42 protein-coding genes, 1 tRNA gene and 1 pseudogene are annotated in these 44,843 nt (G+C 67.3%); 19 read left to right on the top strand and 25 right to left on the bottom strand.

Annotation, left to right across the window (positions count from 1 at the left end; all coding sequences use genetic code 11):
- Nucleotides 1-142: 142 nt before the first annotated feature.
- The 4 genes from ON22_RS01570 (at nucleotide 143) to ON22_RS01555 (ending at nucleotide 4,288) form a co-directional block, all read left to right on the top strand.
- Nucleotides 143-397: a DUF2277 domain-containing protein gene (locus ON22_RS01570; protein WP_033243960.1), complete on the top strand. Its 255-nt coding sequence runs from the start codon at nucleotides 143-145 to the stop codon at nucleotides 395-397.
- A 207-nt stretch (nucleotides 398-604) separates the two neighbouring features.
- A complete protein-coding gene (locus ON22_RS01565) occupies nucleotides 605-2,155 on the top strand; it encodes an aldehyde dehydrogenase family protein (protein ID WP_033244499.1) in 1,551 nt (516 codons plus the stop codon).
- Nucleotides 2,152-2,985, top strand: a complete 834-nt coding sequence (locus ON22_RS01560; RefSeq protein ID WP_033243959.1) for an SDR family oxidoreductase — start codon at nucleotides 2,152-2,154, stop codon at nucleotides 2,983-2,985. The genes ON22_RS01565 and ON22_RS01560 overlap by 4 nt, the downstream gene beginning before the upstream one ends.
- 418 nt (nucleotides 2,986-3,403) lie before the next feature.
- Complete coding sequence (locus ON22_RS01555; protein ID WP_033243958.1) at nucleotides 3,404-4,288, top strand: LysR family transcriptional regulator; 885 nt, start codon at nucleotides 3,404-3,406, stop codon at nucleotides 4,286-4,288.
- Nucleotides 4,289-4,552: 264 nt separating this feature from the next.
- Here the strand turns inward: ON22_RS01555 and hpt are convergent, their stop codons facing one another.
- The 4 genes from hpt to ON22_RS01535 are packed head-to-tail and all read right to left on the bottom strand — an operon-like array spanning nucleotide 4,553 to nucleotide 8,773.
- Nucleotides 4,553-5,116 (bottom strand): hypoxanthine phosphoribosyltransferase, encoded by a 564-nt coding sequence (gene hpt, locus ON22_RS01550; RefSeq protein ID WP_033243957.1) that lies wholly within the window; start codon nucleotides 5,114-5,116, stop codon nucleotides 4,553-4,555.
- A 27-nt stretch (nucleotides 5,117-5,143) separates the two neighbouring features.
- The gene (gene tilS, locus ON22_RS01545; protein ID WP_081595250.1) at nucleotides 5,144-6,130 is read right to left on the bottom strand and encodes a tRNA lysidine(34) synthetase TilS; all 987 of its coding nucleotides are present in this window, start codon (nucleotides 6,128-6,130) and stop codon (nucleotides 5,144-5,146) included.
- A 25-nt stretch (nucleotides 6,131-6,155) separates the two neighbouring features.
- A complete protein-coding gene (locus tag ON22_RS01540; RefSeq protein ID WP_081595249.1) occupies nucleotides 6,156-7,274 on the bottom strand; it encodes an Rv3626c family coenzyme F420 biosynthesis-associated protein in 1,119 nt (372 codons plus the stop codon).
- 14 nt (nucleotides 7,275-7,288) lie between these two features.
- Nucleotides 7,289-8,773, bottom strand: a complete 1,485-nt coding sequence (locus ON22_RS01535) for a D-alanyl-D-alanine carboxypeptidase/D-alanyl-D-alanine-endopeptidase (RefSeq protein WP_033244497.1) — start codon at nucleotides 8,771-8,773, stop codon at nucleotides 7,289-7,291.
- 188 nt (nucleotides 8,774-8,961) lie between these two features.
- Here ON22_RS01535 and ON22_RS01530 point away from each other — a divergent pair, with 188 nt between their 5' ends.
- Complete coding sequence (locus tag ON22_RS01530) at nucleotides 8,962-9,453, top strand: inorganic diphosphatase (RefSeq protein WP_043739743.1); 492 nt, start codon at nucleotides 8,962-8,964, stop codon at nucleotides 9,451-9,453.
- 334 nt (nucleotides 9,454-9,787) lie between these two features.
- On the opposite strand, the gene ON22_RS01525 is transcribed toward ON22_RS01530, so the two are convergent.
- A complete protein-coding gene (locus ON22_RS01525; protein WP_033243955.1) occupies nucleotides 9,788-10,609 on the bottom strand; it encodes a crotonase/enoyl-CoA hydratase family protein in 822 nt (273 codons plus the stop codon).
- A 128-nt stretch (nucleotides 10,610-10,737) separates the two neighbouring features.
- Between ON22_RS01525 and ON22_RS01520 the strand changes: the two genes are divergently transcribed.
- From ON22_RS01520 to ON22_RS01505, 4 genes are all read left to right on the top strand, one after another.
- Complete coding sequence (locus ON22_RS01520; RefSeq protein WP_033243954.1) at nucleotides 10,738-11,211, top strand: YbaK/EbsC family protein; 474 nt, start codon at nucleotides 10,738-10,740, stop codon at nucleotides 11,209-11,211.
- 69 nt (nucleotides 11,212-11,280) lie between these two features.
- The gene (locus ON22_RS01515; protein WP_033243953.1) at nucleotides 11,281-11,841 is read left to right on the top strand and encodes a flavin reductase family protein; all 561 of its coding nucleotides are present in this window, start codon (nucleotides 11,281-11,283) and stop codon (nucleotides 11,839-11,841) included.
- Nucleotides 11,842-12,234: 393 nt separating this feature from the next.
- Nucleotides 12,235-16,149, top strand: coding sequence for a Pls/PosA family non-ribosomal peptide synthetase (locus tag ON22_RS01510; protein ID WP_033243952.1), 3,915 nt, complete (start codon nucleotides 12,235-12,237; stop codon nucleotides 16,147-16,149).
- The gene (locus tag ON22_RS01505; protein ID WP_033243951.1) at nucleotides 16,149-17,492 is read left to right on the top strand and encodes a M1 family metallopeptidase; all 1,344 of its coding nucleotides are present in this window, start codon (nucleotides 16,149-16,151) and stop codon (nucleotides 17,490-17,492) included. The genes ON22_RS01510 and ON22_RS01505 overlap by 1 nt, the downstream gene beginning before the upstream one ends.
- Here ON22_RS01505 and ON22_RS01500 read toward each other — a convergent pair.
- Together ON22_RS01500 and ON22_RS01495 are read right to left on the bottom strand one after the other, a co-directional pair.
- Nucleotides 17,477-17,665, bottom strand: a complete 189-nt coding sequence (locus tag ON22_RS01500) for a hypothetical protein (protein WP_033244495.1) — start codon at nucleotides 17,663-17,665, stop codon at nucleotides 17,477-17,479. The genes ON22_RS01505 and ON22_RS01500 overlap by 16 nt on opposite strands.
- A 90-nt stretch (nucleotides 17,666-17,755) precedes the next feature.
- Nucleotides 17,756-18,187 (bottom strand): DUF2752 domain-containing protein, encoded by a 432-nt coding sequence (locus ON22_RS01495; RefSeq protein ID WP_033244494.1) that lies wholly within the window; start codon nucleotides 18,185-18,187, stop codon nucleotides 17,756-17,758.
- A gap of 297 nt (nucleotides 18,188-18,484) precedes the next feature.
- On the opposite strand from ON22_RS01495, the gene ON22_RS01490 reads away from it, so the two are divergent.
- From ON22_RS01490 to ON22_RS01475, 4 genes are all read left to right on the top strand, one after another.
- Nucleotides 18,485-19,537: an alpha/beta fold hydrolase gene (locus tag ON22_RS01490; RefSeq protein ID WP_033243950.1), complete on the top strand. Its 1,053-nt coding sequence runs from the start codon at nucleotides 18,485-18,487 to the stop codon at nucleotides 19,535-19,537.
- Between the two features lie 202 nt (nucleotides 19,538-19,739).
- Complete coding sequence (locus ON22_RS01485; protein ID WP_033243949.1) at nucleotides 19,740-20,660, top strand: NADP-dependent oxidoreductase; 921 nt, start codon at nucleotides 19,740-19,742, stop codon at nucleotides 20,658-20,660.
- 164 nt (nucleotides 20,661-20,824) lie between these two features.
- Nucleotides 20,825-22,066 (top strand): alpha/beta hydrolase family protein, encoded by a 1,242-nt coding sequence (locus tag ON22_RS01480; RefSeq protein ID WP_033243948.1) that lies wholly within the window; start codon nucleotides 20,825-20,827, stop codon nucleotides 22,064-22,066.
- Nucleotides 22,067-22,166: 100 nt separating this feature from the next.
- Entirely contained in the window at nucleotides 22,167-23,222 is a 1,056-nt protein-coding gene (locus ON22_RS01475; protein WP_033243947.1) for an NAD(P)H-dependent amine dehydrogenase family protein, read from the top strand.
- A gap of 87 nt (nucleotides 23,223-23,309) precedes the next feature.
- Here ON22_RS01475 and ON22_RS01470 read toward each other — a convergent pair whose 3' ends face one another.
- The gene (locus tag ON22_RS01470; RefSeq protein WP_033243946.1) at nucleotides 23,310-23,783 is read right to left on the bottom strand and encodes a hypothetical protein; all 474 of its coding nucleotides are present in this window, start codon (nucleotides 23,781-23,783) and stop codon (nucleotides 23,310-23,312) included.
- 39 nt (nucleotides 23,784-23,822) lie between these two features.
- Nucleotides 23,823-24,236, bottom strand: coding sequence for a DUF4267 domain-containing protein (locus ON22_RS01465; protein ID WP_231508538.1), 414 nt, complete (start codon nucleotides 24,234-24,236; stop codon nucleotides 23,823-23,825).
- A gap of 86 nt (nucleotides 24,237-24,322) precedes the next feature.
- On the opposite strand from ON22_RS01465, the gene ON22_RS01460 reads away from it, so the two are divergent.
- The 4 genes from ON22_RS01460 to ON22_RS01445 all read left to right on the top strand — a co-directional run bounded on the left by ON22_RS01460 (nucleotide 24,323) and on the right by ON22_RS01445 (nucleotide 28,044).
- A complete protein-coding gene (locus ON22_RS01460) occupies nucleotides 24,323-24,925 on the top strand; it encodes a TetR/AcrR family transcriptional regulator (RefSeq protein ID WP_051157048.1) in 603 nt (200 codons plus the stop codon).
- A 453-nt stretch (nucleotides 24,926-25,378) separates the two neighbouring features.
- The gene (locus tag ON22_RS01455; protein ID WP_081595248.1) at nucleotides 25,379-26,671 is read left to right on the top strand and encodes a lipase family protein; all 1,293 of its coding nucleotides are present in this window, start codon (nucleotides 25,379-25,381) and stop codon (nucleotides 26,669-26,671) included.
- Between the two features lie 125 nt (nucleotides 26,672-26,796).
- Complete coding sequence (locus ON22_RS01450; protein ID WP_051743114.1) at nucleotides 26,797-27,378, top strand: TetR/AcrR family transcriptional regulator; 582 nt, start codon at nucleotides 26,797-26,799, stop codon at nucleotides 27,376-27,378.
- Nucleotides 27,379-27,522: 144 nt separating this feature from the next.
- Entirely contained in the window at nucleotides 27,523-28,044 is a 522-nt protein-coding gene (locus tag ON22_RS01445) for a hypothetical protein (protein WP_156052275.1), read from the top strand.
- A gap of 142 nt (nucleotides 28,045-28,186) precedes the next feature.
- On the opposite strand, the gene ON22_RS01440 is transcribed toward ON22_RS01445, so the two are convergent.
- From ON22_RS01440 to ON22_RS01410, 8 genes are all read right to left on the bottom strand, one after another.
- Nucleotides 28,187-28,447 carry a Txe/YoeB family addiction module toxin gene (locus ON22_RS01440; protein WP_033243943.1) on the bottom strand — a complete coding sequence of 87 codons (261 nt, stop codon included), beginning with the start codon at nucleotides 28,445-28,447 and terminating at the stop codon, nucleotides 28,187-28,189.
- On the bottom strand, nucleotides 28,444-28,725 hold the full coding sequence (locus ON22_RS01435; RefSeq protein WP_033243942.1) for a type II toxin-antitoxin system Phd/YefM family antitoxin: 282 nt from the start codon (nucleotides 28,723-28,725) through the stop codon (nucleotides 28,444-28,446). Before ON22_RS01435 ends, ON22_RS01440 begins: the two co-directional genes overlap by 4 nt.
- Before the next feature lie 31 nt (nucleotides 28,726-28,756).
- Nucleotides 28,757-28,891, bottom strand: a complete 135-nt coding sequence (locus ON22_RS38465) for a DUF2510 domain-containing protein (protein WP_373280836.1) — start codon at nucleotides 28,889-28,891, stop codon at nucleotides 28,757-28,759.
- A 324-nt stretch (nucleotides 28,892-29,215) separates the two neighbouring features.
- Nucleotides 29,216-29,291 (bottom strand) — tRNA-Thr (locus ON22_RS01430).
- Nucleotides 29,292-29,348: 57 nt separating this feature from the next.
- Nucleotides 29,349-30,539, bottom strand: a complete 1,191-nt coding sequence (locus ON22_RS01425; protein WP_033244490.1) for a DNA polymerase III subunit delta' — start codon at nucleotides 30,537-30,539, stop codon at nucleotides 29,349-29,351.
- Nucleotides 30,540-30,773: 234 nt separating this feature from the next.
- A complete protein-coding gene (locus ON22_RS01420; protein WP_033243941.1) occupies nucleotides 30,774-31,280 on the bottom strand; it encodes a mycothiol transferase in 507 nt (168 codons plus the stop codon).
- Between the two features lie 55 nt (nucleotides 31,281-31,335).
- Nucleotides 31,336-34,257, bottom strand: a complete 2,922-nt coding sequence (topA, locus tag ON22_RS01415; RefSeq protein WP_051157051.1) for a type I DNA topoisomerase — start codon at nucleotides 34,255-34,257, stop codon at nucleotides 31,336-31,338.
- Between the two features lie 553 nt (nucleotides 34,258-34,810).
- Nucleotides 34,811-35,017 carry a cold-shock protein gene (locus tag ON22_RS01410; RefSeq protein ID WP_011206895.1) on the bottom strand — a complete coding sequence of 69 codons (207 nt, stop codon included), beginning with the start codon at nucleotides 35,015-35,017 and terminating at the stop codon, nucleotides 34,811-34,813.
- Between the two features lie 430 nt (nucleotides 35,018-35,447).
- Here ON22_RS01410 and sftH point away from each other — a divergent pair, with 430 nt between their 5' ends.
- Nucleotides 35,448-37,811, top strand: a complete 2,364-nt coding sequence (gene sftH, locus ON22_RS01405) for a DEAD/DEAH box helicase (RefSeq protein WP_051157047.1) — start codon at nucleotides 35,448-35,450, stop codon at nucleotides 37,809-37,811.
- Between the two features lie 244 nt (nucleotides 37,812-38,055).
- Here sftH and ON22_RS01400 read toward each other — a convergent pair whose 3' ends face one another.
- The 7 genes from ON22_RS01400 to ssd all read right to left on the bottom strand — a co-directional run bounded on the left by ON22_RS01400 (nucleotide 38,056) and on the right by ssd (nucleotide 42,950).
- Nucleotides 38,056-38,424, bottom strand: a complete 369-nt coding sequence (locus tag ON22_RS01400; RefSeq protein WP_033243940.1) for an Rv3654c family TadE-like protein — start codon at nucleotides 38,422-38,424, stop codon at nucleotides 38,056-38,058.
- Complete coding sequence (locus tag ON22_RS01395) at nucleotides 38,421-38,735, bottom strand: TadE family type IV pilus minor pilin (protein WP_231508537.1); 315 nt, start codon at nucleotides 38,733-38,735, stop codon at nucleotides 38,421-38,423. The genes ON22_RS01400 and ON22_RS01395 overlap by 4 nt, the downstream gene beginning before the upstream one ends.
- 88 nt (nucleotides 38,736-38,823) lie before the next feature.
- The gene (locus tag ON22_RS01390) at nucleotides 38,824-39,051 is read right to left on the bottom strand and encodes a DUF4244 domain-containing protein (protein ID WP_051157050.1); all 228 of its coding nucleotides are present in this window, start codon (nucleotides 39,049-39,051) and stop codon (nucleotides 38,824-38,826) included.
- A gap of 81 nt (nucleotides 39,052-39,132) precedes the next feature.
- A complete protein-coding gene (locus tag ON22_RS01385; RefSeq protein WP_033244486.1) occupies nucleotides 39,133-39,729 on the bottom strand; it encodes a type II secretion system F family protein in 597 nt (198 codons plus the stop codon).
- A gap of 103 nt (nucleotides 39,730-39,832) precedes the next feature.
- Nucleotides 39,833-40,513, bottom strand: a complete 681-nt coding sequence (locus ON22_RS01380) for a type II secretion system F family protein (protein WP_306306574.1) — start codon at nucleotides 40,511-40,513, stop codon at nucleotides 39,833-39,835.
- 134 nt (nucleotides 40,514-40,647) lie between these two features.
- Nucleotides 40,648-41,847, bottom strand: a complete 1,200-nt coding sequence (locus ON22_RS01375) for a TadA family conjugal transfer-associated ATPase (RefSeq protein ID WP_033243938.1) — start codon at nucleotides 41,845-41,847, stop codon at nucleotides 40,648-40,650.
- Complete coding sequence (gene ssd, locus ON22_RS01370; RefSeq protein WP_051157045.1) at nucleotides 41,844-42,950, bottom strand: septum site-determining protein Ssd; 1,107 nt, start codon at nucleotides 42,948-42,950, stop codon at nucleotides 41,844-41,846. The genes ON22_RS01375 and ssd overlap by 4 nt, the downstream gene beginning before the upstream one ends.
- A 411-nt stretch (nucleotides 42,951-43,361) precedes the next feature.
- On the opposite strand from ssd, the gene ON22_RS01365 reads away from it, so the two are divergent.
- A complete protein-coding gene (locus ON22_RS01365) occupies nucleotides 43,362-44,147 on the top strand; it encodes an HAD family hydrolase (protein ID WP_051157049.1) in 786 nt (261 codons plus the stop codon).
- A gap of 476 nt (nucleotides 44,148-44,623) precedes the next feature.
- On the opposite strand, the pseudogene ON22_RS01360 reads toward ON22_RS01365, so the two are convergent.
- A pseudogene (locus ON22_RS01360) lies at nucleotides 44,624-44,843 on the bottom strand (oxidoreductase); the annotation flags it as partial.

Below are 44,843 nucleotides of genomic sequence, written 5' to 3'. Positions count from 1 at the left end.
AGGGGAAGGGGGTCGGCGTGGGCAATCCGGCAGCAGCCATACCGTGAGTGTAGGACCCCGGTCGGGCGCTGGTCGGCTCAATGTGTTTTCACATTTTCGGCTTGGCCTGTCACGGCACTGGTTCCGGAGCTAATGTGCATTCATGTGTAGAAATATCACCGTCTTGCGAGGTCTGGAACCCGCCGCCACCGAGGAGGAGATCTACGCCGCCGCACTGCAGTATGTGCGCAAGGTCGGTGGCCTGTCCGGACTGAGTTCGGCCACCAAACCCGCGGTGGACAAGGCAGTCGCAGCGGTCGCCGAGGCGACCACCGCCCTGTTGACCGAGTTGCCCGACCGGCGTGTTCCGCCCACCTCCGAACCGCCACTGCGCCGGTTGGCTCGGGAAAACCTGTAACCGCTCGCTACCGGGACGCCGCGACCGGGCGCGGTGCCCCAGACCAGCTGCCCCGCATTCTGAGATGCTGAGGCAGTTACCGATGAATTGTGTCACGATCGGTGCTGTGCGCTGATCCACTGTGATCGGCCGTCAGCAGTTCCAGCACGACGCAGTGGGAGAACAGCAGTGACCGATACCGAATCGGAACGACCCGATAGCGAGCCTGTGACGGGCCCGCCCCAGGACGCGGATATCCGAGTCCTCAACCCCGCGACCGGCGAGGTCGTCGGCAGCGTTGCCGATACACCCGCCGAGCAGGTTGCGGCGCGAATTGCCGAACTACGCGAGCACCAGCGCGAATGGGTGGCCATCGGCGCGAACGGGCGCAAGGAATGGCTGCTGAAGCTGCAGGACTGGATCATCGACAACACCGAGTCCCTCGCCGACGTCCTCCAGTCCGAAACCGGTAAGCCCCGGGTGGACTCCCTCATCGATCCGATCTTCGGCAGCGATCTGATCGGCTACTACGCGCGGCGCGCACCCAAATTCCTGGCCGACGAGCATCCTGCCCCGCACAGCCCGCTGTCCCGGGTGAAACGACTGACCACGGTATTCGAACCGTATCCGGTGGTCGGCGTGATCACGCCGTGGAACTTTCCGCTGGCCATGCCGATCCTCGATGTGATCCCGGCGCTGGCCGCCGGAGCCGCAGTGATCTTGAAGCCGTCCGAGGTCACCCCACTGTCGGCCCTCGAACTGGCCCGCGGCTGGTCCGAGATCGGCGCACCCCCGGTGTTCTCCGTCGTCACCGGAGCCGGCGCGACCGGCGCGGCAGTGGTGGACAACGCCGATTACATCCAGTTCACCGGCTCCACCGCCACCGGCCGCCGGATCGCCGCCGCCTGCGCCGCCCGCATGATTCCCTACAGCCTGGAGCTGGGCGGTAAGGATCCGGCGATCGTGCTCGCCGATGCCGATCTGGATCGTGCCGCGCACGGCATCGCGTTCGGCGGCATGTTCAACTCCGGCCAGGTCTGCATCTCGGTGGAGCGGGTCTATGTCGAGGCCCCGGTCTACGACGAGTTCGTCGCCAAACTCACCGCGAATGTGAAATCCCTGCGCCAGGGGCGCGACGATCGCACCCCCCGCAACGATGTCGGTGCCATGGCGAACGAGAGCCAGGTCGCGATCGTGTCCCGGCATGTCGAGGAAGCGGTGGCCGCGGGCGCGAAAGTACTGACCGGCGGCAAACGGACCGGCGGGGGCACGTTCTTCGAACCGACGGTCCTCGTCGATGTCGACCACAGCATGTCCTGTATCACCGAGGAGACCTTCGGACCGACCCTGCCGGTGATGAAGGTCGCCGACGAGGCCGAGGCCGTCCGCCTGGCCAACGATTCGGTGTACGGCCTGTCCGCCTCGGTGTGGACCGGCGACAAGGCCCGAGGCGAGCGGGTCGCGCGCGCGTTGAACGCCGGCGCGGTGAATATCAACGATATTTTCGCCAACCTGTTCAATTTCGCGTTGCCGATGGGCGGCTGGGGTGATTCCGGCGTCGGCGCCCGCTGGGGTGGTGCCCAGGGCGTGCGCAAGTACTGCAAGGCCAAGGCGATCACCACACCGCTGTTGCCGACCCAGGAACGCGAGCTGACCTGGATGCCCTACGACCTGAACAAGATCCTGATCGGGCTGGGCGCGATGCGCGCGGCCGGTGCGCGCGGTATGCGCCGGATCGACCTGCCCGCCCTGCTCCGACTCAAGGGAGACAAACGATGACCACCACCGGCACCATCCGCGGCAAGGTTGTCGTGATCACGGGCGGCGCACGCGGGATCGGCCTGGCCACCGCCGTGGCGCTGGCGAAACTGGGCGCGAAGATCGCGATCGGCGATATCGACGAGAAAACGGTCAAGGAATCGGGTACCGATTACGATTTCGACCACTACGGCCGGCTCGATGTCACCGATCAGCAATCGTTCACCACTTTCCTCGACGATGTCGAGCGCGAGCTGGGACCGATCGACGTACTGATCAACAATGCGGGCATCATGCCGACCGGGCGGCTGGTCGACGAATCCGATCAGATCACCCGCCGGATCCTGGACATCAACGTCTACGGCGTGATCCTCGGTTCGAAGATCGCGCTGGCCCGGATGCTCGAGCGCAGGCACGGGCACATCATCAATATCGCCTCACTGGCCGGTGAGACCCATATTCCTGGTCTGGCGACCTACAACGCCTCCAAGCATGCGGTATTGGGTTTCACCGATACCTTGCGCGAGGAGTACCGCGGGACCGGTGTCGAATTCTCTTCGGTGCTACCGACCCTGACCCGGACCGAACTCGGATCCGGGGTCGCCGCGCCCAAGGGACTGCCGGCCGCGGAGCCGGAGGATATCGCCGCCGCGGTGGTCCGGCTCATCACCAAACCCAGGGCGAAGGCCCGGGTGACGCGGGCCGCGGGCGCAATGTCGGTTTTCGTGAACCTGCTACCGCAGTCGGTGGGCGATGCACTGGGCCGCTCGATGGGGTCGGCGCAGACCTTCCTCGGCGATGTGGACAGCGAACAGCGCAAGGCCTACGAGGAACGCATCCGCAACGACTGATCTTCGATCTACCGATACGCGCCGCGGTCCGCTACCGATGGGCCGCGGCGCTGTCGTCTGCGTCATCGGACGCCCATCGAAACACTATTGTGATCAATGTCACTTGACGTGCATAGTCGGGTGCAGATTGCACGAATCCGCTGCCGCGGCCGCAACATCGGCAGTCCCGTGGCTACATCACCCGAGGTGGGCACCGCATATTCCATGAAGAGCTCTACCACCGGAAACGTCCGGCGTTTTACGTCGTATCGCCCGCGATCGTCACACAGACCGCGCGACACGAAACCGATGGTGCACATCACCGCGACACCGAATAAGCTGTCACTAACAAACCTGCCGACTGTTTCGGGGCCGCTATGCGGACCTTCTGAACATATTAGGGCTGGAAATTCAGCAACGATTCTGATAGCAAGGTGCTATGGACCCGCATTTGCGCGATCTGCGGTATTTCGTCGCCGTCGCCGAGGAACTGCACTTCACCAACGCCGCTCAGCGGCTGCACATCGCTCAACCGACACTGTCGCGTCAGATCCGGCAGTTGGAACGTCAGCTCGATGTGGTCCTGTTCGACCGCAACCAGCGCAGCGTTGCACTCACGGTGGCAGGTAAGGAACTGCTGGGCGGTGCCCGCAAGATCCTGGAACTCTGGGAGACCACCAACGGCTCACTGCAGGAAGCGGGCGAAGTACTGCGCGTCGGCCTGCAATCGAACCTGGGTCGCGGCCTGCTCAGCGATCTGGAAAGCGCCAGCGGTCACCGGCTCGCGTTGCACCAGGCCTCCTGGACCGATCCATCCAGCGGTCTGTCCGGCCGCCAAGCCGATCTGGCTCTGATCTGGCTCCCCTTACCCGATCCCAACCGTTACCGCTGGCAGGTGCTGCGTACCGAGCGACGTTGGGTCCTGCTCCCGGAGAATCACCCTCGGGCGGGTCAGGAAATGATCGACTTCGCCGATCTGATCGACGAACCGTTCATCGCGCTACCCGCCGAAGCCGGCGCGGTCCGCGATTTCTGGCTGGGTAACGATGCCCGCAACGGCCGGGCAGCGAAGATCGGCGCGGAGGCCGCCACCCCGGAAGACCGGCTGGAAGCCGTCGGGCTGGGTCTGGGCCTGTGCATGCTTGCCGAGAACAACGTGCCGATGTACCGGTGGCCCGGGCTGACCGCGCGACCCCTCACCGGAATCGCGCCGTGCGAACTCGCCGTCGCCTGGCGTGCCGACGACACCCGGCCGACCATTCTGGAATTCGGCCAGCGGGCCGTCGCCGGAGGTTTCGCGGAACCACCCGCAATCTCGGCTTGAATTTCTTGCGGCGCCTGCGGCGCCGCAGCGTTCGGCCCCTCAGGCGTTGTGTTTCAACGCCCGACCCTCGCGTTTGCGGCGCATCGCATCGGGCACTGAAACACAACGCGGGCCGAACCCTTCGAGGGCCGCGCTGAACTCGGCGCCAGTGGTGGGGACATTCGGTTCACCGGTGGCGACATGTTCGGTTCGGGAACTACCCCACCGTCACGCGTTCGCCAGTGGTGGTCATGCTGGATCGGGAGCATTCCCGCTGTCAGATCTTCAGTCGGTTTCGCCGCCGTAGACCCGCGGATGCAAGGTGCCGATATAGGGCAGATCGCGGTAGCGCTCGGCGTAGTCCAGGCCGTATCCCACCACGAATTCGTTGGGGATATCGAAGCCCACATTCGCCACCTCTACCTGCGTGCGCAGCGCATCGGGCTTACGCAGCAGGGTCACCACCTCCAGCGAGGCCGGGTTGCGGGTGGAGAGGTTACGCATCAGCCAGGACAGCGTCAGACCCGAATCGATGATGTCCTCGACGATCAGCACATTGCGACCGGCGATGTCCTTGTCCAGATCTTTCATGATGCGCACGACGCCGGAGGACGAGGTGGACGACCCGTAGGACGAGACGGCCATGAACTCCAGCTGGGTCGGGATGGGTAGTGCCTTGGCGAGGTCGGTCATGAAGAAGATCGCGCCCTTGAGTACTCCGACCAACAGCAGATCCCCCTCCGGGGCATCGGCCGGGTACCGCTTGGAGATCAGTTCGGCCAGCTCGCTGACCTTGGCCTCGATTTCTTCCTCGGTGATCAGGACCGAAGCGATATCGTCCCCGTACACGTCAGCTGGTTTCCCTTCGGTTTCGGCTCACCCGGTCGCGCGGGCAAGTGTCAGCCTGCCATGCTCGCGGACGACGACCAACCTGGTCCCCCGCTCTCCGCCACTCACCGCGACCCCGCCCTGGCCGCGCCAGGCCGCCACAAGATCGTCCACCGCCCGTAGATGTGCGCCTGTCACCACCCGCACTCCGCGGGCCAGCAGCCAGGCCCGCACGGTCCGGCGGCGCACCGCCGGGGCGGCGTCGGCGAGTACTGCACAGGACAGGCCTGCGCCACCGAATTCCGCCCGGACCAGCAGTTCGGCAGCGAACTCGTCGAGGGCGGCATTGTCCTCGCGTAACAGTTCTGCGGTACGGGACAGCGCGACCGCCGCGCTACCGCCGAGCACATCCTCGAGGAGCGGCAGGACTTCGGTGCGCAGGCGGACGCGGGTGAACTCCGGAGAAAGATTGTGCGGATCCTCATAGGGCGCCAGACCAAGGTCCGCGCAGAACTGCCGGGTGATCTCCCGCCGGACATCCAGCAGTGGCCGGCCCCACGGCTCGTCGAACGGCGCCATCCCCTGGATCGAGCGCGCTCCGGAGCCGCGGCCGAGGCCGAGCAGCACGGTTTCGGCCTGATCGTCGAGCGTATGCCCGAGCAGCACCGGCAGTTCACCGCGCGCACCGCCCAGTGCTTCGTAGCGGGCGGTGCGTGCGGCCGCCTCCATACCGCCGGGACCGTTCACTTCGACCGGCAGTACCCGCACCGACCGGCAGCCCAGTGCTCGCGCGGTGGCCGCCGCCGTCGCCGCGACCTCGTCCGACCCGGCCTGCAACCGATGATCCACCACCAGCGCATCAACCGTCGTTGCCTCGGCGACTGCCGCGGCCGTCAGCGCCAGCGAATCGGCCCCGCCCGACAGCGCGACGGCCACCGTCGATTCCGCGGGCCGGAACCGCGCCAGCCATTCCCGGACGGCGTGCCGCAGAGTCAGCACCGCAGGCGTCTCCGGTAACCGGATCGGCCGTGCCATGGCGCTGTGAGATGGCGCCACGGGGTCAGCCCAGGACTCGCGTGATCCAGCGCCGTGGGTCGTCGATCTCCTCGGGGCGCGGCAGGGTGTCGGCATCGGTCCATATCGCATTGAACTGCTGCATACCGACCGTTGTGACCACCTCGTCGACGAAGGCCTTACCGCGCACATACTGTGCGACCTTCGCATCGATTCCCAGCAGTGCGCGCAGCAGCCGCTGGACCGGGTTGGCGGGGCGGGTGCGCCGTTTGTCGAACGCGGACCGGATCTGCTCGACCGTGGGCACCACACTCGGGCCGACAGCGTCCATCACATGGTCGGCGTGCCCCTCGAGCAGGGTGCCCAGCATCAGCAGCCGGTCCAGCGCCTCGCGCTGTGCAGGGGGCTGGGTGGCGCGCAGCAAACCGACCACACCGCGCGAATTCGGATCGTCGGAGGCCTCGCCGCTGCGTCGCAGCTTGAGCTCGGCGATCAGCCGCGCCAACATCTCCGAGGTCGCCTCGTCCTCGATATCACCGAGCACCTCGACGTTCTCGCGCATATAGCCGGACAGCCACGGGGACGCCGAGAACTGCACCCGGTGGGTCACCTCGTGCAGGCAGACCCAGAAACGGAAATCCGCCGGATCCACGCCCAGCGCCCGCTCGACACCGACGATATTCGGCGCCACCAGCAGCAGAGTTCCATCGGGGCCGGTGAACGGGTCGTACTGGCCGAGGATCGCGGTGGACAGGAACGCGAGCATGGCACCCACCTGCACGCCCGCCGGTTTACCGGCGAGCGCACTGCCCCGGTCCGCCGTTCCGGTTCCGGTGAGCAACGACATGGAATCGGCCGCGGCGCCGATCCAGCCGGGACGGTCGACGATCCGCGCGGCGGGCACCGGTTGATCGTCGAGCAGACCGGTCACCGAGCGGACCGGTTCCTCGGCCCGCACCGATGCGACGGCCAGCTCGGCCACTGCCTGCTCGGCGGCGAGCCGGGAGGTGCGTGGGCCGGCGGGTACCAGCGCAGCCCCGGTACGAGCGGCCCAACGCCAATCCACTGCGCCCGAAAACGTGCGTCGTTCGCTTCCGGTATCGGATCGGCCGTTCTCGGCCGACTCGGGCGCGCCGGGCCCGCCCGGGCCTTGTCGAATCGTCATGCGCCCTCCAGCCGTCAGGAACATCCACAGTTGCGCAGCGTGGTCGCGACGGCGTCCAATGCGGGCCGGCTGACCTCCGGCGGCCGATCGCTCGACATCAAGGTGAAGGTCAGGACCCGGCCGTCACGATCCAGCACATACCCGGCCAACGTACTGGCCACCGACAGAGTTCCGGTCTTGGCGCGCACCCACCCCGCACCGCCCTGGTTCTGAGTGACATAACGACCGGCCAGCGAACCGGTACCACCGGCGACCGGCAGATAGTCGAGCAGCGGGACCAGCGCGGCGGTCAGGGACTGCTCGGGGTCGGCAGGTTCGGATGTCGAACCGGCGCCGGCACCGAGCGGCGGTAGCACCGGATTCGGTGCGGTGCTCACCGGCTCCTCGTCCGGTCCGGGGCCGGCGGCGGTGGCCAGGATCCGGTCCAGCACCCGCGCCGGGATCCGGTCGTCGGTCGACAGGCCACTGCAATCGTGCATAGTGACGCCGTTCAGATCGAAGCCGTGCTCGGTGAGGACCGCGGCGATCGCGGCGGCAGCGCCGTCGAACGACGCCGGATGACCGGTGGCCTGCGCGACCTCCCGGCCGATCGTCTCGGCCAGCACGTTGTCCGAGTGGATCATCATGTCGCGCAACCGGTCACGCAGCGGCGCCGACGCCACCTCGGCCAGCCGCTTGGTGCCCTGCGGGGCGCTGCCGATCCGCACCTTCGCCGGATCGAGACCGAGTTCGGTCGCCAACCGGCGGCCGACATCCAGCGCGGGCGTGTCCGAACGTGGCGAATACTCGACGAGCGGGTCCAACCGGCCGCCGTCGAGCATGATCGGTTCGAGGGGGGCGATGGAACCGCCGCCGATATCGATCACTTCCCAGCCGCGGGCCATCGCCGGGCCGGTGTAGCGCGAGATATCGACCACGATGGTGTCGGCCCGCACATCGGAGTTACGCACCTGGTTCGCGAGGTCGGCCAGGCTGGCGGCCCCCGGGTAGTAGCCCTTCCCGCCGGGCTGCGCGGTCAGGGTGGGATCACCGCCGGCCACCAGCACGATCTCGTTCGGCGCCGCGCCCGCCACCACCCGGGTCTGCACACGCTGATCGGCGGGCAAGGTGAGCAGCGCGGCGGCGGTGGTCATGATCTTGGCCGTCGACGACGGCACCCGCGGTTCGTCGGCGCGGGAATTCCACAGCACGGTGCCGGTCTCGGCGTCGGTGACCGACCCGGCGAAACCACCGAGGTCAGGGTTGGCGGCCACCGGGCCGAGGGCCGCCGCGACCCCGGTGGGGCTGGGCACCGGACCGGTATCCGGCGCGGGCCGGACATCGGGAAGCACCCGGACAGGAGCGGGCGGCGCCGCCACGGTGAGCCCACCGTGCCGGAATTCCGGGGTCCACGGTTGTAATACGACCGCCAGCACCACCGCCGCCCCCACCAACCCCACCAGGACGGTGATCAACCACGCCCGCAACCCACGGCGCCGGCGCCCTGCCGAGCCGTCCATCCCGCTGCCACCCTGCCAAACCACGCTGCCGCCGTCTCCCTCGTACTGTCCGTGACAATGGACCCCGCCGAACCCATGTGCCGCCGACAACCCTATCGGTGTTCCGCTACCGTTCTCGGCGAACAACCGGGTGCGCCGGCCGGCGCCGGCCACCACGGTGCATCGTGAGAGCAGCGGAAGGAGTTGGCGTGGAGTTCGACGTCACCATCGAGATCCCCAAGGGGTCGCGCAACAAGTACGAGGTCGACCACGAAACGGGACGGGTCCGGCTCGACCGGTTCCTGTACACCTCGATGGCCTACCCGGCCGACTACGGCTTCATCGAGGACACTCTCGGCGAAGACGGCGATCCGCTGGACGCCCTCGTACTGCTGCCGGACTCGGTGTTCCCCGGCGTCATCGTCGAGGCCCGCCCGGTGGCCATGTACCGGATGACCGACGAAGCGGGCGGCGACGACAAGATCCTGTGCGTTCCCGCCGGCGACCCGCGCTGGGACCATATCCAGGACCTCGCCGACGTTCCGGAATTCGAACTGGCCGCGATCAAGCATTTCTTCGAGCGGTACAAGGACCTCGAGCCCGGCAAGTACGTCAAGGGCTCGGAATGGGTCGGCCGCGCCGAGGCCGAGACCGAGATCGAGGCGTCCTTCCAGCGTCTGAAGGACAAAGGCGGGCACTGAGTCTTTGGCGCCGACTCCGTCGGCGCGGGTTTCGGCCCCCCCTTGGTCCCTGCTTTCCGCACTCGACACTCGCGGCTGCGCCGCATCGCATCGAGCACGGAAAGCAGGGACGGGCCGAAACCTTTCAGGGCCTCGCTGAACTCGGCACCACCGTGGTTGCGTTGGGGATCCCGGGGTAGAAGCTGCCCGCCGGTCGCGATCGACGCCGACCTCCCTCGAACCCGGCGTACGGCGCTCGGTTCGCCTACTCGGCGTTCGGCTCTACGTGCGTAATCACAGCCGGTTCTACGTGCGTGACCACCGGAGGAGCCGCGCTTGCGAGGAGAAGTCCTCGCTAACGGCCCTTGTAGTCGGGAGTGCGCTTCTCGAAAACTGCCTGGATGGCTTCGGTGAGGTCCTCGGAGGGCAGGAAGGCAGCGTTCCAGGCGGACACGTAGCGCAGGCCCTCGGTGACCGCGGCGGCGTTGCGCTGACCGAGGACATCTTTCACGCCCTGGACCACGAGTGGCGGGTTGGCGGCAATCTCCCGGGCGGTCGCGTGGGCGGCCTCCAGCACCGCGTCCTGGTCCGGGTAGACATCGTTGACCAGGCCGATCTTCTCCGCACGCGCGGCATCGATGTCCTTGGCCGTGTACGCGAGCTCCCGCAGGTGGCCTTCGCCGATGATGCCGGGCAGCCGCTGCAGCGAACCCACATCGGCCACGATCGCTACCTTGGCCTCGCGCAGGCTGAATTTCGCCTCGGCGCTGGCGTAGCGGATATCCGCGGCGGAAATCAGGTCCAGGCCGCCGCCGATGCACCAGCCCGAGACGGCGGCGATCACCGGTTTACGGCATTCGGCCACCGCGGTGATCGCGTCCTGCAGGCGCCGGATCTCGCCGAGGAAATCGGTGCGGGGCGCGGCCAGGGCACGGTCGGCCATCAGCGGGCCGAAGGTGCCGCTCATCGCGGGCAGGTCGAGGCCGTAGGAGAAATGCTTACCCGAACCGGTGAGTACCACCGCCCGGACCTCGGGGTCGGCGTCGAGGGCGCGGAAGATCTCCGGCAGTTCCCGCCAGAAATCCGGGCCCATGGCGTTTCCTTTACCCGGGCCGGTGAGCGTCACCCGGGCGACGCGATCGTTGGTTTCGACGGTGAAAGCCTGCCAATCTGTCATCGGTCCAGACTAATGCCCGTTCCATATCGCTCCGGACCGCTGGGCGGGGCCTGTCCACTCGCCGGGACACCCGGGCGGTCATCGGACAAACGGCGGCGCAGGAGCCCGATTCGCCTTACTCTGTGGCCATGCGCAGGTCGCTTCCACCGATAACCTGCCGGGTCTCGGATACTTTGATAGCGCGCGGACACCACGGTCTGATCGTCACCGTCCCGGAATCCGCGGCCGGTCCCGCGGAGACCGCGCACGCGATGGATGTGGCACCCGGGGCATTGGTGCAGGCACAGGTCTTCCTGCTGGGTGACGATCCGATACTGCTGCTTGTTTCCGCGTCGCATCGGGTGGATGCCGCGCGTACCGGCGCACGGCTGGACGGCGAGCTCGTCGCGGCGCCCCCGCATCTCGCCGTCAAGTACACCGGACAGCTGCCGGGCAGTATCGCGCCGGTAGGTCATCCCGCGAACCTGCCCACGTGGGTGGACAGCACACTGTCCCGGTTCGGGGAGCTGGTCGCGGCCGGTGGCTACCCGGGCGCCGTATTCCGCACCTCCTACTCCGAACTCCTCCGGATCACCGCCGGCTTGTCCCTCGATGTGGAGTGATCCGGAAGGGCCTCCCACCCAGCGGGCCGCCCGGCGCGATCGGCACGATCCGGGCGTAGCGTCGGCTGGGTGACCGAAGCACCACGGCCCGAGACCGGAATCCGGATCCCCGACGATCTCAGCGGGATCACCGCCGAGCAATATCGCGCCTCGATGCGGCACTACCCGTCCGGCGTCACCATCGTGACGTTGAACTCGCCCACCGGGCCGGTCGGTTTCACCGCGACATCGTTCGCCTCGCTGTCCCTGGATCCGCCGCTCATCTCGTTCAATATCGCCGATACCTCCTCCAGCCTCACCGCACTCACCGCCGCGCAATCGGTGGTGATCCATTTCCTGGGCGAACATCAGCGCCATCTCGCCCAGCGGTTCGCCCGCACCGCGGCGCACCGCTTCAGCGACCCCGCCCTGTGGTCGGCCCTGGACACCGGAGAACCGGTCCTGCACGGCACTCCACTGTGGTTGCGTACGACCGTCGAGCAGCTCATCCCGATCGGCGACCACACCCTCGTGGTGGGCCGGGTGGTGAAGGTCCACGACGACACCGAAGAAGAACCCCCGACAGCCCCCCTGCTCTATTACAAGGGCCGCTACTACCGCCCGACGCCCCTCGCCGACGACGTCGACTGAGCGGGAGCAGCCAGAACCGCCCCTTCGGCGGCCCGGTCCGCCTGACCCCAGGGTCTTCAGCGTGTGCGGAGAATTTCGACCTTCCGTAGGCCGGCCGACAGCCGGGCTGCGCCTGGCGGCCACGGCGGCGAGTGGAGCCGCTCTGGATGTGGTCCGGCCTCGCCGGGCTGCGCGAGGTCGTCAACCGTTCATCTGGAGCCGGAGGTCCCCACGCGGATCCCGTCGTACTCCAGGGGCGAGCTTCGCGGCGCCGCGGATACCCCGAGACACAGGGGCCGGAACCCCGTACTCACCTGCCCGCCAATAAACTCGTTCGACCGCTGTTTGCCGGGCGGTAACCCTCGTGTGGGAAAACGAGTCCGTCGGCTGGGCGATGGAAGGTGGGCCGGGTACATGCAGGCGCAGCTCGAAACGGTGAGCGGGCTCCGGCGCGCCGAGGCGGCGCCACCGGCGCGCACGCTGGTCGATGTGCTCGCCGAGACGGCCGCTCTTCACCCCGATGTTCCTGCTGTCGCGACCGCCGATCGCACCCTGTCCTACGCCGAATTGCTGCTGGAGATCGATCGTTCGGTCCGGGAGCTGCGGGCGGCCGGGGTCCGGCGGGGTGATCGGGTGGGTGTCCGGATGCCGTCGGGCACCTGGGAGCTGTATCTGACGATTCTGGCAGTACTGCATGCCGGGGCCGCCTATGTTCCGGTCGATGCCGACGACCCCGAGGAGCGGGCGCGGCTCGTTTTCGGGGAGGCGCAGGTCACCGCCATCGCCACCGCGACGGGGATCGAACCCGTCGGCGACCGCGAACCCGAACCGGCAATCGGCGGGCAACCCGCCGCTCCTTCGGTGGACGACGATGCCTGGATCATCTTCACCTCCGGTTCCACCGGCACACCGAAGGGGGTCGCCGTCACCCATCGCAACGCCGCCGCCTTCGTCGACGCGGAGGCCCGCCTGTTCCTGCGCGGCAACCCGCTCGGCCCCGGCGATCGCGTCCTGGCCGGGCTCTCGGTTGCTTTCGACGCCTCCTGTGAGGAGATGTGGCTGGCCTGGCGACACGGTGCCTGCCTGGTTCCGGCGCCGCGCGCGCTGGTGCGGACCGGCGCCGATCTGGGCCCGTGGCTGGTCCGGCAGGGCATCACCGTGGTCTCCACGGTTCCCACCCTCGCCGCGACCTGGCCGGCCGAAGCACTGGAGTCGGTGCGGCTGTTGATCTTCGGTGGTGAAGCGGTACCACCGGATCTGGCCGAACGACTGGCCGACGACGACCGCGAGGTATGGAACACCTACGGCCCCACCGAGGCCACCGTGGTCGCCTGCGCCGCGCTGCTGGACGGCACCGGGCCGGTGCGGATCGGGCTGCCGCTGGACGGCTGGGATCTGGCGGTGGTCGACCCGGACGGTCGCCCGGTAGGCGAGGGCGAATCCGGCGAATTGGTGATCGGCGGCGTCGGCCTGGCCCGCTACCTCGATCCGGTCAAGGACGCAGAGAAATACGCACCGCTGGAAACCCTGGGCTGGGATCGCGCCTACCGCAGCGGCGATCTGGTCCGCAACGACAGCGCCGGTCTGATCTTCCTGGGCCGCGCGGATGATCAGGTGAAGATCGGCGGTCGCCGGATCGAACTCGGCGAGATCGATAATGCGCTCCAGCATCTGCCCGGCGTGAGCGGTGCCGCCGCCGCGGTACGCACCACCGCCACGGGCTCACCGGTGCTGATCGGCTACCTCACCGGCGTCCCCGCCGATTACGACCTGGCCGCGGCGCGGACGTTACTGTCCGGGCAGCTTCCGGCCCCGATGATCCCGCGGCTCGTCGTCGTCGCCGAACTCCCCACCCGGACCTCGGGCAAGGTCGATCGCAACGCTCTGCCATGGCCGCTGGCCGGTGCCGATTCCGGGACCGAACACGGACTCACGGGCACCCCCGCCTGGGTGGCGCAGATCTGGACCGATGTCCTCGGCGCCGAGATCACCGGCGCCGAAGCCGACTTCTTCGAACTCGGTGGCGGGTCGCTTTCGGCGGCGCAGCTGGTATCGGCGCTACGCACGCGGTATCCGCAGGTCACCGTCGCCGATATCTACGACCATCCGCGGCTCGGCGCGCTGGCCGAACTCCTCGACGACACCGGTCCGGGCGCCACCGCCGAAACCCGCCGGGTCGAGCCGACACCGCGCTCGGCGCAACTGATCCAGATCCTCGCGACGGTCGCCCTCACCACTCTCACCGGATTGCAATGGGTGACCTGGCTGGCGGTGGCCGCGGGTATCGCGGGTTGGTTCGAGATGTTGCCGTGGTTGCCGCGCCTGTCGTGGTGGTGGACCGCGCTGCTGTTCGCGGTGTTCATCACCCCGCTGGGCCGGATGGCGATCTGTGTCGCCGGGGCTCGCGTCCTGCTCGCGGGCGTGCAGCCCGGGAGTTATCCACGCGGCGGTCCGGTACATGTGCGGTTGTGGGCCGCGGTCCGGCTGGCCGAGGCCAGCGGGGCGGAAAACCTCTCCGGCGCACCGTGGATGGTGCCGTTCGCCCGGGCACTGGGAGCCACCGTCGGCAAGGGCGTGGACCTGCACACACTGCCCCCGGTGACCGGCATGCTCGAGCTGCGCGACGGATGCAGTGTGGAGCCCGAGGTCGACCTGTCCGGTTACTGGATCGACGGCGATACCGTGCATATCGGTGCAATCCAGGTGGGCAAAGGCGCGGTCGTCGGGGCCCGCTCGGTGCTGCTGCCCGGTACGAAGATCGGGCGGGATGCCGAGATCGCGGCCGGTTCGGCAGTGTCGGGGAAGGTGAAGGCCGGCCAGGAATGGGCGGGCTCACCGGCAGTGAAGGTCGGCCGGGCACGGCACCGCTGGCCGGCGCAGACACCCGAACGTGCCGTGCATTGGGTGGTGGCCTACGGAATCGCCTCACTGGCGCTGGGCGCGCTACCGCTGGCCGGGCTGGCGGCAGGTCTCGCGGTGATCGCTTGGGGTGTCCGGGATTCGGCGAGTTTCACCGGCGCCGTCCTGCCTGCCTTCCTCTGGCTGCCCGTGGCGACACTGTTCAGCCTGGTGGTGTACGCGGTGACGACCGTTGTCGCGGTCCGGCTGCTCAGTATCGGCCTGACCGAGGGCTACCATCCCGTGCGCAGCCGGGTCGGCTGGCAGGTATGGGCGACCGAACGCCTGCTGGATTCGGCCCGCACATTCCTGTTCCCGCTCTACGCCTCCCTGCTGACCCCGATCTGGTTGCGGCTGCTCGGCGCGAAGGTCGGTAAACGGGTCGAGGCCTCCACGGTGCTGTTGCTACCGAAGTTCACCACCGTCGCAGACGGAGCGTTCCTGGCCGACGATACGATGATCGCCAGTTACGAACTCGGCGGCGGCTGGCTGCATATCGGTGAGGCGAAGGTCGGTAAACGCGCGTTCCTCGGCAATTCCGGGATGACCGCACCCGGCCGGCGGGTGCCGAAGAACGGCCTGGTGGCTGTGCTGTCCGCGGCACCGAGCAAGGCCAAGGCCGGATCGTCGTGGCTCGGCAGCCCGCCCGTCCGGTTGCGGCGGGCAGCCGGTAGTGCCGATACCGACCGCACTTTCGACCCGTCGCTGCGGTTGCGGATCTTCCGCGGCGCCTTCGAAACCTGCCGCCTGGCCGCGGTGGTCGTAACCTTCGCCATCGGTCTCGGGGTGCTGTTCGCGCTCGCACGCGTGGCGGACAGTTTCGGTTTCCTGGCGGCCGGGTTGCTGTCCGGGGTGGTGCTCATGGTCGCGGGCGCGGTGGCCTGCGCGAGCGCGGTGACGGCGAAATGGGTTCTGGTGGGCCGTATCCGGGCCGAGGAACATCCGCTGTGGAGTTCCTTCGTCTGGCGTAACGAAGTTTCGGATGCCTTCGTCGAAACCGTTGCGGCGCCGTGGTTCGCCCGCGCGGCAACCGGTACGCCCGTACTGAATCTCTGGTTGCGCGCACTCGGCGCGAAGATCGGCCGCGGGGTATGGTGCGAGTCCTATTGGCTTCCGGAGGCAGACCTGGTGACACTCGGCGACGGGGCAACCGTGGAACGCGGCTGTGTGGTGCAAACGCATCTGTTCCACGACCGCATCATGGCCATGGACACCGTCACCCTGGAGCCGGGCGCCACCCTCGGACCGCATTGCGTCGCCCTACCGGCCGCGACTGTCGGTGCGGGCGCCACCGTGGGTCCGGCCTCGCTGGTGATGCGCGGCGATACGGTACCGCCCTCCACGAGATGGTGGGGTAACCCCATCGCGCCCTGGACCGGTCCGGTCCGCAGCCCGGACAACGATTCGGCAGACGAGGAGACGGGCCGCTGATGGGGAGCAGGTTCTACGACGCCCCCATCGACGACTACCTGCCGCAGAACGGTAACCGGGGCTATCGCGTTTCGCGGTACGAACTGGAGCTGAACTACAAGGTCGCCAGTAATCGCCTCGCGGGCCGCGCCGTGATCACCGCGGTGGCCACGGCCGAACGCCCCCGCTATTCGCTCGACCTGTCCCAGACCCTTGCGGTATCGAAGGTGCTGGTCAACGGCAACAAGGCCGCCAAGTACAACCATCAACGCGGCAAACTCACCGTCACGCCCCGCCAGCGGATCCCCGCGGGCGGGATGCTGCAACTCGTCGTCCAGTACGCCGGCGCGCCGAAACCCGTACGGGGTCCGTGGGGAGAGGTCGGCTGGGAGGAACTCACCGAAGGCGCGCTGGTGGCCAGTCAACCCAACGGCGCCGCCTCCTGGTTCCCCTGCGACGACCATCCGAGTTCGAAGGCCAGCTACCGCATCTCGATCACCACCGACACCCCGTACTACACCCTCGCCAACGGCAACCTCGTCGGCAAACAGACCAAAGCCGGGCAGACGACCTGGGTCTACGAGCAGGCCGAACCGATGGCCAGCTATCTGGCGACCGTGCAGATCGGGCGCTACCGCAAGCACCGGCTCAGCGATCACAACGCCCCGGTACCGATGTACGCGGCCGTCCCGGCCACACTGCGCGCCGCGTTCGACCACGATTTCGCCCGCCAGCCGGAGATGATGTCGGTGTTCAGCGACCGCTTCGGGCCGTACCCCTTCCAGAGCTACTCGGTGGTGGTCACCGAGGACGAGCTGGAGATCCCCATCGAAGCCCAGGGCATCTCGATTTTCGGCGCCAACCACTGCGACGGCCGCCGCGGTGTGGAACGACTGGTGGCGCACGAACTGGCGCACCAGTGGTTCGGCAACAGCCTGACCATCCAGCACTGGTGTGATATCTGGCTGCACGAAGGTTTTGCCTGCTATGCGGAATGGATCTGGTCGGAAGCGGCCGGCGGCGCGAGCGCGGACCAGCTGGCCCGGGCGGCCTGGCATACGCTGCGCCGGGAGCCGCAGAGCATCGTGGTCGGCGATCCCGGGCCCGGCCTGATGTTCGACGATCGCGTCTACAAACGGGGCGCGCTCACCCTGCACGCCCTGCGGCTGGAACTCGGCGATACCGCGTTCTTCCGGTTGATCCGCGATTGGACCGCCAGGCACCGCCATGCCTCCGTCTCCACCGAGGAGTTCACCGATCTCGTCGGCCATTACAGCGTGGCGCCGCTGCATCCGCTGTGGCAGGACTGGTTGTATTCCGAACCGCTACCGCAGTTGCCGCCCGCCGGTCAGAAAACCAGGTAGCGGCCCGCCAGCTGTTCGACCAGCGGATCGTCCTCGCCGACACTGTCCAGGGCGTCGAGATCGGTTGCCAGCGAGATGAGGCGCGGGTCCTCCGATTCGGGGCCGGCCGGGCCGTCTTCGGCGAGTTGCCGCAGCATTTTGTCCCGTACCCGGTCCTTCAGTGAGTCGCGCATATCCACCTTTCGGATCAGAGTTGTTCCGACATGATCGGGAGCGCTGCGTGGTTACGCTGCGCTACCTCCTCCGCGCGTGACCCGATCATGTCAAACCGGCGCCAACCAGGTGCCCCACGGCGTGTTGCGCAGCACGGTGTACGCGGCGAGCGAGCCGAGCAGCACCCACATCGTGGCGGTACCGATTCCGGGTAGCCGCGGTCCTTCACCGCGCCAGGCACGGACGGCCCAATCACCCACCCACAGCGCGAACAGCACCAGCACCGGCAACGCCAGCAGGTTGCTGTGCAGGGAATCGATGATGTTCCCGTCGGTGAGGTTGTGCACTGCCCGCATACCCCCGCATCCGGGGCAGTACACCCCGAACAGCGCATAGGAAGGGCAGAGTCCGTACGACCCCGGAACGTGCGGGTCCCGGAAGTGCAGCAGCAGCACGGCCGCCGCTCCCGCACTCGCGACCGCGGCCGGTAGCGCGACCGCGCTCAGCCGCGCGAGCCCGTTGCGCGCGGGTTCCGTTCCCACGGCCGGAACACCGGAGGGCACCGGCGGTGACGGGGCCGGGTCGGAATCGTTCACGGTTCTCACCGTAGCCCCGGCGGCGGGGTTGATGCCACAACCAACGGAGGTGCTAGCTCCGGTTTCGGGCCGAGGTGCATAGAAACGGCATCGAATGGGAATTCTGAGTTAACGGCACCGCCCGCAGAACCGACATCCGGGGTGGGAATCACATTCCGGACAGAGGATCTCGGTGCAGCGCTTGCTCTTGTAAGCACCCAGCTTGCAGGTTACCGTGTCAGGCAGGCACAAAGGAGTGTTCTGATGCTAGTGAAATCGTTGACGGCGCTATCGCAGGCGCACCACGGCGCGCTGACCGCCCCGTACCGGGCCGCTTTACGCGCTCGCCGATTCCGGAACGCCGCCTTCAATGCCCCTGCCGATGCGCCCGAGGTCTCCACCGTCACCACTGTCGACGGCGCCCGCCTGCGCGTGCATTCCTACGGTCCTGCCGATGCCGAGCCGATCGTGTTCATCCACGGCTGGAGCTGCTGTATCGAGTACTGGAATCCGCAGATCAACACCTTTGCCGGCCGCTACCGGGTGATCTCCTACGATCAGCGCGGCCACGGCGAGAGCACGCTGGGCCGCGCTCCGCTCGGCGATCGGACCCTCGCCGATGATCTCGCCGCCGTCCTGGATGCCACCCTGCGCCCCGGCCGCACCGCGCTGCTCGTCGGCCACAGCATGGGCGGCCTCACCTTGCAGGCATGGGCCGCCCGCCATCCACAGCAGGTCGCCCAGCGGGCTCGCGCTGTGGTGCTCGCCAACACCACTTCGGGCAATATCCGCTACGACACCGATCTGCTACCCCTGCTGAACAAACCGCTGAGCGTGGGAAACCAGCCGATCACTGTGCTGGGCTCACCCGTCCGGCTGCCGATGATCGTCGCTGAATCCATCCTCACCTCCCCGGTGCCGCTACCCGGCGGCTGGGCGGCCCGGGAACTGCTCAAACAGCGCATCATGGCCCGCGGCGCCACCAACGAGCAGGCCGATTTCGCCCTGAGTATCGTGCGCTCCTGCCGCCCCCTGGCCCGCGGCCGGCATGCCGCCATCCTGGCAGACCTGCAGCTCGGCGAAGCGGCCGCGAATCTCACGGTGCCCACCACGATCATCGCCGGACAGTACGACCGGCTACTGCCCGAGCGGATGTCGCGCATCATCGCCGACACCATGGAGAAGGCCGGCCACCACCCCGATTACCAGGTCTGGCCCACCGGCCACCTCGGCAATATCGAGGCCGCCGACCGCTTCGATACCGAGCTCGTCTCCATCCTGAATCGCACCGGTTCGCGGTCTGTGGCCGCGGGCTGAGCGGAGGTCCCCGAGTTCGGTCGACGATGCCCGGCTCGGCGGACTTCATCACGGCGGCACCGATGGCAAGTAGCCGCCTCCCGCCGGGCATGATCGCCGAACCCCACCACCGTGACAGGGCGGCCGCCGCAATGCGGAACAGGAATATCGGCGATGGCGCGTCGTTGCACCCAGCGACAGCACCCTCCGATAGGAATGGACTATGCGCGCAGCGACCTACGACCGCTACACCGCCGACGACAACGATGTACGAGTCCGTGACCTGCCCACGCCCAAGTTGTTCCCCGGTTCGGTTCTGATCGAAGTCCGCGCGGCCGGGGTGAACCCGGTCGACTGGAAGTTGATGTCGGGCGCACTCGACGGACTGATCGATGCGGTGTTCCCGGTGATTCCCGGCTGGGATGTCGCCGGAACCGTGGTCGATACCGGATTGGACACCCCGGAGTTCTCGGTGGGCGACGACGTGCTCGCCTACGCCCGCAAGGACGTCCTGCAAGCAGGCACTTTCGCCGAATTGGTCGCGGTAGCGGCCGCGCACGTCGCCCTTAAACCGGCCGAACTGCCGTGGGAGCAGGCCGGCGCCCTTCCCCTGGCCGGTGGTACGGCACTGCGCACTCTCGACTTGCTCGAGGTGACCGCCGGCGACACCGTGCTGATCCACGCCGCGGCCGGCGGTGTCGGCAGCCTGGGCGTGCAGATCGCGACCGCCCGCGGCGCCCGGGTCCTGGGCACCGCATCCCAGAAAAACCATGACTACCTGCGTGACCTGGGCGCCGAACCCGTGGAGTACGGCGACGGCGTTGTCGAACGGATCCGCGAACTCGCGCCCGAGGGCGTGCAAGCAGTGGCCGATTTCGTCGGCGGTCAGCTCGACACCACTCTCGCCGTACTCGCCCCCGGTGGTCGGCACGCCTCGGTCGCCGACAACAGCGTCGCCGAACACGGCGGGCAGAATGTCTGGGTCCGCCCCGACGGCACACAGACCCAGCGCCTGGCCGACCTCGCCGCCGAAGGCAACCTGACCGTCCCCATCGCCCGCACCTTCTCCCTCGACGAGGTCCCCGAAGCGTTCGCGGCCGGCCGCACCGGACACACTCGCGGGAAGAACGTCATCGTCCTCTGAGCGCCCGGCAGCGCGCTCCGGGCCCGGCAGCGCGCTCTGGACTCCTGGCAACCGGCTCCGGACTCCTGGCAGGGCGCTCTGGACTGCCGGCAGCACACTTTCGAGTTGGTACGACCCGACCACATATCGCGGTGTCCGTGGCTTCCGAAGGAGATCCCGTGCCCGTGTTCCCGTTCCGGCCCGCTCTCCCGCATCAGGTGTTCAGTGCCGGTTTCTACCCGGATACCGACGCCGACTACGTGGTGCGCTGTGTCCTCGGCGCCACCGCTTCCGGGGCGGCCGATATCGGCGAGGTCCTGTGGGCCATCGATGCCACCGATCCCGGCGACCACGAAAACTGGTTCCGCACCTGGGAAGCCGCCGGCGAACGTGCGCGCGCCCTCGCCGATACCGCCGCTGCCGACGGCCACCCGCTCAGCGCCTCCTGGGCATACCTGCGATCCGCCACCTACTTCGCGACCGCCGTCAACGCGCTCAGCGGTTCCGGCGACACCGGCCGGCTTCTCCCGGCCTTCCGTAACCACCGTTCCGGTTGGGACCGTTTCGTCGACACCACCCCGCACGCGGTCGAACGCATCGCCATCCCGTACGAGAACAGCACCCTGCCCGGCTATTTCTTCCGCCCCGGGCCGGACAGCACGCCGCGACCCACATTCGTCATGGTCAACGGCAGCGACGGCGCCCTCAGCGCACTGTGGAATTCGGGAGCGGCCGGTGCGCTGGCCCGCGGCTACAACGTGCTGATGTTCGACGGCCCCGGTCAACAGTCGATGCTGTTCGAGCGGGAAACGGCATTCCGTCCGGATTGGGAATCGGTACTCACCCCGGTCCTCGACCATCTGCTCGAACTGCCCGGCGTCGACGCCGAACGGGTCGCGCTGTACGGGATCAGTCAGGGCGGATTCTGGATCGCCCGGGCACTGGCCTTCGAACACCGTTTCGCGGCCGCCCTCGCCGATCCCGGCGTGGTCGATGTTTCGGCCTCCTGGGTGGCGAATATCCCGAATTCGCTGATGAAACTGTTCCGTGCGGGCAAACAGAAGCAGTTCGATACCGAGCTGGGTATCGGTTTGAAACTCTCCGGAAAAAGTGCCCACACCTGGAACTTCCGGGCGCGACCGTATCGGTGTGACAGCTATTTCGACACCCTCACCGCGGTCGGCGAGTACACACTCGGCGCAGCCGAGGCCGCCCGGATCACCACCCCACTGTTCATCGCCGACCCCGAGGACGAACAGTTCTGGCCGGGCCAGTCCCGGCGACTGGCCGAAATGGTTTCGGGGCCGGTGCACCGCTGCCGGTTCACCGCGGCCGAAGGCGCGAACTACCACTGCCAGCCGCTGGCCCGCGCGCGCACCGACCAGCGGATGTTCGACTGGCTGGATGAAACGCTGGGTATGCGGTGATATCGGCGCGGTCGCCACTGAATGGGACCGGCCTCCCATCGGATGCCGCGGTACACGCATTCCCGGATCCGGCTGCCCGTCCGGAAGGTAGGTTCGCACGATGGCTTTGCGTGTAGTGCAGTGGGCGACCGGGGGTGTCGGACAGGCCGCGATCGAACATATCCTGGCCCATCCCGACCTCGAACTGGTCGGCTGCTGGGTCCATTCACCGGAGAAATCCGGTAAGGATGTCGGCGATATCGTCGGGTCGGACAAGACCGGTGTCATCGCGACCCACAGTGTCGAGGAAATCCTCGCACTGGACGCGGACTGCGTGCTGTACGCGCCGCTGCTGCCCGACGCCGGCCAGGTCCGGGCGATCCTGCGGTCCGGTAAGAATGTCGTCACTCCCCTGGGCTGGTTCTGGCCGACCGATAAAGAGCGGTCGAAGATGGAACCCGCTGCCCTCGAAGGCGGAGTGACCTTGCACGGCACCGGTATCGACCCCGGCGGCGCCACCGAACAGCAGCCGCTTTTCTTCAGCGGATTGTCCTCGGCGATCACCTTCGTCCGCGGTGAGGAATTCTCCGATATCCGCACCTACAACGCGCCCGATGTAGTCCGGCACATCATGGGCTTCGGCGGAACCCCCGAAGAGGCCAAGGCGGGGCCGATGCTCGGCCTGCTCGCGCGCGGTTTCGAACAGTCGGTGCGCATGTGCCTGGATACCCTCGGTTTCGCGGAGGCCGAGATCCGCAGCAGCCACGAAATCGCGGTAGCTACCGCACCGATCGATTCCCCGGCCGGCGTGATCGAACCCGGCCGTGTCGCCGCGCAACGTTTCGCCTGGGAAGCGTTCATCGGCGAGACCAAGGTCGTGCGGGTGGCGGTCAACTGGCTGATGGGCGAGGAAAACCTCGACCCGGCATGGGAATTCGGCTCGGGTGGTGAACGCTTCGAAATCGAGGTCAAGGGCGACCCCGACTGTTCGGTGGTCATCCACGGCTGGCATCCGACCAGTGTCACGGCCGGGCTGCTCCGTAACCCCGGGATCGTGGTCACCGCCGCGCATTGCGTCAACTCGATCCCCACTGTCTGCGCCGCGCCGCCGGGGATTCTCACGTTCGTGGATATGCCCGTGGTCACGGGTCGCGCACACCCAGATCTTGCTGGATAGCAAACGCAGACCGAGTCACCGAAGAGGTACCGGCTGCTTCGGCCGAAGACGAACGAACCGGCTTGTGACCGGTTCGTTCGTGGCCGATCAGACAGCGGCGATCGTGACCGTCAAAGCGACCAGCACTATCGCCTGCAGTCCCACCCGCAGGAAAATGATGCTGTCCCAACGCTGCTGCAGCGCACGGGCATTCTCCGGAATCACTCCGGAAAGCGCCGCCGCCTTCTGCGCCACATTGACCGGCTTGGCGATCCGCGCATACAGAACGAGCCAGACGACCAGCGCAACCACGGCCACCGCCGCCGCTGCTGCCGGCACCGGATGCCCGCCGAATCCCGCCACTACGGCGGCGGCGAGCGCGCTCAGCAATCCGGTGATACCGACCGGCGGCATTCGCGAATCGGCGAAATAGTGCCCCCACCCGGCACTGAGAGTCATGGTGGCGTCGTCGAGCCGCGCATTCACCGAACGCGTGACCAGTGCGGCGACGACGTCTGCGCCGTAGACGACGGCATTGGTGACGACGGCGAGTGCCGCGAGAACTTGGATGGAGATGGCCATTACGGCTCCTGAAGGTAGTTTCTGGTCGGTCGGAATGCTTTATGCGGCCTGAGCCGGTGTATGGGCGCCGGCGCGCTCGCGGATCAACAGCACCCCTGTGAGCGCAACGAAGATGGCGGTTAGCCCGTGGATCCCGAAGGCCGCAGCGGCCGAGCCGTTGTGGAGGAGAACGGTGAGCATGTCGCCCAGCGGGATCAATGCGAACCCGAGCGCCACGACTCCTAGCGCGAACCGCTGTCCAAGTGCGAGCAGTACGAGCACGACGATGCCGGTAACCGTGTCGCGAACTCCCTTGAGGTTCGAGAAAGCTGCCGCTTCGCCGGTGGGCCATACCGGCAACCCGAAGCCGGTTGCGATCCATTCGGGTGCGATCAGGTAACCGATCCCGAAGTACAGGATGAATGCCGCCAGGCTCAGGGACAACACAGTGGCGACGCGGCGAACGGTGATCATGGCCAACTCCATATCTAGCATTGCTATATTGAATAGCGACACTAATCTCTTATCGCTACTTTGTCTAGCGCTGCTAGATTCACGGTATGGGTATCCAGAACAGGCGCGAACGGGAACGAGCCGACCGGCACCGGCTCATCGTCGACACGGCCCGCGAACTGGCCGAAACCGAGGGCTGGGACGCCGTCACCGTCCGCAAACTCGCCGACCGCATCGAATACAGCCAGCCCGTCCTCTACAGCCACTTCGCCGGTAAACGCGCCATCGTCACCGCGGTCGCCCTCGACGGCATCACCGAGGCCGCCGCCGCCCTCCGCCACGCCCGCACCACAGCCCCCGACAAATCCGCAGCTCTGGCCGCCGTAGCCCGCGCATACACCGACTTCGCCGCCGAAAACCCCGCCCTCTACGACGCCATGTTCGTCCTCCCCACCGACCTCACCTTCGGTGACGGCGCCCCCGAACCGCTCCGCAACGCCTTCAGCGAACTGGTCACCACCTTCGCCCCCTTCGCCGCGGAAACCGACGTGGAAACCCTCACCGAAACCATCTGGAGCACCCTCCACGGCCTCGCCACGCTGGAACGCAACAACCGCCTTCGACCAGGTCACCGGACGGAGCGGTTGACGATCCTGCAAGGCTGGCTGGAAGACGCCGCACACGATCCCGCTGAGCCGCACGCGAAATAGTCGCCTGCTACGGCTCGGCATCTACGCGCGGTGACGACTTCGTCGGAGCGGCCCGCAATTCCGCACGGCACCGTACCGGCAGGCTGCGCACGGATCCGGACACCGCCTCATGCTGTCGTTCGTCGGAACCCCAGGGCCGCCCGCTGCGGCCGGATTCCACGTCGGCGGTCTCTATGAATCGCCACCGCGCCGAGAACGGGCTCGGGATCTGCTCATGTGCCGCCCGGCCGGGTCGAACCGGCGGGTCTTCCCACGCGTCTCCGGCGTGTTCGTTCGCGACCCGCGCGACCGGTTCGTTGACCAGCGTGTACCGGTGGGTTTCAATGCAGCCGGCGTCCGAAAGACGTTTCGCTGCTCAGGCTTGTGCACAACTCGTCACACCGCGCCGGTGCCCGGCCGATCCGGAGGCTGTCCGCGGTAGCGCCCGGCGGATGCCGGGGAACGGAGTCGACGATGAGGACGGTCGCATTCGGTTCCGGGGCACTGCCCCGGATAGTCCGCGCCCTGATCACGACGGCACTGCTGCTATCGGGCAGTACAGCGGCAATCCCATCTGCCGGGCAAGCCGACCCACGACCTCCGGCTCCCGACTCCTTCTACGACTACGACCAGCCCCTGACCACCACCGCTCCGGGCACAGTCCTGCGTTCCCGGCCCGCGCCGTTCGCCTTCCCGAAGTTATCCACACCCATCACCAGCACCCAGGTGCTCTACCGGACCACCACTCAGCAGAACACTCCCACCGCGGCAGTCACCACCGTGCTGCGCCCAGTCGTCCCCGGCCCCGCGCGACTGCTGTCGTACCACATGGCCTACGACGCGCTCGGCTCCCAATGCAACCCCTCCTACACGCTCACCGGCCGGACCGACAGCCCCGGCACCATCATGGAGCAGGCCGTGATCGCCGGCTATCTCGCCGCCGGATACACCGTCGTCGTACCCGATTACGAGGGCCTGGACCTGGAGTGGACAGTCGGCCGGCAATCCGGCTACGCCGCCCTCGACGGAATCCGGGCGGCCGAACAGACCCTCGGCCTGCCCGCATCGACCCCCGTCGCGATGACCGGATACTCGGGCGGCTCGGTAGCCACCGAATGGGCCGCCGAGATCGCCCCGCACTACGCCCCCGAACTCGCTCTGATCGGCGCCGCCGCCGGTGGGCTACCCGTCCACCTCGCCCACAACCTCCCCTATGTCAGCGGCAGCACCGACTGGGCGGGCGTCATCCCGGCCATGGTCGTCTCCTTCCGCCGCACCTACGGCCTCGACACCGCCGCCTTCCTCTCCGAACGCGGAGCCCAGCTCACCGCCGCCGTCGAAAACCTCTGTCTCGGGCAGTTCGCGAAGCGCTATCCCGGCCTCACCGACGCCGAAATGGTCCGCGCCCCCTACCATTCCCTGCTCGACGTCCCCGCAGCCGCGGCCGCCGTCAACGACAACATCATGGGCACCGCCGGAACCCCCGCCGTTCCCCTGTTGCTCGCCGTAGGCCAGAGCGATCCGATCGGCGACTCGGTCATGGTCGCCCGCGATATCGAAGCCCTGGCCCACCAGTACTGCGGCCGCGGTGTCCCGGTGACCTACGCCCGATACCAGCACCACGACCACATCGCCGCCTTCGCCCGCTTCCAAGCCGAGGCCGCCCAGTTCCTCACCGACCGTTTCGCCGGCACCCCACCCACGACCAACTGCGCATCCTTCGGCACCGGTAACTCCCTCGCACCAGTCCCCATCCCGGCCCGGTGAGCGCCCATATCTGGTCGGCGTCGCCTAGGAGGCACGTCCAGCCTCGGGAAACCCACCCGGATCATCGGCTACCGCCGTCACCAAAGATTTTGTTAACTCATTCGTGCTAGCATAAATGTGTGCCGATGTTGATCGACCATGAGCAGCGGCGAGCCGAGCTGGCCGTCGCAACCTGGAAAGTGATCCAGCAGAAGGGCGTCGCCGCGGTATCACTGCGCACCGTCGCCGCGGAGGCCGGGTTGTCAACGGGCTCACTCCGCCACGTCTTCCCGACCAAGTCCGATCTACTGGCGTTCTCGATGGAGCTGGTACACCGGCGTTTCAGCGCCCGCGCCGAAAAACACAACACCGAACAGAGCCCCGACCTCGTGGCGTGGCTCTGCGAACTGTTACCGCTGGACGACGAGCGCCGGCTGGAAATGGATGTCAACCTCGCCCTCTTTGCCGAAGGTGGAGCCAGTCCGCCTTCGTTGCGCATGCGGGAGCTCACCGCGACCGGAATTCACGATGTCTGCCGGCACGCTCTGCAGCATCCCGGAATCCGTTCACACCTGCGCGCCGACCTCGATTTCGAATGGGAGGTACGGCGGCTCGCGGTACTCATCGACGGCCTGGCACTCCAGCTACAAGCACGGACCCCACTACTCACCCCGGAATCGGCGGTAAAGATCCTGCGAGACCATATCGAGCACCTGCGCGCGCACTGACCGGACGCTTCCCATGAGCCGACAAGCGCCGGACATCACACCCTCTCTGGAGTATCAATGGCCTCCCTGCCGACCCGATCCCGGATCGTAGCCACTTGGCGCCGAGCCCCTGCCCCGCTCCACTGGCTGGTCTGGTGCGGGGTGGTGAGCATCATCGCGCTCATCGCCCTACCGATCGTCATGACATTCGACCGTGCAGGCGTCGAAACGACGGTCACTCGAGCGAATCCGGATCTGCCACCGGATCAGCTGGAATTCGCCTGGATCGCCTCTCTGACCTACACCTACGTCCTGCATTTCACGAACGTCGCCGTCTTCGCCTGGCTCGGCTGGAAAGTCCTGCTCGGCCGGCGCTGGGCGCGGGTGACACTGACAGTGGTGCTCGTCTTCGTGATCTGCGCGGCGATGATCTCGGCGACAGCCGGCTCCATGTACCTGTGGGCTGTCGTGGTCGGCCATCTGGCTCACTCGGCCGGGTTGGCGTTGTTGTGGATACCGCCCACGGTGCGCGCCTTCTTCCGCACCGTGTCGTCCACCGAACAGACCCCGCGGTTGCGAGCCGGAACCATCGTCAGCAGCCGACCTCGCCTGGCCGAGGTCGAGCGCGCCGCCTACAGCGGCTCGCAGCGACGGCGGCACTCGCCAACGTCGGCTCCCCCGACCTGAGCGGCGTAAAGATCGTCGAGGTCGCCTGCACAAGCAACGCCCGCTGAATCAGCCCCGAACTGTTCCTTTGCTGAGCGCCCGAATTGGGGACGAGACCCCCGAAGCAGCATAGGGCGACACCGAACTACGGCGCGGCGGAGATCTATTCGTAGTGGTGGCGACACGAGAGAATGTGGATCACCTCGTCCTCGACCCGATATACCAACCGGTGCTCCTGGGTGATCCGCCGTGACCACCATCCGGCGAGACTGTGCAACAGTGGCTCCGGCTTACCGATTCCGTCGGCTTGGCCATTGACCATGATGTCATCGAAAAGGCGGTTGATCTTGCGCGCTGCCGCACGATCGTTGGCGACTGTCCATACGTAGTCGCTCCATGCCTCATTGGAAAACTGCAGCTTCACGCCACACCCGCAGAGTCGTCGTCCGCTACGTCCAGACGTTCGCCCGGAACGAATCCGCCCGCCGCGAACTCTTCCAGCCCGCGCTGCAGATGCCGGGCATTGGCAGGCGTGCCGAGCAGATGGGCGGTTTCCTTCAGCGACTCGTATTCACGAAGAGAAACAACCACGGCCGCCTCGTGACCGGCACGAGTGACGACGACCTCTTCCAGGTCATCGGTCGCGGTGTCGAGCACCTTCGCCAGGGTGGCGCGGGCTTCGGTGTAGGAGATCTGCCTCATCCAGGAAGTGTACAGGTTATGTGTACATAGGTCAGCGTTGCTGTACCTGGTCAGTCCATTGACGTCCATCGAACCAGCGCAGTTGCGCAGGATTCCAGCTGTCCGGGTACCAGCCGGGTTGGGGCGCGATAGGCGGCTGCTGCCGGCGAGGCCGACTCGATTTCATAACCGCCACGATCACTATCACCGGCACAGCCACCATCACGAGAAGGATGACGAAGTGCCAGATACTGAGTGTGCCCACGGATTGTCATCCTGTCACCTTGCTCGGCGACTCGGCGAGGGCGGCCGTCCGTTCAGTCGGGATACCGGGCGACAGCCTGTCGACCGGGCAGAGTGCTCGCCGATTCGTCGCAGGATGATGATGCGCTGGCAGCCGCGTGGGAGCTTGGAAAGGCGTTGCGACGAACCGTGACAAGGCGGCCGACTGCGACACCCGCAGGAAGCGTCGAGGTAGGTGGAAACCAGCTGGTTATAGCCGGTTTCCGAGTGGAGCCGCCTAGGAGAATCGAACTCCTGACCTTTTCATTACGAGTGAAGCGCTCTACCGACTGAGCTAAGGCGGCGTGCCTTTCGGCGTCGCGAGTCTATCGTCTCCGGTGGGGGAACGCGAAAACGGGTGGTCAGGATGCTCGAGCGAGGAGGGTGGCGGCCATTGCGGCGAGGGCGAAACGGGGTTTGACGTTGCGATCGAGGGCTTCGCGGCAGGCGAGGACGGCGTCTATCGAACCGAGCAGGCCCTCGGGGCGGATGCGGCCGGCGAGGCTGCGGGCGCGGTCGGCCATATCGGGGTGGGTCATGGTGAGGCCGATGGGGTCGCCGAAGCTCACGGCCAGGGCGTCACGGTAGAGGCCGGCAATATCGAGGAGGGCGCGGTCCAGGGCGTCGCGGCCAGTTCGGGTGGCGCGGGATTTCTGGCGCTTCTCCAGGTCTTTCAGGACGCCCGCGGAACCGCGGGTGGCGCCGGCCGCGCCTTTGCCGGTGCCGCCGGCCCCCAGGGCGGTGGCGAGTTCGTCGCGTTCGCGGTCGTCGCGTTCGGCGCTGAGCTCTTTGGCTTCGTCGTCGGCGGCTTTCACCAGCTCATCCGCCGCGAGGTAGGCGTTACCGCGGAAGACCGCGGCAACCAGGTCGAGCGCGCGGCGGCGGCGGTCGCGGGCCTCGTCGTCGGTGGCGAGGCGGCGGGCGCGGCCCACATGGCCACCACTCACGGCGGCCGCCCATTCGGCGGTTTCCGCGTCCAGGCCGTCGTGGTCGCGCAATACCTGGGCGATGGCGGGCGCCGACGGGGTGACGAGATGGACATGGCGGCAGCGGGACCGCAGCGTCACCGAGATGTCCTCGGGGTCCACCGAGGGGGCGCACAGCAGGAACACCGTCCGTTCGGGCGGTTCCTCGACCACCTTGAGCAGGACGTTGCCCGCGGCTTCGGTGAGCCGGTCGGCGTCTTCGATCACCACGACCTGCCAGCGACCGGTGCTGGGGCGGCGGGCAGCGATCTGCACGATTCCACGCATCTCTCTTGTGGAGATACTCAACCCCTCCGGGATCACCCGGCGGACGTCACCGTGAGTTCCGGCCATCGTGGTGGTGCAGGCATGGCAGTGGCCGCAACCGGGCCGGTCGGGGTCGGTGCATTGCAGGGCCGCGGCGAAGCACAATGCGGCAACGGACCGTCCGGAACCCGGCGGGCCCGTGAACAGCCACGAATGTGTCATCGCCGAGTCCGCGGTGCCGGAGCGGCCCGCCACCGCGGCGGCGGTCAGTTCGGCCGCTACCGTCTCCTGCCCGACCAGCCGATCGAAGACGTCCGTCACGTCCGACACCCTAATGGACCCGCCGGGCCCCGGTTATCCGATGGCCGCGTACGGTCGACGCTCGTCCGGTCGCGCACAAGGCGTGCACCGCTCGGTACGGGCACTGCGATCCATCCGGACCGCACTCTGGTCGACATATCACCGGGCACTTGGTCGGGAGCGGACGTACGCCGAGGTTTCCTCCACGCAGCTGCCGGTCGCGACACGCTCGGCCGGAGCACAGGCGGGGTACGCCTATCCAGCACGCTGGGCGGTGGTGTTCGCACCGTCCAACTGTTCGCGGATGATATCGGCGTGTCCACTGTGGTGGGCAATCTCACGCAGGATGTGCAGGATCAGGAAACGCGCCGACCACCAGACCCGGCCCGGTACCCACGGGTTGGTGGGGGTGGGGATGGAGGCGTCGAGGTCGGCCACCGAGCGAACGAGTTCCGCGGTGTTCGCCGCGACGATCTCCCACTCCGCGAGCAAACCGGCCACGGTTTCCGAAGCGCCGATGCTGTATTGGCCTTCGAAGTCTTCCAATTTCTGTTCCGCGTTCTCGTCGCGGTCCACGAGAACTTTTGTCCACAGCCGTTCACAACTGACCAAATGGTGCAGCAACCCGCCGAGGGTGAGTTCGCTCGCGGTGGTGCGCTGCCTTGCCTGCTCTTCGCTGATACCCCGCACGGTGATGCGGAACATCTCGCGCTGTTCATCCAGCAACTGGACGAGGTCGTCATGCTCCTGGCGGCCGGCCATCAACGCTCCTTCTGATCGGTATCGCGCGTCAGGCTACGGCTCGGGTACGACAGGTTTATTCGCCGTCCTCGGCGGCGGCACGGCTTGCGGCCTGCTTTGCGGGCGCCTTCTTCGCGGCAGCCTTCTTGGCAGTCGTTTTCTTCGCCGTGGTCTTCTTCGCGGTCGTCGACTTCTTCGCGGCGGTAGTGGTCTTCTTCGCCGCGGCCTTCTTCGCCGGAGCCTTCTTCGCGGTCTTCTTGGCCGTCTTCTTCACCGGCCCCCGCGCGCGACGATCGGCCAGCAGTTCCGAGGCCCGTTCGTCGGTGATCGACTCCACCTCGTCGCCCTTACGCAGGCTGGCGTTGGTTTCCCCGTCGGTGACATAGGGCCCGAACCGCCCGTCCTTGATCACCATGGGTTTACCGGTGGCCGAATCATTGCCGAGTTCCCGTAGCGGCGCAGCGGCCGCGGCCTGTCTACCTCGACGTTTGGGTTCGGCATATAACTTGAGGGCCTCGTCCAAGGTCACCGTGAAGATCTGGTCCTCGGTGGCCAGCGACCGCGAATCCGTCCCCTTCTTGAGGTAGGGGCCGTAGCGCCCGTTCTGCGCGGTGATCTCCTCACCGGATGCCGGATCGGTACCGACCACCCGCGGCAGCGACAGCAGCTTGAGCGCGTCGTCGAGCGTAACCGTCGCCGGGTCCATGGATTTCAGCAGCGAGCCGGTGCGTGGTTTCGGGCCGCTGTTCTTCTTCGTCGTCTTCTTGGCCGTCTCGTCCTCCGGCGGTTCCGGCAGGATCTCGGTGACGTAGGGGCCGAAACGCCCTTCCTTGGCGACGATTTCGTGCCCGGTCACCGGATCGACACCGAGTGTGCGCCCCTCCTGCGGTGTCGCGAAAAGCTTCTCCGCAACATCGGGGGTCAATTCGTCGGGCGGCAGATCGTCGGGCAGGTTCGCGCGCTGCGAGGTCGGTTCCGCATCGGGCTTGTCCGGGTCGGTGACCATTCGTTCCAGATACGGCCCGTACCGGCCGACCCGCACCACCACATCGCGGTCCGCGTCATCGGTGAAGAGTTTGATCGAGTTGATCTCGCGGGCATCGATATCGTCGAGGCGCTCCCCGACCATCTTCTTGAGCCCGCCGGACCGCGCGACCGATCCCTCGGCACCGTCGTCTCCACCGAAGTAGAAGCTGGACAACCAGTTTCCGCGCTGGGCCCGGCCGCCGGCGATGGCGTCCAGATCGTCCTCCATGGCAGCGGTGAAATCGAAATCGACCAACCGGCCGAAATGCGATTCCAGCAACCCGGTTACCGAGAACGCGACCCAGGACGGCACCAGTGCGCTACCACGCTTGTAGATATAGCCGCGGTCGAGAATGGTCTTGATGATCGAGGAGTAGGTGGACGGGCGCCCGATGCCCAGTTCCTCGAGCGTTTTGATCAGCGACGCTTCGGTGTACCGGGCAGGCGGATTGGTGCTGTGCCCGTCGGGGTTCAGTTCGACGGCCGTTACGCCCTCGCCCTCCGCAAGCTGCGGCAACCGGGTTTCCGCGTCGTCGGATTGGCCGCCGGCCTCCTCGTCGACACTTTCCACGTAGGCCCTGAGGAACCCGGGGAAGGTGATGGTGCGGCCCGAGGCGGAGAACACACAATCCTCGCCGGTACCGGCCGTGCCGGTGATCCGCAGGGTGAGGGTGGTGCCCTTGGCATCGGCCATCTGCGAAGCGACGGTGCGCTGCCAGATCAGCTCGTAGAGCCGGAACTCGTCGTTGTCCAGCCGGGCATGGAGCTGGCCGGGTGTGGCGAAGGTATCACCGGCGGGGCGGATCGCCTCGTGTGCTTCCTGCGCGTTCTTGACCTTGCGGGTGTACTGCCGCGCGGTCGGGTGCACGTACTCCGCGCCGTAGAGCTGGGTCGCCTGGGTGCGGGCGGCATTGATCGCCGACTCCGACAGTGTCGTCGAGTCGGTACGCATATAGGTGATATAGCCGTTCTCGTACAGCCGCTGCGCAGTGCGCATGGTGCGTTCCGAGGTGAAACGCAGTTTGCGGCCGGCCTCCTGCTGCAGGGTGGAGGTCATGAACGGCGCATACGGTTTGCGGGTGTACGGCTTGGATTCGGCCGAGGTCACCACCAGATCGACACCGTGCAGCGCCTCGGACAGCCGCCGAGCGCGCGCCTCGTCCAGTACCAGGGCACGCGAATCGGCCTTGAGCTGCCCGTCGGAACCGAAATCCCGGCCGGTGGCGACGCGGGAACCGTCGACATCGACCAGCCGCGCGGAGAACACCCGCGGGTTGGCGGTATCGGATTCCCCGCCGGCGTCCAGCCTTGCCGCGATATCCCAGTACTCGGCCGACCGGAACGCCATCCGCTCACGTTCACGCTGCACGACCACCCGGGTCGCGACGGACTGCACCCGGCCCGCCGACAGCCGCGGCATGACCTTCTTCCACAGCACCGGGCTGACCTCGTAGCCGTACAGCCGGTCCAGGATGCGCCGGGTTTCCTGCGCGTCGACCAGGTCGTTGTCCAGGTCGCGGGTATCGGCGGCGGCCGCTTGGATGGCGGGTTCGGTGATCTCGTGGAACACCATCCGGCGAACCGGGACCTTCGGCTTCAGCGTCTCCAGCAGATGCCAGGCGATCGCCTCGCCCTCACGGTCGGGGTCGGTGGCGAGATAGAGCTCGTCGGCGTCGGCCAGCAGACCCTTGAGTTCGGTGACCTTGCCCTTCTTGTCCGGGCTCACCACATAGATGGGTTCGAAGTCGTTGTTGACGTCCACCCCGAGCCGGGCCCAGTCCTGCCCCTTGTATTTGGCCGGCACATCGGCGGCGCCGCGCGGCAGATCGCGGATATGTCCTACCGATGCCTCGACCGTATAGTTCCGGCCCAGGTAAGGCGCGATTTTACGAGCCTTTGTCGGGGACTCGACGATCACGAGACGACGCACGGGACGACCCGCCTCGGCTGCGCTACGGTCTCGTGTTGCCACCGGCGAATCCCTTTCCTTCTCGACCCGCTGGACGCTGCTGGGGCGCAGGACGCGGCTGGATGAACAGATGGTGACGACGAACATCACCACCAGACACGTTTATACCTTGACGCTGCGCGTGGTCGAGCGGTTGCGACCATCGGGCGATGGCGCGTCGATGCCGTTCAGTATGCAGGGCGCGGGGCCACCACAGCACGCACGGTAGGTCACGAAGTCGTGCCTTGTCGAGGTGAGCGGTGTACGAAGACGGTAATCGGCCATCCGTCCGCGCGTGGCGCAATTCGGACGAGCAGGGCCGGCGCCCCGCAGAAAGTGTGACGCGACACCATCCGCCGGAGTCCGATCGCGGGTGCCCGGAAAATACCGGGCCCATGCCGGGATACCCGGATTCCGCGCGGCCGGAGCCGAAGGCCGGAGGCGCGGCGAGCGCACGACCCGATTGGGCGCGGCGGGACGCGCGGGGCTCACGACCGCGGAAGTACACATACTGCACATATAGTTCGTCCCTCGCTCCCGTTACGGGATCGAGGGACGAACTGGGAGGTGTACTCGCTCAGCTGAGCGCACGAACTCCGGTGGCCTGGGGGCCTTTGGTGCCCTGACCAACCTCGAACTCGACCTTCTGGTTTTCCTCGAGGGTACGGAACCCCGAACCCTGGATTTCGGAGTAGTGGACGAAGACGTCCGCAGAGCCGTCTTCGGGCGCGATGAAGCCGAAGCCCTTCTCCGCGTTGAACCACTTCACAGTTCCCTGTGCCATTCTGTTCCTTCTCTTTTCTTACTCGGAACGGCGGACAACTGTTTCATCCACCGGGCCTGTTCCGAACCCCTGTACTCTGGACTCCCGCAGGGCCTTCGTAAGCGGTTCGCAACATCGATCCTGCCAAGGTTTGGACTTTGCATCCGTTCCCTCGAACACAGAAGCTTGCGACCGAGACCCAGTGAACCATGTCTTTGGGAAATTCAACAGCGGAGTTACCGACAATTTGCAAAAAAATTGATCTCGCGAATGCGGCTATAAGGGATAGCCCGGCGGAATCTGAACCTCCGGTATGTTTGCCTACCGATAACCAGCGAGCGGACCGCGTACCCGGCTGTGACCCAGATCGCTATTGGGTATCGAATCCGCAGGCACCGGGCCGCGGACGCCGATGTTTCACATCATTCGGACGCGCAGAGGGTGTGGCGGCATGACTCGCGAGGTCCGATCCGAAGAAAGCTACGGGCGATCGTTGCTGAATCGTGTCCTGCGTGGAGCAGAGGATACCGATTCGCGGCTGACTCATATCGCGGAGGTTCCCGGCCGCGCGGCCCGGACCACCGAATGGCCGATCTGGGCGGCGCCTGCGGTGACCGAGGCGCTGCGCGAGGTAGGTATAGCGGCGCCGTGGAGTCATCAGGCCGCCACCGCCGAACTCGCCCACGGCGGGCAGAACGTGGTCGTATCCACCGGAACCGCCTCCGGTAAATCACTGGGCTACCACCTCCCGGTGCTCACCGCCCTACACGACGACCCGCGTGCCACGGCGCTGTACATCGCGCCGACCAAAGCGCTCGGCGCGGACCAGCTGCGAATGGTCGGCGAGCTCACCCGGCACAAACCGCTCCACCGGATCCCGGTGGCCGCTTACGACGGCGATACACCGACGGAAATCCGCCGGCTGGTCCGGGCGGAGGCGCGGTGGGTGTTCACCAACCCAGACATGCTGCACCTCGGACTGCTGCGCTCCCATCAGCGCTGGGCGCGGCTGTTGCGCCGGCTGCGCTATGTAGTTGTCGACGAATGCCACGCCTACCGGGGGATCTTCGGCTCACATGTAGCGCTGGTACTGCGACGCCTGCGCCGATTGGCCGTCCACTACGGCGCCGACCCGGTGTTCGTCCTGTGCTCCGCGACCGCCGCCGATCCCGCCGCCGCCGCATCGCGGTTGATCGGCTCGGACTGTGTCGCAGTGACCGAGGACGGGTCGCCACGGGGGCCGCGCACCGTCGCGTTCTGGGAGCCTCCGCTACTCACCTCGATACAGGGCGAGAACGGCGCCCCCGTACGACTGGGCGCCACCACCGAGGCAGCCCGGATCACCGCCGACCTGGTACTGGAAGGAGCCCGCACGCTGACCTTCGCGCGATCGCGGCGGGCCGCGGAACTGATCGCCCTGCACACCCGGCAGCGACTGACAGAAACCGCCCCTGAGCTGGCCGACCGTATCGCCGCCTACCGTGGCGGCTACCTGCCCGAGGACCGCCGGGCACTCGAAGCGGGACTCACCGACGGATCACTACTCGCCGCGGCCACCACCAATGCCCTGGAACTCGGCGTGGATATCGCAGGCCTGGACGCAGTGGTACTCGCCGGTTTCCCGGGCACCGTGGCTTCGTTCCGCCAGCAGATCGGGCGGGCCGGGCGGCGGACCCAAGGGGCCCTGGCAGTACTGGTTGCTCGCGACGATCCGCTGGACACCTACCTCGTCCACCATCCGGAAGCCCTGCTGGACCGCCCGGTGGAGGCCACGATCATCGACCCCCACAACCCCTATGTGCTCGGTCCGCAACTGCTGTGCGCGGCCATGGAACTACCTCTCGACGATGCCGAGCTCCATCGCCTCGCCGACCATCATATAGTGGCTGAACTAGCAGGTAGAGGGCTGATTCGCCGGCGACGGGCGAACGGCGGCCACCGCTGGTTCTATACCGCTTCCGAACCACCCCACGATTCGGTCGATGTCCGCGGGGGTATCGGCGCCCCCGTGGCCATCGTGGTCGGCGACACCGGGCGGTTCCTCGGCACGGCGGACGCGGCCCGCGCGCCGGCCACCCTCCACCAGGGAGCGGTACACCTGCACCAAGGCGAGACCTACGTGGTCAACGAACTCGACCTCGAGGGGGGCGTCGCATTCGTACGCGAAGAGACACCGGGCTGGACGACCAGCGCCCGGCAGATCACCTCCCTCACCATTGATTCGATCCGGGAAAGCCGCATGTACGGGCAGGTCACAGCTGCTTTGGCGACGGTCACGGTACACAGCCAGGTCATCGGCTACCTGCGTACCGCGGTCACCGGCGAGGTACTCGATATGGTCGAGCTCGACCTGCCACCGCAGCAGTTGCCCACTACCGCGGTGCTCTACACGCTGACCCCGGACCTGCTGACCCGCGCCGGGATCGCGGCCGCCGATATACCCGGCGCACTACACGCCGCCGAGCATGCCGCGATCGGACTGTTGCCGCTGGTCGCGACGTGTGACCGGTGGGATATCGGCGGTGTGTCCACCGCCGAGCATCCCGATACCGGTCTGCCCACGGTGTTCGTCTACGACGGACAGGCCGGTGGCGCCGGTTTCGCCGAACGCGGTTACGCCCTGCTGCGGCAGTGGCTGGATGCCACGCTGGCCGCCGTGGAGTCGTGCTCCTGCCGCACCGGCTGCCCGTCGTGTGTGCAATCACCCAAATGCGGGAACGGGAACGACCCTCTCGACAAGGCCGGAGCCGTCAGGTTGTTGACGGCCATTCTGGCCGAGCCGGACGGGCCGAGCCGCCCGGCCGGCCTTGCTTGACGAATACACACTGGTCAGTACGTTCGCTGGCTACGGCAACATCTGGCAACGCGCCCACGTCTTCGTCCGATTTAAGAGGAAGATGATCATGTTAACTGAATTGTTGCCCCATAACGGATCGGTAGCTGCGGGCAATGCATCCAAATCAATTCAATAACAAACTCCTATTTCCCGTAGCGAGCCATTAATTGCCCTACCTAAGCGAATGCGGTATTCGTCGTTAACAAATTTCCCCGAAAGCCGATCACCCACCTTCTTCGACCGGGCCTGCACGTGCAATCGCTCGTATACTCCGCGACCCGAACGGACCCGCCGGTACCTTTTCTTCGACCTCGATCAGCACATCCCATCCGGCAACCTCGCATCGGACGACTCCCGCCTTCATACGCCGGCCGAGCGCTTCGGCAGCGGCGCATCCCGCATCGGCACCTCGGGCCAGTTCCGCGGCAGCGGCCAGCGCCGCGAGATCGGCCGCAGCCTGTGCCCGGTGCCGGGCCGCGATCACCCCGCCCACATGCGTGACGAGCACGGTGAGCGCGAGCAACGCGACCAAGGCGAGACACGCGGTCACCGTTGCCGAGCCGTCGTCCCGGGAAAGGCGTGCGGTTTTCATACGCCCTCCCCCGGCTCCCGCGCAGCCACCGCCTCCGCACGCAACTCGAGGGCGGGTAACAGCGGAACATCTGCGGTGACCACCGCGACCACCCGATCGGCCTCGTAGCGCACCGAGATATCCGCACCGTCCGGCGCGACCTGCCGTGCCGTGGGCTCGGCGGCCGCCCGGTCGCCTCGTGCGGCCAGCCGGGCAGCCTCCCGGGCCGCGTCGACACAGCGCACCTGGGTGACCGCCGCGAAGACCGCACCCACGCACAGGGCGACCGCCGCGGCCAGCGCCGCGAGAGCAATCGCGGCCTCGACAGTCACCGAACCGGCCTCGTCCCCCAGCACCGCCGGTGCACGCGCAGCCGCAGAGGTTATGGGGCCGGACCGCCGGTGAGTCCCGCCCCGCTCGCTAGACACTTGTGTTCAAAGCCTTTTCGATGATCCCGGTCAGCGCGTCGGGGATACTCTCGCCGGTCACCACCGTGTACAGGACGGCACCGAACGCCGCCGCAGCGATCGTGCCGATCGCATATTCCACGGTGCTCATCCCCTCGTCCGCGACCGCGGCATGCAGCAGACGGGCATTGAACTCCCGACCGGCCGTACATAACCGCCGTACCGGCCCACATCCGATCATTTTCCGCATCTGTATCCCCCTTCTCACGACCTCGTACGGCCGGTCCGTACGCAGGTACATCTCGGTATCCGGCGGCTGCGATCACAGCAGTGCACCGCCCAGCACCCGGCCTGCCAGCCCCACGATCACCGGGACGATGCCCAGGCAGACGAACGCCGGCAGGAAGCACAGGCCCAGCGGGCCGCCGATGAGCACTCCGGCGCGCTCGGCCCGCGCGGTCGCTGCTTCCTCGACCAGGGCACGGTGTTCTTCGGCCAGCTCACCCACCGCCGCCGCCAGCGAAGACCCGGAGCGGGCCGACCGGCGGGCCAGCCGGGCCAGAGCTTCGAATTCGGGTTCCGCGGCTTCCGGCTCGGCCGGTGCCCAGGCGGTGGCCGGGTCGGCACCCATGGCGAGCAGGTCGGCGGCATGCTGTAGCGGTGCCGCCAGGCGGGCGGGGCATGTGGGCACCACGGCGCGGACCGCAGCATCGGCCGGCAAACCGGCACGTAGACACGCCGCCAGCAGATCGAAGAGGGTCGCAGTCGCTACCGGATCGGCCGGACCGCGCATACCCGGTACGGCCGATCGTCCCTCGACCGGGCCGGCACACAACCGCGCGATCACCGGCGCACGAGCCGGGATCAGCAATAAAGCAGTGGCTAGTAGCAGATAGGACCATACCGGACCGGCTGTCATCGGCAGCTCCCGTGCGGCAGCGCCCGGCAGCCCGGATACCACCCGGGCTCGAACCCATATCGAAACCACTGGTCCGGTCGGCAATCGCGGCAGGCAAGCGGGCTCATTGCGATACCACCCGATGTGTTATCTCATCGGCCCATAGCAATCCGGCACAGGCCAGGCCTGCGCCGAGTGGCAGCAGATAGGTCCCGATCCCGGAGGCAAGGAGAACGCGTAGCGGATCGGCCCCCATCAGCTGCCCCAAACCGATGCCCAGCACCGGCAGGATCGCCAGGATGGCTGCCGTGGCACGGGCGCCGGCCAGGGCCGCTTCCGTCCGGTTGCGAAATTTGGTCCTGGCTGCCAGGTCGGCCCGGGCCGCCGACAACAGATCGGCCAGAGCGAGCCCGTGCCGTTCGGCGACCCGCCAAGCATCCGCGACCCGGGCCAGTTCGGTGGCGACCACCGTTCCCGGGCACAGCATCCCGTCGGCCCCGGATCCGCCCAGCCGGCTGCGGGCAGCGCCGACCGCGAACGCCTGTGCCGCGATTCCGGAGGTTTCGCGGGCAGCGACGGTGGCAGCAGCGCTGGGGTGTGCACCCACCTGTAGTTCCGCGATCACGGCCGCCAAACCGTCGAGCAGGTATCCGCATTCGGTGCGATGCCGCCCGGACCTGCGGGTCCGGCGCACCCGCACCGCAACGGTTGCCCCGACGAGAACTGCGGCGACGAGTGCCCCGCTGCCCAGACCCAGCGCCACCGCACCGCCCAGACCGGCGAGGCAGTGGAGGGGTCGGTGCACGGGGATTCGGCGCCTCTGCTTCGAACGGAAAGACTGCGCATATCGCCGCTGAGCAGCCGTTGCCGGGAGGACGAGCAGTCCCAGCGCTATACAGCCGAGGGCTGCGATCGCCGGCCCGGCCGGTTCTCCGGGAATCATTCGCCCAGCCGTTCTTCGAGCAACCCGGCCAGCAGCGCCGCTCCGGCCCCCGAGCCACCGAGACTCCAGGCCGGGCAGATCTCGACCCAACCCTGGCCATTCCGTCGCACCACGCCGATTTCCCGGAGGACGCGCGCACCGTCGGTACGCCGCTGAACATGCAGTACGACCTGGACCGCGGCGGCCAGCTGACTGTGCAAGGCGGGACGATCCATACCGCCCGAACCGGCGAGCGCCTCGAGCCGGGCCGGAACCTCATGTGGCGAATTGGCATGTACGGTCCCCGCGCCGCCGTCGTGTCCGGTGTTGAGGGCGGTGAGCAGGTCCACGACCTCTGCACCGCGCACCTCCCCGACCACGATGCGATCGGGCCGCATCCGCAGCGCCTGGCGCACCAGATCGCGCAGCGTGATCTCACCGGCGCCTTCGATATTCGCCGGGCGGGCCACCAGCCGTACCACGTGGGGATGTGGCGGCGCGAGTTCGGCGGCATCCTCCACGCAGACGATTCGCTCCCCCGCCGCCACCTCGGCGAGCAGTGCCGACAGCAGCGTAGTTTTCCCTGCTCCCGTTCCGCCCACCACCAGGAATGCGAGCCGGGCCCGGATGATCCTGCGCAACAGAGTTTTCGCTTCGGCCGAAACCGTCCCTGCCCGGGACAGGGCGTCCAGGCCCTGGGTGGCCGGACGCAGGACCCGCAGCGATAGGCAGGTGCCGCCGAGCGCGACCGGTGCGAGCACCGCGTGCAGGCGAACGCCGAAGTTGTTACCCAGGACGAGTTCCCGCCCCGAGAGCCGGCCGTCCACCCAGGGTTGCGCGTCGTCGAGCCGGCGGCCCGCCGAGAGCGCCAGCCGCTGGGCCAGGCGCCGTACCGCGGCCTCGTCGGGGAAGGTTATCGAGGTTTTCTCGACCCCGTGCCCACGATCGACCCATACCGCGTCGGGCGCCGTCACCAGAACGTCGGCAACTGCCGGATCGTGCAGCAGCGGTTCGAGTACGCCGGCGCCGGTGAGTTCGGTCTGCAACAGCCGCAAGGCGCGCAGGAGATCGGTATCACCCAGCATTCCGCCCGCTTCGGCCCGGATGGCCGCCGCGACCCGCGCCGGTTCGGGCTCGGCGGATTCGCCGGCCAGCCGTCGGCGCACCCGGTCCAGGAGTTCGGCTGTGACTACGGTGTCCTCGGCGCCGGTGGTCATCCCGGGAGCCGTTCGTCCGGTGGGCTCAGTACCGCGAGAACCGCATCGCAGGCGGTGCGCAGTGGACCACGCGGTAACCGCAGGCCACCACGTTCCAGGCGGGCGCCGAGGCCCGGCTGTGCGCGCACGGCGGCCAGGAGCGGCAGTTCGAGGACCCTGGCGATTTCGTGACCGCGGAGATTACCGGGGGCCGGACCGCGGACCACCAGCCCTTGGTTCGGGTTCCGTTCTGCAATCCACCGCGCGACGGCCTCGGCCGCAGCCACAGCGCGCAAGCGGGCAGGCACGACGAGCACCACCAGATCCGCAGCGTCCAGTATCCGGTCTATATGGGGGCCTCGTTCGCTCGAAATATCGCAGACGACGAGATCGCCTGCCCCGCGGGTTGCTTCGATCACCGCATGGACGGCAGCGGCGCCGATGGGACTCGCCCGGCCCGCGCCGCGGCCGCAGGACAGCACCGACAGGCCCGCGCCGGCACCGGGTAAGGCGTTGTGTAGTTCGGCGGCGGCCACCCGGCCGTCGTCGATGACCAGATCGGGCCAGCGCAGGCCGGGCGTGCCCTCGATACCGAGCAGCAGATCCAGGCCGCCGCCCTGCGGCACGCCGTCGACGAGCACGGTATGCGGCCGGAACCGGGAGGTGGCCGATCGCAACGCAATCGCCGCGGCCAAAGTGGACGCCCCTGCACCGCCACCGGCGCCGGCCAGGGCGATGACGACTCCGCCGTCGGCGTGCTGTTCGGCGTATTCGGCGAACTTCTCGATGAGCCCGACCGCCGCGGCGGGCAGCGCGACCACCCGTTCGGCGCCGATCACCGCCGCCGCCTGCCAATCGCCCAGTTCGGGTTCACCGTCGGTGACGGTGACCACCCCGTTGCGCCGTGCCGGCGCGGCCGCCGCACATTCCACCGCGGCCCGGGTATCCAAGACGATGAGAGGCGCCACCGACCAGATATGCCGGCCCGCCGGTGGATCGGCCTCCTCGATACGCCGCCCGGCCGCCGCGGCCACCCGGCGGACTTCCTCGCGGAGCCGGTGATCCCGGATGACCACCAGCACAGCGGGTTCGGTCTTCTCCGCGGTGGTCGTGTCGTGGTCCATAAATGCCAGCGTGGCCGACGAAACCCCGGCCGAAGTGCGTCGTGGCGGCGATTGTGGACAACTCGCGGGCTGTGGACAACTCTGCGGGACGCGACCGTCCCCTGAATAGAGGACGGCCCCAGCCGGGGGGGGAGGAGGCTGGGGCCGTCGGGGTTCAGCCCCGGGGGGTCGGGCTGAACGCGCCTGGAACATGTCCAGGTGACAGCCATACTACACCCAATCCCCGACGGGAACGCAAGCCCCGCGACAAAGAAGTTCGCCGGTTCACACCCGCTATTGCATGCCGGAAGAAAGCACAGGTCAGGACCGCCGAATGCACCCGGCGGCGCAGACACGCCAGGTACGAATATCTATCCTGAACCCGTGACGGACTCCGACGATTCGACACCGCTGACCGACGATCACCCCGGCATGAACAGCCGTATCGCCGCCTTCTTCGACCTGGACAAGACGGTGATAGCCCGCTCGAGCACCTACGTGTTCAGCAAACCGTTCTTCGCCGAGGGTCTGATCAACCGACGCGCGGTGCTGGAGAGCAGCTATGCCCATTTCATATTCCTGCTCTCGGGAGCCGACCACGATCAGATGGAGCGGATGCGCGCCAACCTGACGAATATGGTCGCCGGCTGGGATGTCGCCCAGATCCGGTCGATCGTGGCCGAAACCTTGCACGACCTCGTGGATCCGCTGATCTATGCGGAGGCAGTCGATCTGATCGCCGATCACCGGATTCGCGGCCACGATGTGGTGATCGTCTCCGCGTCCGGGGAAGAAGTGGTGGCGCCGATCGCCGAGGCGCTCGGGGCCACCCATACCGCCGCTACCCGAATGGAGGTCGTCGACGGTAAGTACACCGGTGCCGTCGACTTCTACTGCTACGGGGAGGGCAAGGTCACCGCCATGGAAAAACTCTCCGCCACAGCGGGTTACGACCTGTCGCGGTGCTACGCGTATTCGGATTCGATCACCGATCTGCCGATGCTCTCAGCGGTCGGCCATCCGACCGCGGTGAATCCCGACCGGAATCTCCGGCGGGAGGCAACAGCGCGGGGCTGGCCGGTCCTCACGTTCTCCAACCCGGTTTCGCTGTGGTCACGGTTTCACGCACCGTCGAAAACGACGGCCACCGGTATTGCAGTCGGCCTGAGTGCGCTGGCCGCCGGCGCGCTCACCTATCGACTCCTGCGCCGCCGCTGAAGATGGCTATTCACCTGGTCTTATAGCATAAGCCTCCCATTTACGGGACCGTTCGGGGAATGTTCGGTGATGTTCCGCGAAGCCTTGATGTGAGTGCGCTCACAGTGTAGAAATGGAGTCACGGAAGGACGGAAGGCCAAGGCGCAGCCGGAAGAGAAGGCTCCGCCTCCCGACCCACCCTTCCCAGCACGGACACCAGGTACCCACGCGGAGCTCGCCGCGACAAGGGCAGGAGTGTTGTGGGCCTGCGAAATCCGGTTCGTTGCCGGCGATGGCCTCGCATAGCTGCGGGGATGAGCTGCTGCGGAGCCCGGAGGAACGCCGAGGCCGGAGAACACAACCCATTTCAGCACGCATGGTAACCGGGTAGTCCGTGCTCGCGGGCGGTGAGGTCCAAGGACCACGCCGCCCGCTTTAATGTGCGGGTATCGCCGCGTTCCGGGGCCGGCGAACACGATGGTTCATCCGCAAGGCACTCAGCCGGCTGCCGCCTCCGCGATCGACATCGCTTCCCGGGCGCCGTCTTCGAGTGCCCCGCAACAGAAGACCACCCAGCCGCCGACTCCCGCGGCGGTACCGGCACCGAAACCCGCCGCCGCGTCCAGGTAGGCCTGCCGGCGCCGCAACAGGAACACCTCCGGCACACCGAGCGCATGCGGATCCAGCCCGGTGGACACGGTCACCAGTCGCGATGCC

Source organism: Nocardia carnea NBRC 14403 (assembly GCF_000308515.1).
GTDB lineage: Bacteria > Actinomycetota > Actinomycetes > Mycobacteriales > Mycobacteriaceae > Nocardia > Nocardia carnea.
Note: the sequence above shows the minus strand (reverse complement) of the source record. Positions and strands in the feature narration are given on the sequence as shown.

What these genes read in the sequence shown, in the direction of transcription:
- ON22_RS01505 (WP_033243951.1), top strand. Translation starts at nt 16,149, where the DNA reads ATGGGGAGCAGGTTCTACGACGCCCCCATCGACGACTACCTGCCGCAG.
- tilS (WP_081595250.1), bottom strand. Translation starts at nt 6,130, where the DNA reads ATGGCACGGCCGATCCGGTTACCGGAGACGCCTGCGGTGCTGACTCTG.
- ON22_RS01470 (WP_033243946.1), bottom strand. Translation starts at nt 23,783, where the DNA reads ATGGCCATCTCCATCCAAGTTCTCGCGGCACTCGCCGTCGTCACCAAT.
- ON22_RS01450 (WP_051743114.1), top strand. Translation starts at nt 26,797, where the DNA reads ATGTTGATCGACCATGAGCAGCGGCGAGCCGAGCTGGCCGTCGCAACC.
- ON22_RS01570 (WP_033243960.1), top strand. Translation starts at nt 143, where the DNA reads ATGTGTAGAAATATCACCGTCTTGCGAGGTCTGGAACCCGCCGCCACC.
- ON22_RS01520 (WP_033243954.1), top strand. Translation starts at nt 10,738, where the DNA reads ATGCGCAGGTCGCTTCCACCGATAACCTGCCGGGTCTCGGATACTTTG.
- ON22_RS01435 (WP_033243942.1), bottom strand. Translation starts at nt 28,725, where the DNA reads ATGAGGCAGATCTCCTACACCGAAGCCCGCGCCACCCTGGCGAAGGTG.
- ON22_RS01525 (WP_033243955.1), bottom strand. Translation starts at nt 10,609, where the DNA reads ATGACAGATTGGCAGGCTTTCACCGTCGAAACCAACGATCGCGTCGCC.
- ON22_RS01455 (WP_081595248.1), top strand. Translation starts at nt 25,379, where the DNA reads ATGAGGACGGTCGCATTCGGTTCCGGGGCACTGCCCCGGATAGTCCGC.
- ON22_RS01535 (WP_033244497.1), bottom strand. Translation starts at nt 8,773, where the DNA reads ATGGACGGCTCGGCAGGGCGCCGGCGCCGTGGGTTGCGGGCGTGGTTG.
- ON22_RS01420 (WP_033243941.1), bottom strand. Translation starts at nt 31,280, where the DNA reads ATGGCCGGCCGCCAGGAGCATGACGACCTCGTCCAGTTGCTGGATGAA.
- ON22_RS01485 (WP_033243949.1), top strand. Translation starts at nt 19,740, where the DNA reads ATGCGCGCAGCGACCTACGACCGCTACACCGCCGACGACAACGATGTA.
- ON22_RS01400 (WP_033243940.1), bottom strand. Translation starts at nt 38,424, where the DNA reads ATGAAAACCGCACGCCTTTCCCGGGACGACGGCTCGGCAACGGTGACC.
- ON22_RS01460 (WP_051157048.1), top strand. Translation starts at nt 24,323, where the DNA reads ATGGGTATCCAGAACAGGCGCGAACGGGAACGAGCCGACCGGCACCGG.
- ON22_RS01410 (WP_011206895.1), bottom strand. Translation starts at nt 35,017, where the DNA reads ATGGCACAGGGAACTGTGAAGTGGTTCAACGCGGAGAAGGGCTTCGGC.
- ON22_RS01465 (WP_231508538.1), bottom strand. Translation starts at nt 24,236, where the DNA reads ATGATCACCGTTCGCCGCGTCGCCACTGTGTTGTCCCTGAGCCTGGCG.
- ON22_RS38465 (WP_373280836.1), bottom strand. Translation starts at nt 28,891, where the DNA reads ATGAAATCGAGTCGGCCTCGCCGGCAGCAGCCGCCTATCGCGCCCCAA.
- ON22_RS01500 (WP_033244495.1), bottom strand. Translation starts at nt 17,665, where the DNA reads ATGCGCGACTCACTGAAGGACCGGGTACGGGACAAAATGCTGCGGCAA.
- ON22_RS01385 (WP_033244486.1), bottom strand. Translation starts at nt 39,729, where the DNA reads ATGACAGCCGGTCCGGTATGGTCCTATCTGCTACTAGCCACTGCTTTA.
- sftH (WP_051157047.1), top strand. Translation starts at nt 35,448, where the DNA reads ATGACTCGCGAGGTCCGATCCGAAGAAAGCTACGGGCGATCGTTGCTG.
- ON22_RS01490 (WP_033243950.1), top strand. Translation starts at nt 18,485, where the DNA reads ATGCTAGTGAAATCGTTGACGGCGCTATCGCAGGCGCACCACGGCGCG.
- ON22_RS01555 (WP_033243958.1), top strand. Translation starts at nt 3,404, where the DNA reads ATGGACCCGCATTTGCGCGATCTGCGGTATTTCGTCGCCGTCGCCGAG.
- ON22_RS01375 (WP_033243938.1), bottom strand. Translation starts at nt 41,847, where the DNA reads ATGACCACCGGCGCCGAGGACACCGTAGTCACAGCCGAACTCCTGGAC.
- ON22_RS01560 (WP_033243959.1), top strand. Translation starts at nt 2,152, where the DNA reads ATGACCACCACCGGCACCATCCGCGGCAAGGTTGTCGTGATCACGGGC.
- ON22_RS01365 (WP_051157049.1), top strand. Translation starts at nt 43,362, where the DNA reads ATGAACAGCCGTATCGCCGCCTTCTTCGACCTGGACAAGACGGTGATA.
- ON22_RS01540 (WP_081595249.1), bottom strand. Translation starts at nt 7,274, where the DNA reads ATGACGATTCGACAAGGCCCGGGCGGGCCCGGCGCGCCCGAGTCGGCC.
- ON22_RS01390 (WP_051157050.1), bottom strand. Translation starts at nt 39,051, where the DNA reads ATGATCGGATGTGGGCCGGTACGGCGGTTATGTACGGCCGGTCGGGAG.
- ON22_RS01510 (WP_033243952.1), top strand. Translation starts at nt 12,235, where the DNA reads ATGCAGGCGCAGCTCGAAACGGTGAGCGGGCTCCGGCGCGCCGAGGCG.
- ON22_RS01475 (WP_033243947.1), top strand. Translation starts at nt 22,167, where the DNA reads ATGGCTTTGCGTGTAGTGCAGTGGGCGACCGGGGGTGTCGGACAGGCC.
- ssd (WP_051157045.1), bottom strand. Translation starts at nt 42,950, where the DNA reads ATGGACCACGACACGACCACCGCGGAGAAGACCGAACCCGCTGTGCTG.